The following is a 52725-nucleotide window of genomic DNA, read 5'->3' on the forward strand; positions in this document are numbered from 1 at the left end:
CCTCTTTATTATATAATATTATGTTATTTTTATCCCACTAAATAGTGTACTTAACCCATTTTTGTACATTGCTTACAGAATCCGATTCCTGAATTTCTGAGGTGGACTCCTTTTGCTCTACCTTCTTAAATAAGTATGTGTATGACTTACTGCGGTCTGCATAACGATACTGAGTCTTGTAAGATGCAACTACTGTCCTTGTACATTCATAATACCAGCATGGAGCACTTCCGTATAAATAGAAGAATCCTGCCGAATTAGAATTCTGGCTTCCTGTAATTGGCAAATCCTGACCATCCCATACAAACTTGCTTGGTGAACCGAATTTTCCCGGCTTGGTCATAACTAATGTGCTAAAAGCTTCCCCTGACTTTGCATCTGTCAATGTAAGCTTGGAATCATATTCAACCCTAAGTACCGAGCCTAATATTCCCGGATTGTCCTTTATAGACACATTTACAGATACTGTAGAGCCGGGAATGGCATTTTTCCCTTCTACACTAATAATAGCTGTTTTCCCTGTTGCAGCTTTTATGTCAACCACATTCGCCGGAAGCATAGAAAACATCATTGCTATTATCATCAATAATGAAATGAATTTTTTCTTCATATTTATCATTAAACCGGATAACTGCACTTTTTGTAGAAAAAATTGTCACTTTCCAATATCTGTAAATAATTGTATCCCATTACATGCTATATTTCTACTTTATAATTGTTAATTTTTGTTATATTTAATGCCTTTTTTTCACTTTATGTTTAAATATATTTTCTACTGATAGTTCTCCTCAAACACCCATATTTTACTACCCCTTTCATCTATCACCAAACCATAAACTTCCCTTGCGGCTTTTGTGGCATCCTCCTTTTTAGAATACACTCCCTGAAGCATTCCATATCCATATACAAAATATCTGTCTTCAGTGGTTTTTACAAATTTAGAGTCAACCTCTGTTCCTGTAGAAAATTCCACTGATCCCCATTTGCCAATGGTAAGCTTGGTTGTGGCATTAAGATTATTGGTAAAGGACAGCGCCAGTTCCCTCATTTTCATGTCATCGGTATAATAGCTTGAATTAGCAACCCTTACCGTATCCTCTGTGTTATCAAGAAGCTGGTCATCCTCTAAACGCTTTCCTTTTCTAAAACGCTTAAAGCTGATAATTGTATCTGTAATGGTTACGTCTGTCATGGTTATTCCGCTTTTTGAATATGACTTAACCAGGTTTAAATCAGAATCCACTATGTTTAGTGTTTCAATAGGAAAAGCATCGTATTTCTTATCCTTTGAAATTGTTCCTGTTCCATATACCAGATTAGCACCGGTATATCCGCATACTGCAATTTTCTTACCTTCTTCTGCCTTAATTTCCTTTTTCTCTCCATTAGTTAAATCAATAACGGTAATACTGTCACTGTTGTAAATACTTCCATTGGTGTTATAAGCAATTACTGTTCCCTGCTCATTTACACACAGACTTCCATCCTCCATGTTCTCAATCAATGTTCCCCATTCCTTTGTTTTTAAGTTCACATAATATACTGCTTTTCCTAGCATTATATATAATGTTCCGTCACCTTCATAGCAAAGCTGAGACATTTGATTTTCCAGAATCCACGCCGGCTCATTACATGGTATAAAGGCTTTTTCCACTGATTTATTATCCTTAACACTGTAATCCATTATGGAAATTCCATTTTTTCCACCATGATTTACACTTGGACTGTAACCATATATCATGTATTCTGCATTTCCATCATTATCCACCTTTATAACTCTGGAGCGGGTCTTGTAAAGCTGCTGCCCGCTTTTTGCCTTGCTGTTATATACACGATACATTTTTTTGCCGGTAACATCAAAAGTATACACGTCACCATTTATCTCATATCCGATAAACTGTCCGTTAGAACTTTCTACATTAGAAACCGTTGTCTGCTTCTGTATTCCCAAATCAATAAAACTGTTTCCAACATTATTCTTTGAAGCAGCCCAAACCTGATTTACCTCCCTGTCATATGCCAGTACATACTGTTTACCTGCACAGGTCCACACTGTAATGTTTTCAGTAACATTGTAGGTTTCCTCCACCTTTTCAGTATTTGTTGCTTTCATCTGATAATTCATAGTGTAGGTTCCTGCCTCGCCGCTGTCTTTTATACAAAAATCCTTGGCATACACAGTTGTATCAGTGCTCTTTGCCGGGTGAAGTGTCTTCCACACCAGCATGCTGTAACTGGATTTAATGGTAGTCACCCCTAAATTATCATTAGCTCCCTTTGCATCCGGCTCAATATATGCCACTAATCCCTTTGCCTCGTTTTCATTAAAGGTTCTGTCACTAAAATCCTTGGCAAAGGCAATCTGGTCTTCAACTACATCTGCACCTATTTGCATAACCCTTGTGTAATAGTGCAGATTTTTATGTTTATCTGTAGACATGTTGAAGGTAAGAAAATATTCTTTTCCCTTTTCCATAATGGCACTTGCCTGATAATCAAAGGCAATTTTCCCGTCATTTTCCTGTAAATCCGTGATTTCTCCACTATCTAGAAGAGTGTCACCTTCTGCACTTACCACCTCATAAGATAATTTTTCAATCTTATTTTTGTTGGATGTTATTTCCATGGAAACCTTATTGTCTGTACCTACCGGAATAATACTATCTCTAAGGTGTGCATAATTCATTTCCATTGTGTATCCGTCTATGGTTCCAATAACATTGCTTCCTGCATATACCTTCATGTCAGGAATTTTGTCTGTCATTTCTGCCACATCATTTTTCTCAGGCTCCCCTGATGTATGATTTTTATTGTACATTATTCCAAATGCACTTGCTCCACCTAATATAATTAAAATAATAATTACGATAAATACCTTTTTTTTCATCTTTTTCTCCGAAAATTCTCTGTATTGTTACTGCCAACAAAGGGCAGCTTAACAACTGCCCTTTTTAGTTAATCTTTATTTCTTTTTTGTTGTTTTTGCTTTCTTCTTTATTACTTTAGGGAATTCAAAAACTACTGATTCCAGAGGTCTAAGTGGTATTTCCAATCTATATGGCTTACCATCAGCCTCCTGTTTCTTTGCTTTATATTTCACCACTTCCGTATCTCCTGTTTCCGTAGTAATAATTCTCTTGTATGTTCCGGCTTTTGGAACACCAACTACATAGTCAGGTCTTTCCACCGGTGTAAAGTTAAATACGAATCCCACAGAATTCCTGTAATCAGGCTCTGTTGTTTTTCTTATAAAACTAAATATACTTCTGTCTCTGTCATCTGCATTTATCCATTCAAAAGCTCCATAGCCTTTTGTTTCAGTATAAAGTGCCGGATATTTCTTATAGATATGTAATAATTTCTTTACATAGTCCTGCATATCCTTATGTTCAGGTTCGTCTAACAAATACCAGTCAAGACTTCTTGCCTCTGACCACTCCTGAAGCTGGGCAAATTCCTGTCCCATAAACAAAAGCTTTCTTCCCGGATGTCCCATCATAAATGTATACGCCGTCTTAAGGTTTTTAAATTTATCTGACGGGTACCCCGGCATCTTGTTAATCATTGAACATTTCAAATGAACTACCTCATCGTGGGAAAGAACTAAGATAAAGTTCTCACTAAATGCATAAGTCAGTCCAAATGTCATCTTATTATGATTATTCTTCTTAAAATACGGGTCAAGCTTCACATATTCAAGGAAATCGTGCATCCATCCCATATTCCACTTGTAAGAAAATCCCAGTCCGCCTTCTTCCGGTGCCATGGTAACCTTCGGCCACGCTGTAGACTCTTCTGCTATAATATAAGCCCTTGGATTTCTATATCTCATAATACTGCTTAAATGCTTAAAGAACTCTATTGCCTCTAAATTTTCATTTCCGCCGTACTTATTAGGAACCCATTCTCCATCTTTTCTTCCATAATCAAGATAAAGCATTGATGCCACTGCATCTACACGAAGTCCGTCTATATGATACTTTTCCACCCAGAATAAAGCATTTGCAATAAGGAAATTGCTAACCTCTGTTTTAGAATAGTCAAAAACCTTTGTGCCCCAATCAGGATGTTCTCCCTTTCTAGGGTCAGCATATTCATAAAGAGGTGTTCCGTCAAACATAGCAAGTCCGTGGGCGTCCTTTGGGAAATGCGCCGGAACCCAGTCCAAAATAACTCCGATTCCTGCCTTATGAAAAGCGTCTATTAAATACATAAAATCCTGAGGCTTTCCATATCTGGATGTAGGTGCATAATATCCCACAACCTGATACCCCCATGAACCGTCAAAAGGATGCTCTAAGATTCCCATAAGTTCCACATGAGTATATCCCATATCCACCACGTAATCTACCAGTTCATCTGCCATCCTTCTATAGTCATAAAATCCATCTTCATCATCCGGTCCCTTATAGTCTTTTCTCCATGAACCCGGATGCACCTCATAAATTGACATAGGCAGTTCGTAGTGACTTTCCGATGCCTTCTGATGAATCCACTTGGAATCATTCCATTTATATGAATCAATATTGGTTACTCTTGAAGCATTGCCCGGTCTGACTTCCGCCCAGTTTCCATATGGGTCGGACTTGTACAATGTGTCTCCACTTTCCGTGGAAATCACATATTTGTACATTGCTCCTTCTCCAACTTCCGGAATAAACAGCTCCCATATTCCTGAATCATTATCCATAGTCATATTGTGATTAAATCCTAACCAGTCATTAAAATCGCCTATAACTGCAACATTAGTTGCATGGGGAGCCCATACTGCAAAGTATGTTCCCTTAACTCCATCTATTTCCGTAATATGAGCACCCAGTTTCTCATATATTTCATAATTAATGCCTTTACCAAATAAGTAACAGTCATCTTTTGTTATGGCTAATTTATTTCCCATATGGTGTCCTCCATCTGCATACATTATGCTTATATTTTTCCGACTTGTCTGTTTCCGGAAGATTGATTTTAAACTCTGTTGTAGTTAATGAGACAACCCTTTAATATAATGTCACGTTCATCATCTGTCATTTCACCAAGCTTTAATGTAAACGGCTTTAATTCATCGCCAACTACATATGCCGGAATTTCTGTTGTCTTATTCTTTACTGCCTCTGCAATATTTGGAACGAAAATAAAGTCATCCTTCTTAAATGGGAGCTCTTCCTCTTCATAAATAAATGGAAGCATACCCCAGTTAATAAGGTTTGAACGATATCTCTTTGTAGCGTACTCCTGAGCAATATTAGCCCATCCGCCCAGAACCTTCTGACATGATGCAGCTTGTTCTCTTGCTGAACCGTCACCAGGTTTTACAGCATAAATTGTACTTCCTACACCTAAATTTTCTTTATTCACATCAGCAAATTCCTTCTTGATTGTTTCAAGAATCTTCTTATATTCATCTGAATATTCACACATACACTGGCCTGCTTCTCTTGCCTTTTCTACCTTCTGAACTTCCTTTGCCTTTCCTACATATTCAGGGTCTTTTCTTGAAAGTGCAAATTCTGCAAGTCCTAATGGGTTAGAACGGTATGATGAAGTTTCACCTGATGGAATAAGTTCATCAGTTGTTGTTACAGGGTCATGTATTTCTGATACCACCTTAAGTAACAAATTGTCTGTAAGTGCAACCATTTCCGGCCAGTCCTTAATGTTAGGGCCAAACTGGATTTCCGTATCAGGGTCAGCAACACCGTGAGAATCAAATACTCTGTTTTCGTAAATAGTCTTATCAAAATGATACTTACGTCCCTTGTATTCAACATCCATATCTGTTGCTGCTGTAAGATATCCCTTGTTAGCTGCTGTAGCTGCAATTGATCTTGCATCCATAAGTGCAACTGATGCAATCTGTCCGTTCTGCAACTTGCTTCCTTCTCTGTTAGGGAAGTTACGTGTAGAATGTCTGATACTGAATGCATTGTTTGCCGGTGTATCTCCTGCTCCAAAACAAGGTCCGCAGAAAGCTGTCTTCATAACACCGCCTGCTTCCATAATGGAGGCTGCTGCACCATTTTTAATAAGTTCCATGTATACTGGCATTGAAGCCGGATATACGCTAAGGGTAAATTCATCCGATCCGATATTCTTTCCTGTAAGAATGTCTGCTGCTGCACAGATATTTTCAAATCCACCGCCGGCACATCCTGCAATAATACCCTGATCCACGTATAATTTACCATTCTTAATTTTGTTTGTAAGTTTATAATCAACCTGTCCGTCTAATGAGACAAGGGCTTTCTTTTCAACATCTCTTAAAATATCTTCAAGGTTAGCATTTACCTCGTCAATAGTATATGTGTTACTTGGATGGAAAGGCATTGCTATCATAGGCTTAATCTTTGATAAATCAACGTATACCATTCCGTCATAGTAAGTAACTGCTCCCGGATTTAACTCCTTGTATTCCTCTACTCTTCCATGAATATCGTAGAACTCTTTAATCTTCTCGTCTGTTCTCCAAATAGATGAAAGACATGTAGTTTCTGTAGTCATTACATCTACGCCGATTCTGAAATCAGCACTAAGATTTGAAACTCCCGGTCCTACAAATTCCATAACTTTATTTTTAACATATCCTTTGTCAAAAACTTCTCCGATAATGGCAAGTGCCACGTCCTGAGGTCCCACTCCCTTAGCAGGCTCTCCTGTCATGTAAATTCCAATAACTCCCGGCATGTTAATATCATATGTCTGGGAAAGAAGCTGCTTAACAAGCTCCGGTCCGCCTTCACCCATAGCCATGGTACCAAGGGCACCGTATCTTGTATGTGAATCTGAGCCAAGTATCATCTTTCCGCCACCGGCAAGCATTTCTCTTGCAAACTGATGAATAACTGCCTGATGAGGTGGAACATAAATTCCGCCGTATTTCTTAGCACATGTAAGACCAAACATATGGTCATCTTCATTAATTGTTCCTCCAACTGCACATAAACTGTTGTGACAGTTTGTAAGTACATATGGTATAGGGAACTTCTCAAGTCCTGAAGCTCTTGCTGTCTGAATAATACCTACAAATGTAATATCATGGGATGTAAGCTTATCAAACTTAATCTGAAGCTTGTCCATATTTCCTGATGTATTGTGATTTTTTAAGATGCCGTATGCAATAGTATTCTTTGCTGCATCTTCTTTTGAAAGATACTTATCTCCTAATTTGCTCTTAAGTAATTCTTCCTGACCGTCCTCAATCACTTCTGTACCGTTAATGAGATACGCGCCGCCTTTGCTTAATGTTATCATTTTCTCCTCCTGCAATCCTAACTTTTCAGTCTGTATCTGTAATACTTAGCTGATATTCAGGCAAAATAATATGCCTTAAATGATGGCAGTGCCAAAGGTACTTTTGACATTCGCCTATATAAAATATAGTATACAAAATTTCCGGTTTCAAATCAAGCAAAGCAGTGTCCGGTTATTGCAACAAATATATGTTTTTGTATGTTTTTTATTTCTTGATTTCATGTACTGCCTATATTAAAATACCAATATGTGAGATTAAGAAAGGTTTTACCTTTTTAATATATATGTCATAAGCCGTGACAGAATGGAGATTAGTATGATAATTGCAGTAGTTAGCGATGTCCTTGGAGAAGAAAATAACGGTACTACCATTGCCGCTATGAACCTTATACGTTCCCTAAAGGCTAAGGGCCATGAGGTTCGTGTTATCTGCCCTGACGCAGACAAGGCCGGCGAAGACGGTTATTATATTGTAAAAACATTAAACGTTGGGCCTTTTAATAATTATGTTAAGAAAAACGGAGTTAATATTTCAAAGCCTGATAAAAAAGTCGTGGCAAAGGCTCTAAAGGGCGTGGATGCCGTTCACGTTATGGTTCCTTTTCTTACAGGATGCTACGTTGCAAGATATTGTCACAAATACGGCATTCCCCTGTCTGCCGGTTTCCATTGCCAGGCAGAAAATTTTTCTAATCATTTCTTTTTAATGAATGATAAGCATTTTAATAAAAATGTATATAAGTTTTTCTATAAACATTTGTACCGTTATTGTGATGCCATTCACTACCCTACCCAATTTATTCGTGATACCTTTGAAAAGGTGGTAGGGCCTACTCCGGGACATGTTATTTCCAACGGAGTTAACCGCCAGTTTAACCGTGATATTCCAAAGTATCACGTTAATGACGGTCTTTTCCGTATATTGTTTACCGGACGTTACAGTCGTGAAAAAACTCACATTGTGCTTTTAAAAGCTGTAAATAAAAGTAAATACCGAAACCGTATCCAGCTGATTTTTGCCGGGGACGGTCCTCAGAAATCTAACCTGATAAAGTATTCTAAAAGACATTTGCCAATACAGCCTATAATGAAGTTTTATTCAAGAACGGATTTGCTTAAGGTTTTAGGAACAGCTGACCTTTACGTCCATGCCGCGGAAATTGAGCTTGAAGCCATTTCCTGCTTGGAAGCCATTTCCTGTGGTCTTGTGCCTGTTATTAATAACTCCCCCCGTTCCGCTACCCGGTACTTTGCCCTTGATGACAAAAACCTGTTTAAATGTAACAATGTAGGGGATTTGGCTAAGAAAATTGACTACTGGATTGAACATCCTAAGGAAAAGGAACAGCGAAGTCTGGATTATGCTGATTTCGCAAAGCAATGGGCTTTTAATAAATGTATGGACAGTATGGAAGAAATGATTTTGGGTATTATAAACAAATAGATAAATAATAGTGTTCTAATGAAATTAACGGAAAAGGATTTTTATGAAAACAATTTACTATACAGATGAATTAAATGATGATTTTGCGGCAACTAACGGGATAAAAACTCAGGCCCTTCCCCCGGACTATAAGTGGATTCACACCGGTTTTCTGTGGAATTTCTTTGCAGATATTTTGTACTATCTTATAGTGTTTCCTTTGGTAAAGATTTTCAATACCATTGTCGTAGGGCTTCATGTTAAAAATCGCGGTGCTATAAGGCGGTTAAAATCCGGTTGCTTTTTGTACAGCAATCACACCATGCATATTGACCCTCTTCTTTCTGCCGATGTTTCAGGCTGGGGCCACCGTACTTATTTTATGGCCGGAAATGACGCTTTTTCCATTAAAGGACTTTATCATTTAGTTGCCATGCTTGGTGCTATGCCCCTTGGCTACGACATGGCAAGTATGAAGGAAATGCTTAACACAGTTTCTAAACGTTATCATCAGGGCAGTTGCATAACTATTTATCCTGAAGCACATATATGGCCTTATTATGTAGGCATACGTCCTTTTAAAAGTGCCAGTTTTGCTTACCCTGTACTTTTAAGCGCCCCGGTAGTGGCTATGGTTGTAACTTACCGCAAACGTAATTTCCCTTTTGGGCTGATATTTAAGAAACCCGCCATTACCATATATTGCAGCGACCCAATGTATGCAAACCCTACTCTTAGCCGTAAAGCTGCCAAAGAGGATTTGCGTAACCGGGTTTATTTATGGATGAAGGAAACCGCTGAAAAATACAGTACCTATGAATATATTCATTATGAAAAAGAAAATGAGGAGTAAAAGATTTGCAATCATAATTACCTTAAATGCGCCTCCATGAGACGACATTTATCTATTTCCCTTCTTTAATTCTAATTTTATTTTTTTTACAATACTCATAAATATTTGATTTTTTATCAACCACTACATATCCAAAGAAGTCATCAAATGCATACCTTTCAATTTCATCAACATCATCCTCAAACACTATTTCCTTCAAATTATTACATCCAGCCACAAACGCTAACCTAATTTTTTTTATGTTTTTTGGTATATAAAGTTTCTCCAATTCCGTATGATATGCATACACTGTCTCTCCTATTGCTATTACAGTATATCCATCAATTTCTTGTGGAACTTTTATTGTCTTTTCTGTTTCATCGTTATATGATATGAGCTCTATCGTATTATTTGTTTCGTTAATTCTGTAATTATAACTTCCATCTTCCGAAACGTATATTTGTGATTTCCCTTTTTCTATATACTCCCCATTTGCATCAAATGCTTCGGGATATTTTATATGTAAATATTTATTAAAACACCCTGATATTAAAAATATTATAATAACTAGAGATGCAATATGTATGACTTTTATTTTTTTAATAAACATTTATTTCCTCCATACATCCATCAGTAACTCTTAATATTTTATCACACAGCACATTTATATCTTCTTTATTATGAGTCGCTATTATAATACACGCTCCTCTTTTTTTTTCTTCTAATAAAATTTTATGTACAAGCTTAATGCCACTTTCATCTAGTGCATTTGTCGGTTCATCTAATAAAAGTAATTGAGGTTTTTCAAAAATTGCTTGAGCTATATTTAACCTTTGCTTCATCCCTAATGAATACTTTTTTACTATCTGATCACTTTTCAAATCTACCCGTTCAAGCACATTAAAAATATCATTATCCGTTGCTATATCTTTTATCTGAGACAATAATTTAAGATTTTCATAAGCATTAAGTTGAGGTAATAATTCCATATTTTCAATAATAATACCCACACTAGACGGGAACGAATTGTATTTATTTAAAACCTTTCCATCAACTTCAACTCTTCCTTCTGTAGGATGTATCAATCCTGCAATTAATCTCAAAATCATTGTCTTTCCTGAACCATTAGGCCCACACAAACCATAAATCATGCCTTCGTTAAATTCATAATTTATATTTGTTAATATTTGTTTACCCTTTATTTTTTTTGAAACATTATAAATATTTATCATATATTTCTTCTATACCTTCTCATTTTTTTAAATTATTTTGTATTAAACAGTTTACCCTAAAAACAATTTCAAAATTTATCCGTTCTTTAATATTTTCATACAACTAATGACTAATCCTTCTGATTGTAAGCATTTTTATTATAAAATTCACACTATACGTAGTCTTTCCTTCTACATCTAAATACCATAAGAATATAGATTAAAGTGATAATTACTATTAAAATTCCTATCTCATTCATAACACAAATAGCTTTTATATCTCCCCGCTCTCTTTGTCCTAATGAAACAAATATTCCCTGATAACATATAACTTTTGTCCATACCCCATCAAACTTGAAACACATTAGAAGTGATACATATAAATATACGCATAACATTATTTCACATATGTTTTTTTCAAACAATGAACATATGAAAATCTCTGATACTATAACTAACTGCACGCAAAAAAAGTATATAACTAGATAGCATACTATTTTCAAGTAATTATGTATAAAATATCCCCAATTAAATATTGATGAAATACTAGCCTGCATTAAGACATACATTACAATATAGGGTATTAAACTCACATATATTTTTAAAACTCTAACCCGTATATCGCAATTTCTTATCAGTAACAACATTCCATAATTTTCAATTTGGAACTCATATACGTCTGAAAATATCAGAATCAGAACTATAGTTGGTAAACTCATTGCACATATTTCCAAATAAGGCAATCCGGCATCATTTTCAATATTTAAGCCTCTTAAAAAGCAAAATTCATAAAATTCTGCCTGATTGTATTTGCAAAAAAGTTCTTGAACTATACAACTCACTCCAAACATAAGTATCAATATTTTATCATTTTTCATTATTATAATATATCCTCTCTGTTTTTCACTTCTAGGCAAATCCCACCTACGATAACCGTAATTACGACAAGCCTAAATACATTGCCTAAACATTGCCTAAATGAATATCCATAACCACACATACTCACCATAATACCTATATCTTTTATGGGCATATAAATAAATTCAAAAAATTTTACTGAAATGTAGTATTGTAATATCATTATCATCATTGTGTTTACAATCGATGCTCCTCTTACCCACTTTGATTGCATAATAGAATATACAAAAAAAACCATATTATAATATAAAAATGTTATCAATATCTGTCCAAAAATTCCCATAATCCAATTATGCTTTATCAAAATACTCCAATTGCCAAATAAAAGTATATATACCACACTTGTTAATTCGTGAATTAACACAAATAAAAATGTAGCATAAAAAACTTTTTTTATTGTTTTAAAATAGTATGACTTACGTTGCTCATAACGAATAATTTTGTATATTTTATCATCCTCCATTATATATACTATATATATAATGTATATGAACATATACACAACACCATATTGCAATAAAGAATGAAAATCTCCTGAAACCAATGTTCTATTAAACGCTATGCTATCAATTACTTCGTCTTTATACATTTCTAGCAAATTGTAATAACATGCAATTATATCAACTATATTTATTAATAAACATACACTTAACGCCTTTAGCACTCTTTTTTTAAATAATATCTTTTCCATAATATACTTCTCTGTAATACCCTACTCCAATATATATTCCATATACTAATAATATTTCAAGCCCTACTGGTATCAGTGTATTCAAAACGTATTCCGAGTGTGGTTGAAATAGTAACATCATTGATTTTTCTTTCAAAAACGGAATAAACCACATTAGCATTGTTAAACCATATACGATTTTTCTATCTTTTATGCAAATAGCGTTTATAGTTCCAACCATTGAGATTAATCCGCAAAAAAAAGCGGTAATAAGTGAAAAAAGTATATTTGCAAGCAACGGAAAATCTACCTCCCATTGATAAAAGTCAGAAACATATACGCCATCATCATATGGATCAAATTTTCCTCCATAAAAAATTATATGTACCATTATCAAATTAACTAATAATGCAACTATCACCATTGTAAATGTACAAAAAAAACTTTTTATCAACTGTGATTTAACATATACTTTATTTCCACTTTTTAAAACAAGAATATTTTTACTTCCTGTCTTATAATCATTTATACAATCATCTGCTGTCAATAGCAAACAATACACCGGCATAAACCATAACAAAACAGCTTGGAACATATGACCAACTCCAACCGAATTACAGGTTAAAAAAAATGCATAATCAGGTATGAACACACTCCCCCCTCTTAAAACATCCCTTACATAAAAAATCACCTCTAGCGTAGGATAAAATATAATTATGCAATATAAAAGCTTTTTTACCGGACTTTTCCATAACCTCAATATTAAATAACTAATCAATCTTTTTCCTCCATATAATATAATTACTGGATATTGGATATCCAGTAATTATACATTATCTATAAGACTACCATGTTTCTTCATCCCAATACCCTGAAACATTATATGTCTTAGATGTATTATTATTATTTTCTGCTCCCATACTTACATACTGTTGAGCTGCTCCCTTCCACGCCTTATAATAATGTGGTCCTGAGCCTTGTTTAACTGTATGTGTATTTGATACTCTTTCACTAGTGCAAAACAGTCCTGGTACGTTTAACCAATACACTGCCTTTGTTCCTTTTCCTTCGGCACTATATGTCATATTAACCTTCCACGGATTATCTGCCTTCTTTGTCTGACGATATCTAATATCTGTATACGAATTTTTGTAATTTGCTTGTAATTTAAATGCGTACTCCACATTATCATCTCTTGCACCAACATAATTCCATGTTCCTATTAGCGTTAACGTTATCGCCAACAATATACAACCTAACTTCCCTTTCAACTTCATTTTATAATTCATTTCTTAAAAAATTTTTTATGACTATAAAACTTTATTTATAAATCACGTTTCACATTGTACCACTCCGTATTTTTACCGTCAACACTTTTTTTCACTATGATTTTTATTTAATAGTGCATTTTTTTAATTTTCAAGCCTTGTGTTATATACCTTACGCCATTAATGCTTGTCAATGAAGCCATATACCCTTATCTTCTTTTATTTGATTTTGTATATACTTTTTGATTACAGCCGTATTTTTCCTACCGTATATACATAATATCCTCTACACCAGAAATGACAATTCCATATTTATACTTTCAGTTCACATGTTTCTCAAAAATCATTAGACTTGATTTTCCCCTTTAAATCCCCCATTATTTCTTACATTGAATATCTTGGTGGTATTCTTACCAGCATATGTAAATGTTCCAGCATTATGCGATCTTCTATTAGTACTACTCCCTTGTATTGACACAATTGTATTAATATTCTTCCTATACTTTGCTTTCTTTACATAGATTTAATAAAATATTTTTCATCTATACTTGGGGATGAAGACAATATGATACTTACCTAATCATTTTGTATGTGCTAAACTGTTTGTTTTATTAGCCACTAAAATTACCCTTTCTTTAGTTTTTAATAGTAGCTTGAACAACTCTATTATAACGGAAAGTTAATTTTTTGTATAACCAGAGTTACCACCCGCATAGCAAGTGACTTATACTCCCAAAACACCCCACGTTGCATGATTGTTTTGAACAGACCAAAGACCATATAAAAAACTACAACCAGATAATTTATCGTCCGGTTGTAGTTTTATGTAAACCTTATATTATTTCTAACTATTTCTTTGTTTTAACAGCCTTCTTCTTTGTCCATTTGCTGTATACTGTATCTTTTGACATATTGTATTTTACAGCTCTGACTCTTACATAATACTTTGTTCCCTTTTTAAGCTTTGTAAGCTTGTATGTGGTTTTCTTTATTGTTTTTGTCTTTGCTCCCTTAAATGAACCTTTTGTAGAATACTGTACCTGATATTTCTTTGCTCCGCTAACCTTAGAAAACTTCAATGTTGCAGTAGCTTTTTTAGCCTTTTTAGAAACCTTATTTGCTTTTAACTTCTTAACAGATGGTTTGCTAATAGTATTGTCAGCTTTGTATTTAGCTTTTGCTGTTTCTAAAGTTACATTTGAATTTGTAGTTGCAAATAATGTCTGATTCTTTGAAATCTTAACATCAAATGTTGCAATGTTTTTGTTTGTTTCACTAATTGTTCCTGTTGTTGCAACAATTGCCTTTGGCATTTCAACATTTACTGTCATTTTTACTAATGAATCCATATCAAGACCTGCTGCCTTAAACTGACTTGCTATGTCTCCGTCAACCATTCCTGCATCCATTCCGCCTAAATCGTTCATTTGTGAAGCGAAGTCCATTTTTAAATAAAATGTATCAGTTGTTACATAACCTTCTCCACCTTCAGTTATATCCTGACTTAAGTTTCCTTTTTTGATAGTCTGATTTCTTGTAATCTGATAATATGTTTTACCATCTCTTACAACCTTCTTAGCTCCTGCTTCTGCAAATGATTTAGGAAGTTCTTTTCTTAGTTCCTTCTCATATAATGCAATTTCCACATTTGAAAGCCCACTTGCCTTAAGCATCTTAAGTGTAGCATCAATGTATGCTTCTTCATCAATTTCTACATTAACAGTAACCTTTCCTGTTCCATCAGCATTAATCTTAATGTCTGACTGCTGTGTAGCACATCCTGTAAATACCATAACAACTACCAGCATAATTGCCATAACCTTAACTTTGATATTTTTCATTTTTGCCTCCTGTAAAAAATATTTCCGGGGTTCAAATTTTGTTGCCCCTTGACTGATAAATTAATTATATTCTATATTCCAAAAAAAGTAAAACTATTTTTAGAGCATTACTAAATACACTAAATTACTCTACTACTTTGTTAAATCAAAAACACCTATGGCATATTTTTCCTTACCTGCATAATCGCTGTACCCTATGCCTTTTTGGGCTTTGCGGTCATGGAGAAATACTTTGCCGTTGTATATTCCTCCATCTTCAGAACAAAATTTAAAATAGATATACATTGCTTTATTTGTTTGGATTGCTCTAATCTTTTGATATGATGTACATGCCGTTATTCCCTCCTTAAAGCCTTCACCTTTAACATCAGTGGCAAAAAAGTACCTTGTGTCATCTAAACCGAAATTAAATAGATTTTCGTCATTTCCACTATCCGTTTCCATTTCCCGCATATCCAAATCAGGGTACATCACTTTTATCCTCAAATAGCCTGCTGATTTATCACTCTCAAAAAAATACTGATCCATAACCATTGTGTATCCATCTACCTCTATTGTCTGGTTTCCTGTTTTATAATTTTTCACTCCATACTGCTCTTCTAAATTAAGTACATCAGGAAAATATTTATTTTTTACATAATTATATATTGGATTCTTTCCATATATACTTGTAATTATTGTTAGGGCAATGATTACACCTATCACAACTGTTATTACTGTTTTTTTCTTCATATATTTATCACCTTATTATTTAATTGTAAACTTAAATGCTTTATCAACACCAGCATATGATTCCTCTACGCTCTTATTCTTTCCTGTCACTAATGTATATATAGCTGTAAACTTTCCATCATCTGCCAAGCACACCGCCACTGAAACCCACTCTCTTTTTGTTTGTATGTGTTTATAATATGGGTGGAATACAACGATGTTTGACTTTCTTTTCAAATAGAAAATTATACCTATTCCCTCATTTGAATATTCTTTAGTTTTTACATATGGGAAGTTTGCAAGAGCAGTATCATTATTTTTATGAAGTTTAAATGCACATCGTATTCCATAATTATCTAAATAATACTGATTATTCTTCAAAGTATTATAATTATCATTATACTTCATATTAACTGATTCTGATACATATTTTTCATTTAGTATCACACTTCCACCTCAGGCTCAAGCAAACCTGTATCTACACTTAATTCGTCCTCAACTTTTTGCTCTATGTACTCATAATCTTCCATATTTTCGGTGAAGTTCTGATTATCCTCCCCTACCATAGATACTGTGGTATTATCTACCGCATAAATACTTGTTGGTTCCCAACCCCCTCCAATAATTAATGTTGTTGCCATTGTAATTGCTAATATTTTCTTAATCATATGCAATTCCCCTTTCAATTTTTATATTTATTACAACATTTGAAATTCAAATGCTTAATACTTCTTTCGTCTTTAAACTTTTCATTAATTTAAAGTAACACTTGCACTCAAAGTTATATCTATTATTCTACTGCTATAATTATCAAGCATCTGTTATTTATTCTATTATATGTTTTAACTTTAAGGGATTTTGTCTTTCCTGACTTTTCATTTTCCACATATTTAGACAAAATTTTCCATGCGTTGCTACTCTATCATAATTGTATCAATATTTCAAGTGTTTTAATTACCCGGAAATAAAATACAAAAGTGCTTCTTCCCGGTTCTTCCCAATAATTTAACTGCGTATACAACGAATCAAACCGGGAAAGATTTGATTTGTTTTAAATATCCTGGTAGAAATTGGCGCCTTACAGGCTATAATCAATGAATTGAACCCGGAAAACAGCAATTTCACAAAGATATCCTGGCATGAATAGCCTTTTCACCGGTTAATACAACCGGTATTTACGTGGATTTTGGCATTTTATATCTTTTTCCCGGTTCTTTGCTGCGCATATTGTTGTTTTTAACCCTTTAATTACCCGGAATCAATTCATAAATTCGTCTTTTCCTGGTAATTGCAAACAATTTCAGCCGACGAAGGTGCGATTCCTACCGGGACTTTTATATAAAATCATCATTTTCCTGGTAATTGCACCTTCTTCCCACCAAAAAAGCTGCCACACCTAAGTGCAACAGCTTTTTCGCTCTCATTCTTTATATTTAACGCAGCTTAGCTATATTTTAAGCCACCATTAAATCTCCATCTAAAACTTTCATCTAAAATCTTCAACTAAAAATTCCGCCCAGAATCTTCACCTAAAGCTTCAATTAAATTTTTCAGATGACATTTTCAATTATTATTTTCCTTTATGCTTCTTTATCTTCTTGAACTGTATGTACTTAACTTCAATACCTGCTAAAACATCCTCCAGTTCAATGTTGTAAACGCCCTTGTCTAACTTAACCTTGCATAACTTCTGGGTAATCCAGTTACCATCAGTTCCGTTAGTCTGGATAACAACCATAGTCTCACCGTTGGCATTAACATTTACCGTTGACTGGGCAAGATTTGATTTTGCAAAAGAAATATTCACAATAATAGAATATTCTGCCTCATCTTCCACAACCATTGTTGCAGTTTTCCTGCCATCAAACATAATCTTATCGCTGTCTGCTAACTTCTGTACATCATATTCTGCCTTATCCTCAGTCACTGCTCCGTAATGTTTAGCCACGTCAGTATCAACTAACTCTCTATTAATAACCGGTGCATTCAAAATAAATGTACAAATGTTAATTGCTGCTCTTTGAAGCTCTCCAACTGTAAGTCTTCCCTCTTCAACAGACTTCTCTGTATCATCATTATTTGAATTAATTTCAGCACCATTGTTATTGACAACCATGTAAACGTCATTCTGTGAGCGAACCATATCACGGGTTTTCTGACCTGATTCCTCACCTTTTTCCACAACGTCATTCATTTTTGCCCACCAGTCAGTCATAACAATACCTTCATAACCCCATTCTCCACGAAGAACTGTTGTACAAAGGTCATAGTTTGAAGCTGCCCAATGTCCGTTTATAGGATTATAACTTGTCATAAGAGTCATAACCGTTTTTTCCTTTACAGCCATTTCAAAGGACTTAAGATAAATTTCTCTTATAGCTCTTTCTGAACAAACTGCGTCAATCTTAAATCTGTGTGCTTCCTGACCGTTAAGGGCGAAATGCTTGATAGTTCCCCAGGCACCACCGTCTTTAATACCACCTGTAGATGCTACTGACATAGTTCCTGAAAGATAAGGATCTTCTGAATAATATTCAAAGTTTCTTCCGTTAAGAGGATGACGATGAATATTAACTCCCGGTCCTAAAAGTGTGTCAACTTCATTTCTGCAAAGTTCCATTCCCTCCATGGTATAAAGTTCCCTTACAAGCTTCGGATTCCATGATGCAGATAAAGCAGTTCCAATAGGAAGCTGTGTAGCCTTAGCCTCCATTCTAAGTCCGCTAGGGCCATCTGCCGTACAGGCTGCCGGAATACCATAGTTAAATAATGAATCACTTAATCCACCAAAAGCTGAAGCCGTTCCTTTAGTTACACGTGGGTTGCTCATTCCTTCACCTCTGACAATCTGTGCCAGTTCTTCCACACTAAGCTGTGCAACGAATTCCTCCACACTGCTTTTTCCTGCATGAACATCCTGAAGGGTAATTCCCACATCACCGGTAATTTCCATTGTTTTTGGAAGATTCTCTTCAATTCTTTTTCCTAAATCAACTGTCGGCTTCTGAGAAGGTATATAAACTTTCTCATAACTTCCATCTTCCTTTTTTGCCCCCGGCTTTAAGATAGTTAAATTATCATCATCCGGGCACATAACCTCTGACAACTGTTCTACTACAACTATGTCATCTAACTGATATGTAAATACGCTTTCGCATTTTTTAACACTGTTACCAACTAAAATTTCGTAATCTCCTGCTTCTAATACATAGCATGACTTGTGACCTGTCACTCCTGAATCGTCATAAGAAGCCATTGAATACGCATCTACATCAATTTTTATAATCTGACTTTCTCCCGGATTAAGGCACTTAGTTTTCTCATATCCACACAAAACCTTTGCCGGTTTTCCCAGCTTGCCCTGTGGTGCCTTACAATATACCTGAACTACTTCCTTTCCCGAATACCTGTCACCTGTATTTGTCACCTTGATTTCAAGACTGATTTTTCCATTATCTGCTTTTGCTGACAATGTTTCAATATTAAAAGTTGTATAAGACAATCCATATCCAAACTCATATACAACTTTGTCCGGTGCAAATGTTTCAAAATATCTGTAACCAACATAAATATCTTCTTTATAAAGATTAGTAAACTGGTTTCCGAAATTTTCAAAAGATGGATAATCTTCCAAATTAAATGCCACTGTATCCGGCATCTTTCCGCTAGGAGTTTCCTTTCCTGACAATACATCTACAACAGCGTCACCGCCTTCCATTCCGCCTTGCCATACAAAAAGTGCCGCCTTAATGTGACCCTTAAACTCCTCATTATTAATCCACTTTACATCAACAATGTTTGATACGTTTAAAATAACACACACATCATCAAATGCTTCTGTAATATTCTTTAAATTCGCTTTCTCTTCATCTGTAAGTAGATAACTTCCCGCTCCGTTATAGTTATCCTTGTCTTCACCGGCTGTACGTCCAATAATATAAACTGCCTTGTTAGTTGTCTCAGCCTGCTTTTTGGCATATTCAACGCTTATGTCCATATCCTTCTGGAACCATGGCTCACAAGCCCATCCGCCACCGCCATTATCAAATGGATGGTCTTTAATCCAGTTTACATAATCTGTAACCAATTCTTCGTTTATAGATAAATTACTGCTTTTAAATCCATCAATTATATTTTTAGCATACTCAACATTTACAGCTCCACCTGAACCTGTACCACTTCTATAGTAATCCAGCTGTGGACGTCCAAATACTGATATTTTATCTTCTTTAGTAAATGGAAGAATGTTGTCTTCATTTTTTAGAAGTACAATTCCTTCTGCTGCCGCCTGACGGCTCTTTTTCGTGAACCCTTCAACCGGAACACCTTTTAAACTTTTTTCCATATGTTAGTTGCCTCCAAATTCTAATTTTATTCAAACACATTTTGTTACGTGATTTTCTTCCAAATTTCTTTAATTGCACTATACCATATAGCTCCACGAATTACTAGATTTTATGGGCAGAAAAACATTTTTATTATAGTGCTCAAACGCCCATTTCAAGCACCATAAAATGTTGCTTTTTACTAAAAGAAATCTATCTTTCAGGAGTTTTTGTAACGTTTTTATATTAAAAAAAGTTTATTGCGCAAGTACCCTAAATATTGTAAAATCATATTATAAATATTTACGACCGAGAGAAAGGATTTACAAAAATGGGAAAATATTTTCAAGAAGATATTGAGACTGCTTCCCGCGAGGAAATCGAGCAGTGGCAAAATGAAGGACTTGTATCTGTAGTAAAACGTGTTTATGAAAATGTACCTTACTACAGAGACTTGATGGACAAGGCAGGAGTTACACCTGACGATATTAAAAGCATAGCAGATTTACCGAAGCTACCTTTTATTACAAAGGATGATTTAAGAGATGCTTATCCATATGGTTTACTGGCAGTTCCACTTAAGGACTGTATCAGAATCCATTCCACATCAGGAACAACCGGAAGACGTGTTGTTGACTTTTATACCAAAAAAGATATTGATATGTGGTATGACGGATGTGCCCGTGCCATTGTTGCCGCTGGTGGAACTGACGAAGATGTATGCCATATTGCATACGGATACGGACTTTTCACCGGTGGTTTTGGTTTAAATGGTGGTTCCCAGAAGGTAGGATGTCTTACACTTCCTATGTCATCAGGTAATACCGACAGACAGCTTCAGTTTATGACTGACTTTGGTTCTACTATTCTTTGCTGTACTCCTAGTTATGCTTCATATTTGGCAGAATCCATTGAAGAACGGGGACTCAAGGATCAGGTTAAGTTAAAAGCCGGCATTTTCGGTGCTGAGGCATGGTCTGAGGAAATGAGACACGATATTGAAAGCAAGCTTGGCATTAAAGCATATGATATTTACGGTCTTACGGAAATTGAAGGACCGGGAGTTGCTTTTGAATGTGAAGCACAAAATGGCATGCATATTTGTGAAGATTATTTTATTCCGGAAATCGTTGACCCTGAAACCTTAGAACCTGTTCCTGACGGACAGATTGGTGAACTTGTATTTACAAGCTTTGCTAAAGAGGCTTTCCCTATTATCAGATACAGAACAAAAGATATTACATATATCACAAGGGAAAAATGTTCCTGCGGACGTACTCATGCACGTATTCACAGATTAATGGGTAGAACTGATGACATGCTTATTATAAAGGGTGTTAATGTTTATCCTTCACAGGTTGAAGAAGTTCTTATTAAACAGGGTATGCCTGCTAACTACCAGCTTATTGTTGACCGTGTAAATAACAGCGATACCATGGAAGTTCGTGTTGAAATGACACCGGAAATGTTCTCAGATACAGTAAGTTCCATTGAAAAGAAGGAAAAAGATATTGTTTCAGCCCTTAAGAGCATGCTGGGAATTTATGCCAAGGTTAAACTTGTGGAGCCAAAGTCCATTACCCGTTCAGAAGGTAAGGCTGTCCGCATAATTGATAAACGAAAAATTTAGGAGGTAGACTTATGTACATTAATCAGATTTCAGTTTTCGTAGAAAATAAACCTGGAAATCTTGCAAATTTTACAAACTTTCTGGCAGACAATAACATAGATATCAGAGCCTTTGAAATTGCAGATTCCAGCGACTATGGTATTATTCGTATTATAGTTGATAAACCTTTTGATACAGTAACACTTTTAAAGGATAATGATTGGATTTGTAACCTTACACAGGTTATTGGCATTAGAATTGCTGACAAGCCGGGAGAAATGGCTGCAGTCCTTAATGTTTTAGCAGATGCTAAGGTTAGCATTGATTACGCTTACACCTTTGTAACAAGAAATACTGATGATGCTTTAATGATTTTCCGTGTACAGGAAAACGAAAAAGTTTCATCCCTTCTTAGCAGCAAAGGTTTCAAGCTTGTAGCACAGGAAGATTTGGCAAAACTATAAACTTATAAAATAACTTATCATCCAAAAAGGCTTCCCCTCAGATGTATTCACTACATCTGAAGGGAAGCCTCATTTATTTATATATATCACATCTAAGTTTTTATTATAGACGCTTTAACAACTGTGCTGTTAAATCTTCAAATCCCGGCTTACCAAGAAGTGCAAACATGTTCTTCTTGTAGCTTTCTACACCAGGCTGGTTGAAAGGATTTACTCCTAAAATGTAACCACTTACACCACATGCAAATTCAAACATATATAATAACTCACCAAGATAAAACTCATTCTGCTTTGGTACGTTTACTATAATATTTGGTACATTTCCATCTGTGTGGGCAAGAATTGTTCCATTCATGGCACTCTTATTAACAAAGTCCATATCCTTGCCTGCTAAATAGTTAAGCCCGTCTAAATCCTCTGCTTCTTTACTTATTTCAATCTTTGCGTCAGTTTCTTCAATGTTGATAACTGTCTCAAACATTATTCTTGAGCCATCCTGAATAAACTGTCCCATAGAATGAAGGTCTGTTGTAAGGTCAACTGCTGCCGGGAAAATACCCTTGTTGTCCTTTCCTTCGCTTTCACCGTAAAGCTGCTTCCACCATTCACCTACATAATGAAGGCTTGGTTCGTAGTTAGCAACAATCTCTACTGACTTACCTTTTCTTAATAATATATTTCTGATTGCCGCATATTTCATGGCATCATTATCTTCAAATTTGCTATTTAATGCTCTCTCTCTTCCGCTTGCTGCACCTGCCATAAGCTGGTCAATATCAGCTCCGCTTACTGCTATAGGAAGAAGACCTACTGCTGTAAGAACTGAGAAACGTCCTCCAACATCATCCGGTACTACGAAACTTTCATAACCTTCTGCTGTTGCAAGTCCCTTTAAGGCTCCCTTTGACTTATCAGTTGTAGCATAAATTCTCTCTGCTGCACCTTTCTTGCCATATTTCTTCTCTAACTTCTCTCTGAATACTCTAAAAGCAATAGCAGGTTCAGTAGTTGTACCTGACTTTGAAATAATATTAACAGAAAAATCCCTGTCTCCTACTACATCAAGTAAAGCCTTTAAGTATGATGGGCTTATGCTGTTTCCTGCATAGTAGATCTCAGGTGTCTTTCTGATTTCCTTTGAGACATTGTTATAGAAACCATGTCTGAGAAACTCGATAGCAGCTCTTGCGCCTAAATATGAGCCACCAATTCCTATTACAATAAGAACCTCTGAATCACTCTGAATCTTCTGTGCCGCCTTTTTAATTCTCTCGAATTCTTCCTTGTCATAATCTATTGGCAAGTCAATCCATCCAAGAAAGTCATTACCTGCTCCAGTCTTTTCAACTAATACTTTCTTTGCATTTTCTGCAATATCCTTCATGCTTGTCAACTCGTCATCCCCGATAAATGATTTAACTTTTGAACAATCAAGCGTTACTTTAGACATATTTCTTCCTCCGTTGTTTCTCCAAAATCATCCTTAATTATAGGCTTAGAAAACATTTTTAGCAAGACTAAATCCAATAATTATGAAAATCCTACACATTATTGTAAAAATTCTCCAATAACTTGGTTTAATATTTGCTCTTCACTATCATTTTCACCTATTTTAGATGGTGAAAATTCTTGATTATCAGGCATATTTTTATTATATTCCACATCTATATCATTATTATCCAATATATTCTCAGTATTTTCAGTAACAACGCCCTTATATCTGGCACTGTTTTCAAGATTATCCGCCACAGAATATGCAAGCTCTGACTTTCTATCCTCTACATTAACCATGCGGTCTGTCATTTCAAGACTAAGTGCCACAAAAATTCCAGCCAGTACATAGGAAAATGCTACATTTTTCTGTGCCGAATTATTGTATAAATACCATCCGGCTATAGCTGTAAATCCCATAATTAAAACCACACAATACCTGATAATATTATCAATTTTTCTAATTGGTATATAGAATAGTTTACTTTTGTTAACATAATGTTTTACAAACAAAAGAGTATTAGGCAATTCTCCGTTTACCTGCCGGATACCTTCATACTTATTTTTAATCTGACGGATAGTTGCATTTTTAGTATGCTGCATGTTCTCTGCCCTTCTAATAAGTTTCCCATAATGATGCCATACTATCCATTTTGTCACAGCACCTAATAAAAAAAGACTTCCTATTATCAACAGAAAGTTCTCTTTATCCATTACCGTTGGTGCCACACTCTCCAACCCTTTTTCTAATTTAGTTATGTAAACTTCTAACATTGCTCATTCCCCCAAATATAAAATAGTTTTAAGACATCCCGTCCAAAATTACTATATCACATTTCAGAGGCATAAGCACTTGTAATCGTTCGTCAAATTATTCTAAAAAATTCGTAGCCGTCCTAAGCCGCTGTACACAATACTACACGTTTTTAATTATCTCATTTAAAAGCAAAATGGAATTAGCTGCTGCCTTCTTTTCAAATGTGGGATAATCCATATGAGCGCCACCATCTGCCTTGTCAGAAATTGCTCTGATAACAAGAAATGGAATGTTATTCAGGCTTGCCACATGAGCAATTGCAGCTCCCTCCATTTCAGCACAGTCACCGCCAAAGCTGTTCTTAAGGCTTTCCTTCTTTTCGTGGGTGCTTATAAACTGGTCGCCGGATACAACCTTACCTTCAAAAACCTTTACATCAAGACCTGCTTCCTTTGCACTCTTTTTTGTAAGTTCCACCAGCTTTCTGTCTGCTTCAAATATAGAAACATCCATATCCGGAATAATTCCCTTTTCATAGCCTAATGCCGTTACATCCATATCATGTTCCTGTGCCACAGTTGATATAACAATGTCGCATATATCTATATCGTTATTAAGGGAACCTGCAACACCTGTGTTAATAACGGCATCCACATTGTATCTGTCTGCCAATATCTGGGTACACATAGCTGCATTTACCTTGCCGATTCCACACTTTACCACTACAACATCTTTTCCGCCAATTACACCTTCATAAAAGTCCATTCCTGCAATTTTATTAATGGCGGGATTTTCCATTTCGTTTTTGAGGCTGTCCACCTCAATGTCCATAGCTCCAATAATTCCTAACATTATTTCTGCTCCAAATACTGTTCCAAGGCAATTGCCAGCTGATCAGGGCATGAAGTTCCCCTGCCATTGCAGTCAATACCTTTTAATCTTTTTATTACTTCGTTAATGTCCATGCCTTCCACTAATGCTGCAACCCCCTGAGTATTTCCGTTGCATCCCATAGTAAACCTTACATTAGTTACTTTATTATCCTCTACATCAAAATCTATAAATCTTGAGCATGTTCCCTTTGTTGTATATCTCATAATTCTATCCTTCTATCTTCTTTCTGTACAACTCAGCCATTTCATTCATTTCTCCTTTTGCAATAAGGTTTCCATGGTCTAATAAAATAGCCTTGTTACATATTCTCTGTACCTGTGCTAAGTTATGTGAAACGAAAAGAACCGTAACACCGTGGTCAAACATAGACTGCATCTTCTTTTCGCACTTTCTTCTAAATCTGGCATCACCAACCGACAAAACTTCGTCAAGAATCAGAATGTCAGGCTCAACTACTGTTGCAATGGCAAAACCAAGTCTTGACTTCATTCCTGATGAATAGTTTTTAATAGGTACATCTATAAACTCCCCAAGCTCTGAAAATTCCAGAATTTCATCATATTTAGCCTCTAGGAATTTACGTGAAAATCCAAGCACCGAACCGTATAAGAAAATGTTTTCCCTTCCTGTATAGTTTGGATCAAAACCTGCACCTAACTCAAGAAGCGGGGCAATATGTCCCCGTCTTACCACTTCACCGGTAGTCGGCTTGTACACCCCGGCAATAATCTTTAATATGGTACTTTTTCCTGCACCGTTAAGTCCCAGAATACCTAATCTGTCACCTTTTTCAAGTTTAAAACTTAAATTTTTTACAGCCCAAAACTCGTTAAAACGAATCTTTTCGCCCTTTATTTTTTTAAATATTAATTCTTTTAAATTGTCTACTTTTTCTTTACTTAAATTAAAACGAATGCTGACATTATTAACTTCAAGTACATACTTTTCCATAACGCCTCCTAAATGTGCAAGATGAATTCATCCTGATGCTTCTTAAATACATACATACCAATTATCAGTGCCACAATACTGAATATTAATGAATATATCATCATAAACAGATTTGAGAATCCATAGCTTACACTTGTAAATATAGACCCCTGCTCCATTAAAATACATCGGAAATTACTAATAATACAATATATCGGGTTGAACTGTAATGCCAAAGTAATACCTGAATTAAGTGTATTTACATAATAGAAAATAGCTGAACAGTACATAACAAGCATTATAACTACTTCCCAAAGGTATTCTAAGTCTCTAAAAAATACACACACTGTAGACAATATCAGTCCCGCCGCAACGCATAAAATAAGTAATATGGTTAGCGGTATAAATATCTCGATTATGTGCCATGTCATTCTTACTCTTAATACTATACACAATGCTGCAAGCACTATAAGTGACAGTAAGAACAAAATGTAGTTATATATAATAGCTGACAACGGATACAGGTACTTAGGTACATATATCTTCTTAATCATCGCCTGATTAGCTCTTATGGAACGCATGGCAATTTTACTTGTGCTGGAGAAACAGCTAAATACCAGACGTCCACACAAAATATAAACAGGATATGTTGCATCACCTTTTCCTAATATCTTTCCGAACACAACTGTAAGTACCATTGTTGTAAGCAACGGCTCTAACAATGTCCACACCAATCCTAAATATGATCTTCTATACTTTAACTTAATACCCTTTGTTACTAATTCTTTCAGCAAATATCTGTAATGCCAAAAATTATCTATATATTCCTTCATGTTACCTCCATAATAACCTGCAATACTCGCATATATTATATATTATTTTGTTTTATTGTCAAATTATAATTAAAAAATGACCCTTATCTTATTAGTATACCAAAAAAAGTCCCGGTAGTATATTAAATATTTACTTCCGGGATACCTTATTTGTAACAATTAAGCACTGCGGTACCAAAAATAGCAGTTCTGCTTTCGGATTTAAGCTGCTTTGACTGAACCTACTTCTACTTTCGAACTATAACTTGCATAACCATTAAAGCTTTACTTTATATAAACTTAAACTGCTTTCCAAAATTCCATATAATAAAGTATCTCCTACATTATATATATAAATTCCTGTACTGTCTTCAACCTCCTCTTTCATAGTAACTATATCTTTTTTTCCACCATTAATAGGACACTTTTCTATGTATATAACTCCGTTTAAATTACTAATAGCATATACATACTTATTGATCACGGCTAAGTCAGTTATATTTGTTCGGTCAAAATCGTATGATTTACACGACCAATCATTATCATCTATTTCAATAATTTTAGACGGAAAAATTTCATCTCCATAGGCCTGGGATATTTCATATGTTTTGCCATTCATATCCGTTGGGATGTTAAATCCGCATCCACCAACATTTCCATAATCAATTTCCTTTTCTCCGGCATACTCCTGTTTTTATTTTTTCTATTTATCATTCTTTTACCTCAATTTTTTCAAAGTCATTATAATTCAACAATTATAATATAATACTTATTGCAATAATAAAAATTACAATACTATATCTCATAATTATTGATAGTTTATTTTCAATCATATAAAATGCAGCGAATGGTACAAGCAATAAATAGAGAAAAATAACATTTTCTGTTAGCAAATAACTTGTTCCTATGGCAACAGTAATAATTAATGAAATAAATGCTATTATAATCTTTAATTGCTCACAATCCGATTTTTTACCTATGTAAAAAGTATTAACACCTGAATTAAACAACTGACATTTTTCAGGAGTAACATTTAATACCTTAAATACATTCCAATAATCGCCTATTCCACAACATATTTCTAGTACTCCAAAGCATAAAATTCCCGGAGATATCTTACAATTTGCATTAACAGCTGCAATATATAATATTACAGGAATAATTCCTAAAACCATATTAGGGAGTATACTCATAAATATATATCGTCTACGGGTTATTATATCTGTAGTTGTTGCCAACATCCCTTGCGAGAAAAAATATATATATTTTTTTGATTTACAGGGCATAGCTATTGCATGTAATAATTCATGAATAGGCATCATTATCAAGCTCAAGAACAAAACCAGGAAAAAGCAAATTATGTCAAGCTCTACATAATATGTAAAAGTTATAACGAAATACATAAATAAAATTCCTAAAGGTATCGCATATATATATATTTGTTTCATTATTTCATTTATGTCATTGCTATTTTCTAATCTATTATATTTTTTCGCCAAATCATTTTTAGGTAAAGCATCAATATCTTTAAGATATCCTTTAAATTCAATATTAAAAAATTTCATGTATTATTTCCTTTAATTCCACCATCAACTGAATCCATTTCGTTCTTTGACTAGTCTATTATTTTTTTCCATAACTTTTCGACAAACGGTCATTTTTATTTGTATTTCTGAATAAAACATATTATTTTCCACTTTTTGTGTTTAAATCAATTTCATTTAAGCTCCATTTCAGATTCCATAACATTAAAACCATTTTTTTCATACAAACTCCTACCCATTTTTGTTGCTTCCAAAGTTACTTCAACAATGTTTCTTTTCCTTGCTTCTTCAATTAACATTTTAAGAATCTTCGTAGCAATCCCTCTCCTTCTATATTCGGGCTCTGTATACATATTCATTATATATGCTTTTTCGCCTGTAACATTATGGTATGTCGGCATTACTTTATAAAATGAAATTGCACCTGTTCCTATTGGCTTACTATTATCATAAGCCACTACTGCAAAATGTTCTTTTTTACCTAAAAATTCTTCATAATATTTTCTAATCTCGGGAAATACAAATTATTACTGCTATAATTTTTTTATTTAATACCTTCAACATTTATTCTTTCATAACAAGAGGGACTGTCGCACTAACGACAGCCCTGTCTTTATATGTTTATCCTACTACAAATTTACTTTTTAATTGTTAAAATAATTTCCACAACTAAAACAATAATTGCATAAACTATTAATGTCCATAAATATGGAATATTTAACAAATACACAATCAAAGAGCCGAGACTTGCATAAACGATAATATTTAATCTCAGAAATTTTTTTATGTAATCATATTTAATCTCGTTTTTAGACATAAAGAAAATCATTGTTCCCACTATCATGAAAATAACAGAAATTACTTTCACGATGACCATGCCATTTGTCATCACATCCGGCTGCCATTTCCATGTATGAAATGCATCAAAAAACATTATTATCCAGCCAATGTAATTAAATGCTGTTGCCAAAATAAAGTTCTTTTTATTTTTTTCCTCTCCCTTTAATATGTAGTCCACAGTAACCCCAAAATATTTGCTAATTGCAATAAGTGATGCAATATCTGGCAGCTCTTTATCCTCTTCCCATTTGTCTATCGTTTCTTCAGAAACTCCTATTATTTCTGATAGTTGCCTTTGTGATAATTTTTTTGATTTTCTCAAATCAAAAATTATACTTCCAATTTCCATTATTAAACCCTCTTTCTACTATTTTATTTGACAATATATAATTTGCCACTATACTTTCTTATGGTTTTTAAATTTAATGCTACAACTAACTGTTTTTTCAATAGTATAAGTTCTTACTCCACCAAAAATTTGAAAGTAACTTACATATGATGTAACTGTAACTTCCGAAGATTTTCCATTCGATTTTTTTAATAATATTCCTGGATTTATTTTCCATGATTTATTCCACTTTCTGTCGCTCATTGGATCACATATCCATCTAACTCTATTTTTATACAATTTTGGAGTAATTAGCATACCCCCTGGATTGTAACTATAACTAATAGTATAAGTATTTGTTACACCACCATTACTATCTATTCCCGTGCCTATTGATCCTGAAACTGATTCATCTGCATTACCATCAGGTTCTGTATAATCAATAATGCTACATTTTTTATCTTCATTAAAGCTTATTCCATTATAATATTTTGCTACTGCTTTTCCCTCACATGGAGTAGCTATTGTTACTGCAAAAACATTGTCATAAGTTTTATTACCAGCAGTTTTAACTTTTATTGCATATATACTGAAACTTAATGTTCCCATTACAGACCAGGAATCAAGCTTACTTTTCCTACTATACTTGTATGTTTTTCCTGTTCCTCCACAATCACCCTTCTTATAAAAATACACAAATTTATTACTATCAACAAATGCCGAACCTATGTCTGTTGATCCCTGTAATGCAGGCAATGCTTCCTTTTCCACATTTGATATTTTTTCTGCATTTGATAAATTTGAGTAGTCCTCTATCACCTGCTCATAATCTATTTCCACTTTATTTTTTAATTTTCTATAATCACTGTCTGTCACGTTTTCTTTCAAATTTTCATCAACAACTATACTAGCCTCTATCGGAATTACATTGACATCTTCACCATCTTTATACACATAGCATCCTATTTCATTTTCATACTCACTAGTGCCATCCGCTCCAAAATACTCTTGAACATCACTTATATTCATATTATCAACAATGATTCCTGTACCATTGTCCATTACCTCATTTAATTGCCTTACATCTTGATTTTCTATATTGTCAGATATAACTATAGCTTGTATATCATCTTTGACTTCATCTGAAACATCTTGAATTGTAATATTTTCATCTATTTCAACATAATTCTGGGTGTTTTCTTCCCCCTTTACATTTTTTTGCAATATGCCACCATTAAAATTAACAATAGATAGACACAATAATAAAGATAATACTCTTTTTTTCATTTTAATTATTCTCCTTTAAAGTTTTAATTATATTTTTAACGGTAATTTTATTACCATTTAAAGATGCACTCTGATATATTTTATTATATAGTTCTTTATTAGTGATATCCTTATCCTTTTCCTTAATTATTGCAACAATTCCCGACATTATTGCCGTTGAAAATGATGTTCCTTGTGTCCCAGAATATCCATTATTCATAATACAACTCACTACATTGCTACCAGGTAAAAAAACAACATTATTAACATTTCCTTTAGGTGAAATAATTTTTCCACTTTTATCATATGCTCCAACAGCTATCACTTCCTCATATAAAGCCGGATATAATATTTCACCCTCCATGTAATTTCCCGCTGATGCAATAACGACAATTCCCTTATCATATGCTTTTTTTATAGACTCATGCAGTCTTTTACTCTGCTCTTTTACTCCTATACTTATGTTAATTATGTCAACATCATCATTTATTGCCTCTGTTATTCCCTTCACCAAATTATCAATCTTTACCGTCTGCTCGTTTGTAATATCATACGAAATAATTTCAGTATCAGGCGCAATTCCCCAAACGCCGTTCTCATCTTTCGGTACCGCCGCAATGATTCCTGCTATCGCCGTTCCATGGTTTTTATCACCATAACTATCATCGACTATTGTTTTTTCTTTGTGCTTGCACTCTTCCAAATCCCTATGTGAAAAATCAACGCCCGTATCCAATATTGCAATTGATATCCCCTTTCCTGATAATCCTTCTCTATTCTTGTCCCATTCTATGGCCTTTAGCCACCACTGTAATCTATGTTCTTTTTCTGTGCTCTGATTGCTAAGAGTTTTTCTTCCTATCAATGCTGCACATATTACCATACTAATAACTAAAATCATTCTACTATATTTGATTCGTCTCTTTACCACTAGCTCCTCCAAAAATTCATCAAACATTTTTGTTTAGTTCTTCTAATAAAATATCACTCTTCAATTTAAAAGGATGTAGTTTCTCCTACTTTCTTAGCCTTTACCAATTATATTCCTATCACTTTTATAGTCTATATTAATTCTTTTATCCTTTCCATAACTTTTCGACGAACGGTCTATTTTTTCGACAAACGGTCATTTTTTATTTGTATTTCTGAATAAAACATATTATTCTCTACTTTACATAGAAAATTTCCATTATACTTTTTAACTGTCTTTTTTATATTTTTTATTCCAAATCCATGGTTTCTTTTGTCTTGTTTATCTGTTTGAAATCCACTGTACTTTGTAAAACATGTATTCTCAACAATTATATATGTATAATATTTTCCACTTTTTATATTAAAATTAATTAATTTCTCACATTTTTTGTTTATCTTTTTTATTCCCTCAACCGCATTAGACAAAAGATTTGATACCATTATACATAAATCTCTATCCTCAATATTGATTGTTTCCGAAATATAACCTTTAACATTAATACTGCAATTATCTTTAACTGGAATTAGGTAATGATTCAACAATATATTTACTACCTCATTTCCAACATCATAATTATAATTGCTGATTAAATCTAATTCATGTAAGGATTCTGCCACGTATTTATCTAGTGCCTGATATTCCTTCCGCTCCACATAAGATTTAATCTGCATTAATTCTGCCATAATATCATGCCTGAACTGCCGTGTTTTCCCTTCCTTATTTAATAACATTTCAAAATATTCTTTTTGCAATTCTCCGTATTCACTTAAATGTTTAGACCTCTTATAATACTTTTGCTTGGCATTCATAGAATATATCATTATTAACACCATTGTTAAAATAATAATTCCACCTACAATTGCTAATCCAATTGCGACATGAGGGTACCGTATGTCTGCTGCTTCCTGTATTATATATGTAAAATATACAAACATTATAACAATTGTAAACATTACAATAGATAGCAATGCGTTTATTTTTTTCGGTAATATAAAGGCTTCTCTATCTAATTTTTTCCCAATAATTTCATAAAATCCCCATATTAAAATAACAGTAAGTATAATAGAAAAAATACCACTTTGATCGTCATTCATTTTTGTGCATGAATCTATGAAAAAACCAAATATACTCTCAATAATTGACAACAATGGAAATGTGAAGAAAAAGGTGTTTAACATCTCTCCCCATTTTATTTTATAGATTAGCATAACATGTATAAATGACTCCATTGCCGTTATGCATAAAAATATTAATCCGGATTTTTCAGACATACATTGTATAACCATTGCAATAATATCCCCAATTGCTAAACATATATAAATCTTTTTGTTTCTATTTAACTCTCTTTTTCCCAAAAACACGTAATAAAAAGAAAGATATTCCGCAACTATTATCAGACATGCTGCTACATTAATCCACTGCATATTTTTACCCTTCCCAATTTTTATCAAATTCAATTATTTTTTGATGTACCTCTTTATATTTTCTTCGTGAAACAGGTATCCTTCTCCCACCATTTACATATAGCCATTCTTTATCCATATCTAAAACATATAATAAATTAACAATTTTACTTCTGTGTGTCTGTACGAAGATTCTTTGATCCAATTTTTCCATAAATATTTTTAACGATTCATTTATCTCAAAATCGGTTTTATAAGTATAAATTTTTAAATAATCTTTTTTGGACTCTATATATTTTATTTCTCGTTGAGATATTGTACATTTTTCACCGTTATGACATACTTCAATTAACCCACTTCCTGCCAAAGAATATATTACGGCACTTAGTGCCTCATAAAATTCCTTTTCATCAACAGGCTTTGTAACAAATCTTTTTGCTCCTATTTTAAAAGCATCTTTAAACCTTTCTCGTTTACTGCTAAGCATTATTATTTGGGGATTATAGCCATTTTTCAATAGTGTCCGTGCTGCTTCAATACCATCTTTATCAGGCATGTCGATATCCAGCATTAGCACATCGTACTCAATACTAAAACTTATAAGTTCCTCACCATTATAGCAATGAAAAACCTTAAACACATATTCATTTGTTTTATCATAAGTTTTAATTAACTCTTCTACTTTTTGATGTATCAATTCTTCATCATCACAAACCAAAACCCTGATTTCCTGCATTCTTCAACTCCTCTTCCGTATAAAAACTTTTCATTCCACACTATATTACCATACATTTTATATCCTGTGGTAATTTTTTACAAAAAACAGGCACAGAAAAACAGGCTCTCCTGCCAACAACCTCAGTCATTAGCAAGAAAGCCTGTTATTTATACCGTTGCCCTGTGTAGGCAATATTCTGTTTTACTGTGCCAGAGTTACTATTTCACTCCATTCAAATTCCAGTTTTTTGTAATCTTTATTTACCACTGATAAAATCTTATCGTAAATAAAATTATATCCCTCAAGAGAATTCATCTTTTTATTCTGATAAATGTAATCAGCAATTTCATAAATTGAAAACTCACTTATTGTACTGTATACATAAGTTCCATCTTCAAGAATTGCATATGCCCTTATTTTATATCCTGCTGTAAGGGCTATGGCATTTGTGTTACCAAAGGACATTGTTCTTACATAATTTGTGCATGTAGCTGAACCTCCCAGATTGGTTGGAAGAGTACCCTCAGCTGTTGACTGATAATGAATAACTTTGTTGCTTGAAGAATCAATAATCATATCATCATCTGTAACACCTGTACTTTGGTCATTTATGGTTGCGAGACCGTATATAAATCCCCAGCCTGTAACTTTCTTACCGTTTATTTCCGGTTCAACTACTGCAAGAACCCTGAAACCACCTTCCTTGTTAAATGCCTTATCACTTATCTGGTATCCTAAAACTTCAATATCATCACTTACTACAACGGTATTATCTTCATATAATTTTGCATTCTTTTCCGTGCTTAAAATTGCAACTTCACATATCTGAATACCATATGTCGGTGTTGTAGGGTAACATACCTTAACATATCTTACTGCCCCGGTGTTACCTGAAACATCAGCGGCAACGCAATTGTCACTGTCTAAATCATTTGCAGTAATTGTCTTTGAAGTATAAATAGTTTTGAAGTTCTCTCCATCTTCAGAATACTGAATATTATATGTTCTGCCAACTACAGTATCATTATCATTATTGTCTTTGTACTGTACCAAAACTTCATCAATGGTAGATGCGTCATATTTAGCTCCTAAGTCAATAGTTATATAACTTTCTCCTGAATATCCCCATCCACTTGATATGGCACAATGAGTTCCACCTGTTGTGAGCTTTCCATCTGTAACGCAGTTTTCGTCACCTTCAGCTACTCCCGGGCTTATTTCAAAACTCTTATTAAGTGCCACATTGTACTTGGTACTTGATACCATTTCCTGATTTGTTGCTGCCGGCCCTACAGTTACGTGACATACTGCCTTATGTTCTCCCACCTTAACTGTAATATCAACTTCACCTTCATTTTTAGCTGTAACTGTTCCTGCGTTACTTACAGTTGCAATTTTTTCATTGCTTGAGCTCCATACAGCTGTTGTGTCGTCAGTAGTATCTGCCGGATTAATCTTAAGCTCTAATGTTTCCGAAGTTTTCTTCTTCATTGTATAAGTTTCCGGAATGCTGATAGAGGTAATGTGTACCGGTTCCGTAACTGTAATCTGACATTCTGCCACCTTTCCACTTGGTGTAGTTGCCGTTACCTTTGTAGTTCCCGGATTTTTACCTGTAATCTTTCCTTCTTCATTTACAGTAACAATTCCTGTATCTTCACTTTTCCATGTAACTGTTTCGTCACTTAATGCTGCTAACTGCATTACTCTTCCAATTGCAATTTTAACTGATGAAGGATTAATTGAAATTGTTCCTGCAATTATAATATCTGACTCTGTTACATCAGATAAAATCATTCCTTTTCTATAAGTAACTGCCTTAACTATAGTTGACTTATTAACCTTTATTGGTTCAACATATGTAGCTGAATCCTCTGTTGGTGTTGAGCCGTCTAATGTATATTTAACTTCGGCACCCTTTACTGCCGTTGACATTGTAATAGTCTGTTCACCTGTATATTTTCCGCTAACCGGTGAAACTGTAGGTGCATTAGCCTTTAAGGCTCCATATACTTCCATCTCGTAAATTGAGTATCCGTACCGGGTTCCTCTCTTAACACCCTGCATTCTTACATACTGTGCCTTAACTGCTGCAAAGCTTGATGTGATTTCTCCCACCTGTCCGCTTTCTGTTGCAACTGTAGTCCAGTTTTCTCCATCTACAGAAACCTGAATCTGATATTTTTCCGCATAAGCTGTTTCCCATGTAATTTTTACTGTATTAACAGCCTGAACACTTCCCAAGTCTACCTGTAAATATTCATCATCTGCTGACTGTGCCTGCCATCTTGTGCTTCCATCTCCGTCAACTGCCAGTTCTGCCTTTGCCGCACCATCCTCTGATGATGCAGTAGCCGTCTTTCTCAATGCAAGATTATTGCTGCTTTGTACTGTATCTCCGTTGATTTTTATTGCTGCTGATGCATAATCAGAATCTATTGAACCGCTTTTAACTGCAATGGCTTTCAGTACAGTGTCACTTGATACCAAAATTTTTCCATTGTACCGGTTAGAAGCTGTAGTTGGAACTGTTCCATCTGTTGTGTAATAAATCTCTGTTCCTTCATCTGATGAAAGTTCAACAAACTGTGTATCGTCAAAGTTCTTTGTTCCTGTTATATTGTCAGTCACTTTTCCATCAGCAATTGCTGTTGCCTTAATTACCGGTGTACTTACCTGAGAAATAGCAAATTCCTCTTTTGTGTTAATTTCAAATGCTACAGTAGCCTTTGAACCTACAGTGGCTGTTCCCACCTTTGTTCCATCAGCCCTCTTTACAGCAACTGTCTGGGTAACTGATGTAGGATTCCAAACCTCTGCTGTGTACACCCCGTCTTTAACATATACGGAACCCTGAATATTTCCAACTACCATGTAGTCATTTGTTCTGTGACCGATAGAATCCATTGCTGAAATAAACCATAATGTATTTGCCCTGTCTTCTACCTGAACCTTTGAAACATTTGCCTCAAATTTGTCATAGGCACGCTTTGCATCTGTCTGTGAAAGATACGGCCATGTAATATGCTGCCATCCATTGTCCGGTGTTGCATACTCATCATCATCTGTTATATTTCCCAGTCTCTTTTCTATACTGATTGCGTATGCAGTATCATCTTCCAAACCTTTATAGATATTTGCACATTTTGTCTGATTTATGCCATAGTTTGTAAGGTACTCTGAAACAGGAAGCCACTGAATACCGTATACATATACCGGCTGTCCTCCAAAATATGTACCATATCCCATTGATGCACCATATATCTGACCTGCTGCCTGGAAAGGATAATCCGGCAACCAGTTATCTTCGTCATAATCAAACCAGTATTGCTCAATTGCATCCATTTCAGTAGTAAATCCATAAGCACCTGCATCTATGTATGTTTTATTCTGAGTTGCCTCGCCCCAAAGGTACATTCCAACCCAGCTAAACAATGCTTCTGAAGCTGATTCCTGGTTGTTACCTGAATCGCTGTCTCCATATCCTCCTGCCCATGAATGTCCTGAATACTGGTCAAAAGCCCTGAACTTGCAGAACATGTTTCCGTCATCTTCCGGGTCTTTTGGATCAGCATAATCTCTTACCAAAAGTTCAATCATGTCTCTGTAATCATTTAAGAACTCTTTATCGTAGGTAGCCAAAACTGCGGCACCAAACATAAAATATCCGTATGTGAAATGGTGGTCACATATTGCGGCGTTTGCGCCGTAAGCACTGTCAGGATAGTAAATTGTTCCCCAATCCTTATTATATATAAGGTAGCATCTGTCATCCGGTCCGTCATAGTTAAACCAGTCAACCATAATGCTCTTTAATTTAGCCAGTAACTTTTCCTTAATTTCCGTTTCACCTAACTGGTCTGCCATTATTGCACTAATTGCCAACGGATGTACATTTTTACCTTCCCAATATGCATCTGATACAGGAGCGGTATTTACCTTAGACGCAACTACCTGATTTAAGTAGTCAATCATTTCCTCTGTATCCATCATGTCACTGTCAGGCTTTGCAAAAGTTGGAAGCAAGCCTGAAAACTGCTGGGTTGTACTATATGTATTAGCCCAGATTGACTTCATATTGCCTCTGATTGATGTATATGTAGCCACCGGTGAATCTGCTGCAGTGCTGTGTTTCCACTGATGCGGGAATAAGCAATGCATAGTTTCATTGGAAAATTCTGCTCTCTTTAAATCAGTTGAAGCAGTATATATAGTTGTAATTTTTGAATTATCATGGTTATACTCATAATCTACAGTAGTATCTGTAACAAAAGCATATCCATGCTTATAATATCCATCAATATTTTTTAAATCCGTCATTGCGGCAACAGACATATAATTTTCAGCCTTTGATGGGAAAGTAACCTTAACCTTATAATTTGATTTTCCAATCATTACTTTAAATGTTGTGCCTGCCGGAACGTTTACCTCAAAATATGAGCCTTCATTGCCTGCTTTTGTATTTTCCTTATCAAAAGACTTAAAAGCAATGTGGTCTGTTGTTATTGTATCACCTTTATTTCCAAGAATTGTGTTTCCATTTCCATCATAAAATTCCTGAATGCTGCTTCCACTTATAAATGCAACTGTGTTATTGCAAAATTCATTGAAAATATATGGTGAACCCTTTACTATTGTTGATTTCATCTGAACTGCATCTTCATCTGTAAGTCCCAGTTCAACTGAATAATCTCCATAATTTTCTACTCTGTCATATCCTGTTTCTGTATCAAAATTCTCCGGTGAAATATAGAAATCTCTTTCTGTCTCTGTACTTTGATCTGTTCCCAAATCATTTTCAGTTCTTGTTCCTACCCATCCTGATGTTGCCAGCAAAATTCCCAGACCTTTAGTTGAAAAACTTGCTTTTAAAGGTGTTGAGCATAATAAACTGCTGTACTTCTGAACAAGGGCAGATGACCACCAGCTGTTAGAATCTATAGGTGTTTTAATATTGTCTTCATTAACAAATGTAGGGAGCTTGTTCTTTTCATTGTACATTTCTCCCGTTACATAAGTTCCCTTGCCTGATGCACTTTTTAAAATTTCCTGTTTTGGAAGTTCTGTAATTGTTTCATTTGTCTTGCTGTCACCTTCTACATATTCATACACTGACAACTCTGAAATACCAAAGCCACTTCCGCTTTCTACCTTTGTATATCCTAATACCTTTACATATCTTACATTTTGCTGATACATAGTGCAGTTATCCACCATATATGCGTATCCCTTTTGAACACGGTGAACTGTTTTCCAGTCTTTTCCGTCTGAAGATACCAGAACGTCATATATTTTTCCTGCATCTGCATTCCAATTTACAATAACTCTTCCTATTGTGTATGCCTGTCCCAAATCAACGGTAAGCCACTGGTCTGTACCCTGATAAGATGTAAATGATGTTTCTGTATTTCCGTCTACTGCATTTTCAGCCTTAACATTATTATATGCACTTTCCATTATATTTCCGTCTTCATCCTTCATCCACCACTCATCTCTTATTCCTGAACATGTAACTGTCTTATTAAGAGCAAGGTTTTTGCCATAATTTGAAGGACGTTTTCTTGCGCCGTTAGTTCCATAAACCTGAAATTCATACATTGAACATCCATAGGCTTCCATGGCTCTTTCATTTACTACCATTCTTACATATCTTGCCTGCTTCTGTTCTGCTGAAAGCTCATCAAAGGTAATTGTGTCTTCATACTTGTTTGTGCCTTCTTTAGTTGTCTCCTCAACTGTTGTAGCTTCCTCCGTAAATTCCCCTTCTATTGTTCCTTCTCCTAAAACCTGCTTTGTTTCTTTATCCAAAGCATAAACCATAAGCTTATGTTTTCCTGCGGAAAGAACAATCTGTCCCTGATTTACATTATGACCGGTAAAACTATATCCGTCCGGCGCCTTGGCAATATTTTCTTCACTGTCAACGCAAACCTTATATATTGCTCCGTCCACAGAATCCCAGTTTGCCTGAATTGTGGCATATCCCTTTTCAACCTTTTGAACTGAATATGTAATTTTCAGCCCTGTAGTTTCTCCCGGTTTAGTTGTTTTTCCCTTTGTATATACTGTAGTCCAGTTTTCTTCATCATCTGAAAACTGAATTTCATACGACTTTGCATGTGCGGCTTCCCAGTGTATAAACAAATGGTCGACATCTGCCTTTTTTCCCAAGTCAACATATAACCACTCATTTGTATCATCACCGGCAGCCTGCCATCTGGTGCTATCCTTGCCATCCACGGCATTTTCTGCGGAATCATTTCCGTTCTGTGAGCTGGCATATACCGGTCTTCCATATGAAATATTATATGGCTCTCCATCCATGGTATCTGCTGCTGATACATTAGTATAGAAAATCTGTCCCTTAGGACAAACTGTTACAGTCATGGCAACGCACAACGCCAGACTGCATGCCTTTTTAAGGAATTTATTCATCATTTTACCTCCGAAATCTTTTCTCCTACTATTAATTATAATTTTTGGTAAATTAGTGCACAAGTGTAAAAAAGTTTTTCCTTAATTTAGGGCATATTGCACAATTTTTTAACTATATATTCTTAATGTTCCACCTGTTTTTATGGTAATAATATCTAAATTATTTTTGGGGCAAAAAAATGTTTTTACTACTTTTTTTGTGCAATTTGTTTTATTATAAATTTTACGTTTTTTTCTTATGGTTTTGTTTGAAAAACCATAAACCTTATACTATAATTTAACTGATGTTAAGTGTAACAAATTTAACTATGATTTTACTATAATTTACGAGGTGTGGTATGAGTGAATATACAGCCACCGTCAAAGATGGCACAAAGGTTAAGTTAAACAGAGGTTTTAAAAAATTTGCTCAAAAATTTCGTATGAGCAAGGATGACAAAATCAAATTTCAATATCATAATTATCTTTCTCTTCCTATTAAAGATAATTATATTTTTTATGAAGCATTTTTAGGGCTTGGTATTTTAGACAGCCCCCGTGCGCTTTTCAATTATTTATTAGATTCTAAGGATGCCAGTCAGTATACCCATGTGTGGGCCGTGGCTGACATTGAAAAAACCGGTGATAATTTAAAGGAATATTCTGAATATTCCAATGTTATTATTGTTCAGAAAGGCTCTGATGATTACTACAAATATTTAGCCACCTGTAAATATTTAATAAACAACTCTTACTTTGATTACTTCTTTGAAAAAAGAGTTGATCAGGTTTACATAAATACATGCTGTGGCATTCCTTTTAAGCACGTAGGCTATGATAATCATTCCCAGCCTGTGGAAAACAGCAAGGATTTAGTCCGCAACTTCCTTATGGCTGATTATCTGTTGTCTGCCAATCGTTTTATGACAGACACATTGTACAAGCATGCCTTTATGTTAGAGGGAATTTTTCAGGGAAAGATTCTTGAATTAGGATATCCCAGAATCGATACTATTTTAAATTCCAATACCGCAGTTGTGTATAAGCGGTTGGAGAATTGCGGTTTTGACACTAATAAAAAAATCATTTTATATGCTCCTACATGGCGTGGAAATGTTAATTCCGTTGACTTTAATTTAGATGGCATTAAAGATGCCATTTCAAAAATGTCCGGTGCCATTGATGAAACCCGGTATCAGATTTGTCTCAGGGTTCACTATTATTTGTACGAAGCATTGGCAAAAGACCCTGATTTAAGTAAGTTTTTAGTTCCTTTTACAATTGATACCAGTGAACTTCTTACTGTTACAGATGTTTTAGTTACAGATTATTCTGCAATTTTTTATGATTTTTTAATTACACAGCGACCTATACTTTTCTATCTTCCTGACTACAAGGATTACAGGAAAAGTCGTGGACTTTACATTCCTGCAAAGAAGCTTCCGGGATATGCAACATCCGATGTGGATTTAATAGCTGCTTCCCTTACTGCCATTTGCAATGATCCTGAGCAGTACATGGAATATTACGGAGAAAATTATTATGAATTAATGAAAAAGTCCTTAGAAGGTGAAGATGGTGAAAGCTGTCAGCGTATTGTAAATACCATACTGCGAAACAAAAATACGCCAATTGCTGTTAATACCCTAAAAAATTACAAAAAGCAGACTCTTGTTATTGTGGATATTGACACCAATGGCAAAACTTTTTATGACCAGTTAAATGAATATCTTGATAATGTAAACTTTTTCGATAATGACATAACTATTTTAGTTACGGCATTTAAGGATACATATAACCGTGAATACTTTAATGCCCTTGCCACTAAAATACGTGTTTTAGAATGGCACAGGCTTCCTTATGAGCTTAAGAGAGATGACAGTTTCTTTACCCGTGAGGTAAGACGTACCCTTGGCAATTCCGACTTTGACGAAGTTAAGTTTATAGGCAAAGTTTCCGAATACTGGGCTGAATTTGCCAATAATGTTATTAAGTTATCATAACAAAAAGTAGCTAAAAACCACTACTTATGGCTTTTAGCTACTTTTTCTTTTTTTATAATTATTACCGTTCCTGCTGCCACTATAACTATGGCTCCCAGCAAAATAATTATTCCATTATTATTCTTTTGTTTTTCCTCACTACTACTGTTTCCCGTTGTTTCCTCAACTATTTTAGTAACAACTATCGTTTCTCCATCTTTTTTCGTTTCAATTTCAGTTTCTACTATGGTTTCATTTTCCACAGTTTTTTTTCCTTTTTTCTTTGACTTTTTAATTGTTGTTTCCGGCAACGTTTTTTCCTGATAATAGGTTGTTGTATTGTTTATTTTTTTCACGGTTTTAGAACTTTTTGAATTTTTGTTTCCTGACCTGTTATTTTTGTTATTTTTACTTTCGGTATTTTCCCTTGAATTATCTGCTTTTTTTATTTCAATGCTTTTGTAGGTAATTCCGTCAGACATATCAAAAAGTCTGTTCATTCCTGAAATATTTCTATAATAGGCAGTTAAAGCATACATCGCCTGTTCCGTGGACATCTGATTTATCATTCCTCCCTGAGCATGACTAAATCCACCGTTTTTATAATATTTCATTAAACCATCTATTACGGAATTTCCGTTTTTTATAAACCTTGAATCCTTTACACTTACATTTATGGTGGAAATTGCCGTTAAAACCTGTGCCGTACTTTCACAGTTTTTAACATTAGATGTAGCATATCCTCCATCACTTTGCTGCAATTCTCCAAGGCAGTCCACTGCCTTGTCCACAGCTTTTTTTACCCTTTCTTCACTCATATATGGAGCTAGTGCCTGAATTGCCATAGCTGTCATATCTGTGTCAGTTTTTGTGCCACTAAAATTCCAGCCTCCATCGGATTTTTGGTTGTTTAAAATAGTCTTAACCAGCTTTTCCCTTGTTGTAACCTCTCCGGTGTAATTTTTCTCAGGCTTTGGAATATCATAATTTCCACAATCAAGGGCAATTAATCCATAAATAATACCATTTAATCCCTGACTAATAAGCCTGTCATATTCAGCTAATGGTCTTACGAGATTATATCCTGCAAAATTTTCCGGATTTTCCTCTATAGCTGTTAGTGCAATAACAACCCTTGCATACTCCGTATATTTTCTGGAAGATAACTGTCCGTTACAGGATTTCACATATGCCTTTAAATTGCTTTTGTATGTAGAAAGAGTTTCCCGGGTAACGGCTCCATATCTGGCAAGCCCCATTACCATCCATTCCCCGCCTACACTTCCATAGGAAGGTTTTGTTATATTATATTGCTCATAATATGAAATGTCATACAAATACTTATCTGTCTGGGCCTTTGTTAATGCAGTTGCCCCACATACAGGTACTGTACTTATTAGCAATAATATCATTATTACACAGACAATCCTTTTTTTCATATTTGTATAACTCCTTCATTTTGTAACTTAAATAGCTGATTATTTCTTTATCCTTACGGTTTTAACCTTACTCCATTTGCCATATATACGAACTCCGTTAACCACTCTGTAACCACGGACTTTCACATAGCATACCTGTTTTTTCTTTAATTTCTTTGTTGTTATATATGTTTTTGATGTGGTCTTTACTACTGATTTTTTAAAACTTTTGCTTACGGAATATTTGTACTGATATCCTGTTGCTCCTGATGCTTGGTTTACATAAATTTTAGCCTTGTACTTTCTAACATTTTTAACTGTTTTTATGGAAGCGGTTTTCACTGTAGGATATGTGGGTTTCTTCTTTGCTCCCTGCAATGCTGCCAAAGCATTATCCACATTCTTTTGTGTAGGATTGTACTCCTTTGCTACCTGAAACGCCTTATCATATGCTGATTTAACATTTGGATATGCCATCCAGTAATCTTTCTTTTCGTTAGTTTCCGCCACTTCCTTTAAAAGTGCATCCCTGTTAGCCATCTGGAGTTTAGGAATACCGGTGTAGCTTTCCGTATCATATCCTAAATCAGCTCCATAACCATAAACTGAAAACTGAAGTCGTATAACATCTCCATCTTTTACAGGTATGTAATTAACTGATTCACTTGCCGGCTCATTGTTGATGGTAAACATCCATCCCGCCATTTCGCCATATGAATATTCACCTAATGCATTATTTTCCAACTGATTTCCTATATTTACACTACTTGTAGGTGCCTTATAAGAAACGCTATGCTCCTCACCGTCACTTCCCACATATGTATATGAGTAATCAGGCATGGCTGAAATTTCTTTTGGAATATTCACCGTTCCTGCATCTGCATTATTTATGGTCTTAAGATAAAAAGTCTTTACCCCTGTAGCTGTATAAGTTCCTCCCATACCCTTAAGGGCTCTTTTAAAAATCGTCTTTACATTATCTCCTGCCTTTATTTCCACCTTAACAGGCTCCATGTAAAAGCCCTGACCAATAGTCATTCTTTCTATGTCAAAGGTAACTGTTCCCAGATTTTCTTCCTCTGCACCTTTTACATATCCCGGTGTGTAAACTGATAAAATCATAGCTGCTGCTAAAATTCCCGCAACAAACTTCCTTGCCCATTTGTTCATAAACTACTCCTTATCCTATCTGTTACATTCATTATAAATGTCTCTCTTAGACACGCCTCTATCCTTTGCCGCAAGCTTCATGGCTTCTTTTTTGTCCCGACCTTGGTTTACATAATATTCAACATGCTCCTGAACACTCATTTTTTCCCACTGCCTGCGCTTTTCTTCTATTAATTCCTCTTCAGGTTTTCCTGCAATTACTAAAACAAACTCTCCCTTTATATCTGTATTGGAATATTTCTCTATTAATTCTGAGAAAGTTGTCTGAAAAGCTTCCTCATACTTTTTTGTCAGTTCCCTGCATACCGTAAGTGGTCTGTCACCTAATACATCCATTAATTCCTTTAAAGTCTTAAGTAATCTGTGAGGTGCTTCATATATAATAATAGTCCTGGTTTCCTCCTTAAGGCTCTCCAAAACTCTTGATTTTTCCTTTTTATCCTTTGGCAAAAATGCCTCAAAACAAAATCTCCTTGTTTTCTGCCCTGACATGGTAAGAGCTGTAATACATGCTGCCGCACCGGGAAGTGAAGTTACTTCCACCCCTGCCTCATAGCACTGTCTTACAAGTTCCTCTCCCGGGTCTGATATTCCCGGCGTTCCTGCATCAGTTATTAATGCCACATTTTTTCCATCTAACATTTCCTGCACCAAAATCTTTGCCTTATCATATTTATTAAATTCATGATAGCTGGTCATAGGTGTTTTTATATCAAAATGATTTAATAACTTTATGCTGTTTCTGGTATCCTCCGCACCAATAATATCCACTTCCTTAAGGGTTCTTACCACCCTGTAAGTAATATCTTCTAAATTTCCTATTGGTGTAGCACACAAATATAATTTTCCTGCCATTTTTCTTCCTTACTTAAAACATTAAAAACCATATATCTCATGGATTTCATCAGAATACACGCCCTGTTCCTTATAAACAACAATAGGAGGTTCCACCTTCATCATAGGTTTCTCTCCCCTTCTTCCCTCAATTAAAACCATATTGGCTTCTCTGTCTGAAAAAGGATGTACCATTCTTATACGCTTAGGCTCAATTCTATATTTTCTCATAATCTCAATAATATCCACTAACCTTCTGGGTCTGTGAACCATATAAAATCTTCCACCGGGCTTTAAAACCCTAGCACTTTCCCTGACAACATCCTCTAAGGTACATTTGATTTCATGTCTTGCTATTGCCTTTGGCTCTTCAGGATTCTTAAGTCCGTGATTTTCTGTCATATATGGTGGATTAGTAGTCACCACGTCAAAGGATGCTTTTCCAAAAATCTCTCCCGCTTCCTTTATGTCCCCGGTTACCACATCGATTTTATCTGCAATATTATTAAGCATAACGCTTCGCCTTGCCATGTCCGCACTTTCTTCCTGAATTTCCAGACCGGTAAAATGCATTCCTTCTGTCTTTGCCTCTAAAAGTATAGGAATAATGCCTGTTCCCGTTCCTAAATCCAGTACCTTTTCCCCTTTTTTTACTGCGGCAAATCCGGTAAGTAAAACAGCATCAATGCCAAAACAGAATCTTTCCCTGTCCTGAATTATACAATAGCCGTTTCGCTCTAAGTCCACAATGCGTTCATTTCCTTTTAGTTCCATAAATTTATTCCCATTAGTCCAATTTTGAACTTTCTGTATCCTCAAGTCCTTTAAGTTCCTTAAGTTCATCTGCTGCCAAATCAAACTTCTTTTTCTTAGGCTTAAACTTAAGCTCGTTTACAGAATACTCCCTGATTTCCCTCTCATCATTTTGTTCAATAACAATTTTAACCTTCTGTCTTAAAACGTTGACACTTGCAACCTCCCCTTTAAATCCGTCAAAGGTTTTAACAGTTTCTCCCACATTTGGAAGGTTAGAATTTAAGTGTTCATAAGCCTCCTGCTCGTTTTTAAGACAGCACATAAGTCTTCCGCATATTCCGGAAATCTTTGTGGGATTAAGTGACAAATTCTGCTCCTTAGCCATCTTAATTGAAACAGGTATAAACTCTGACAAATAAGTATTGCAGCACAGTGGTCTTCCACACATTCCTATGCCGCCTAACATTTTTGCCTCATCTCTCACTCCCACCTGTCTTAACTCAATTCTTGTTTTGAAAACCGAAGCTAAATCCTTTACTAACTCTCTAAAGTCAATTCTTCCGTCAGCTGTGAAATAAAATAAAACTTTATTGTTGTCAAAAGTATACTCTGAATCTATTAATTTCATTTCAAGGCCGTGCTTTGCAATTTTTTCCTTACATATTTTGAATGCCTTTTTGCCCTTCTCAATATTTTCCTGTGCCTTTTGGTCGTCCTCTGGTGTTGCCACCCTTATAACAGTTTTTAAAGGCATAACCACATCTTCTTCCTTTTCCTCCTTTACGCCAAAAACAACATAGCCATACTCTACGCCTCTTGCTGTTTCCACTATAACATGGTCTCCTTTTTTTATTTCCAACTCTGCCGGGTCAAAATTGTAAATTTTTCCTGCCTGTCTAAATCTGACTCCAATAACTTTTATCATTTTTTTATCCTTTCTTTTATCGATAAAAACAATACCTCCATGGTAATATCAAAATTAACATTTGATTTAATTCTGTTCCATGCCTGATCTATTGATTTTAAAATAATATTTATATGAAAATATGATATTTTTTCTGACATTTCCACAATTTCGTGATAATCATCCTGAAAAATAAGTTTTTCCGTATCTCCCGTAGCCTTGTACAAAAGTACATCCCTGAACCACGTTTGCATTAGCCCGAAATAATCATCTATCTGATTTTTAAAACTGCCTGCTTCCTTAACCCTCTGGGTTATAATGTCCATTCCGCCTTTCTCTAAAGAAAGAAGTGTGCCTACCACCTGCTGCTTTAATTCCTTAAAATCCTCAGATGTAGCCAGCTTTATGGCTTTTCCCGGATTACCATTGGCAAAAACCGCTGCCACATTAGCCTCATAATTTCCAATGCCATACTCAGACATTAACTGATTTCTAATGGTCTCTTCCTTTACCGGCCTTATGTTTAGCAGTACACATCTTGACAATATTGTTTGAAGAAACATATCTGCATTAGTTGTCAGCAAAATAATTATTGCATATTCCGGTGGCTCCTCAATGGTTTTTAACAGGGCATTTTGCGCCTGCACCGTCATTTTTTCACTATCAGGAACAATATAAATTTTGTATCTGCTACTATAGGGCTTTATATCAATATCATTGTTAATCTGGTCTCTTATTTCATCTACGCCTATACCTGATTTCTCGTGAGTTACATATTTTATGTCCGGCTGGTTTCCCGAATCTGTCTGGTGACAGGATTTACAATGTCCACAGGCAACTCCGGTAATTTCCTTCTTTTCCCCTGTGCCTTCTCCAAAATCAAACTGCATATTTCCATCAGCTGCATCAGGATTATTGGCTTCACATTGAAGTGCCTTGGCAAAATGAACTGCCAGCTTCATTTTTCCTGAACCTGCCTCACCATTTATAATATAGGCATGGGATATTTTTCCCATTTTTATGGCATTTTCAAAATGTTTAATTATATGGTTTTGTCCAAGAATCCTTCCTGACTCCATATTTCGCTCCTATCTTAAAAATGAATTTGCACATTAAGGTTTGAGCTAAATATTATCTGACACAAACCCACCTTTTATAATACCATAAAATCACGAATATCTTCAACTATCTCTTCTATGCATCTTTCCAGACTGTTATTTTCATATCTCTTTTTGATTCCCGCTTTTTTTATATTTTCCTCGCAAAAATCTTCTTCATCTGCCAGAAATCTTCTGCAAAGCTCTGTATATTTAGGATTTTCCTGCTGTCTCTCCCTATTTACGGCTCTTGTCAGCCTTTCTCCTGTTTCCACTTCCACATAAATAGGAACAACTACCTCTTTTCCGTAGTATCTAACCATCTGCTCATAGGATTCCAGTGTTCCTATGTACAAATAATTTCCTTTTTCAAGATTAATCTGTCCGTCATCCACCGTAAAATAACTCCAAACTCCATAAACAGTGTTGTAATCCCTGCACTCTATTACTTTTCCCTGATTTTTTAAAGCCTCAAGTTCCTCATTATTTACAAAAAAATACTCCACACCGTTAATTTCCCCTTCTCTCATGGGTCTTGTGGTGTAACCTGTTACAGTATTTAAATTTAATTTCCTGTCTTCCTTTAACTTCTTAAAAATTGTATCCTTCCCGCTACAGCTTTTTCCCAACACAAAAAAAATCTTTGCCATTTTACTTCCTCTTAATCTATTTAATAACCTTAATGTATTTATTTTCCATATCCGCTAATCCGTTAATGTTCATATTCATTTTCTTAAATTCTTTTACCTGACTAATTAATTTATGGGAAATAACTTCCCCCGGCACTAAAAGAGGGATTCCCGGTGGGTATAAATAAAGAAACTCCCCTGAAACTTTTCCCTGTGACTCTTCTATTTTAACCGGTACACTTTCTGATTTCTGTGCCTCATAAACAGACATTGCCCTGTCATTTCTTGTAAGTTCAAATTCTGCTGCGTCACAGGTCTTTTCCTTATAACTAATACTGCTGTCTATTTCTTTCAAACTTTCATAAAGTCTTTGTATCTGGCTTAAATCATCACATATACCTGTAATTCCCAGAACATATTCCGGTGCTTCCATTTCCATTTCAAATCCATAGTGTTTCCTTAATATATCTGAAAGCAATTTTCCATTCCCTGCCTGTGCTTTTATGCATATTACCAGCTTTGTAGGATCCATATCATATACGGAAAACTTTCCTACAATTTCCTTTCCCGGCACATAAAAGCTTTTTAATTTATTAACATTGCTTCTGAAATTATTAAGGGCTATTAACAATTTTTCCATGAAGTTATCACCATAATTTTCAATAACATCAATACACCTGTCAATAGATGCCATAAGCACATAGGAAGGGCTTGATGACTGGTAAATTCCCAGTGATTTCTCCACTTCTTCTTCTTTTACCCTGTTGCCACATTTGTGCAAAACCGCTGTCTGTGTCATGGACGGCAATGTTTTGTGAACACTTTCTATAACCAGGTCTGCCCCTAATTTGTACGCCGGTGTCGGAAGCTTATCACTTATTCTAAAATGTGCTCCATGAGCCTCATCAACAATTAACACCGCCCCGTATTTATGGGTAATTTCTGCTATTTTTTCAATATCAGATACTATCCCATCGTAGGTGGGGGATGTTATAACCACTGCCTTTGTGTCTTTGTTCTCCCTTAGCAGTTTTTCTAATATTTCAGGATTATATCCTCCGTTTATTCCCAGTTCACTAACATATTCCGGATAAAAATATTCTCCTTTAAGATTTCTAATTGTCATGGCGTTATACACCGCTTTATGACAATTTCTTCCTATTATTATTTTATCCCCAATATCTGTCACTGCATTTATGGCAGCTAAAATTCCACAGGAACTTCCATTAATTAAAAACCATGTTCTATCTGTTCCATAGTAGGACGCTGCCCTATCCATTGCCTCTTTTATAATGCCCTGAGGATGATGGAGATTATCAAAATCCACTATTTCAGTAATATCAATATCGAAGGGATCCATTCCTGAAAGCATGCTGTCATTTCGCTTATGTCCCGGCATATGAAAGGGATATTTGCCATTTTTTCCGTATTCTATTAATTTATCGTACAATATGTGACTCATTTTCTATTCCTTTTTATAAGTAACTATACCTTATAGCTGAAAAAAGCTTATTTGCTTATTTGTATAATCGCCCCTGTTAAATCCTTCCACAAAAACTTCCATTGATATAAATATTTTACGTCCTTTTTTTGTAACATATGGAATATCCACGTTAAACACTACATGATCTCTTGTGTTGTTATCTTCCCTTTCCATAAGCTTCTCCAAAACCGCCACAGGCACTGAAAACTCTCCACTGCTCTCCATAAAATTAAGCTCAAAATTTGCCTCAAACTGGTTTTCACTTCGGTAAACACTGTCAATGTATACCTTGCCTATCTCTGAATTTTCCGCTTCCTCCAAAACCGGCTTAAGCCAATCCTTTTTTCCCATAATCATTACCGGATATACTCCGTTTACAATTCCAATTACCGCCTCCGGCATAACTGATTCTTCCTCTACCTCTCTTTCGTACCCCTCTAACAATTCCTGTTTTGTAATATTATTTATGGTAGATTCGCTTAACCCTGCCACGAAATTATCAATTTTTTTAAGTATAGGCTGCATAACTCCTATTCGCTCTAAGGACACCATAAATATGTTGTGAGCCCATGCATATTCCTGTGCATCTCTTGAAAAAGCCGTGGCACTAAAAAAGCACCCCGAATAAGTATACCTATCCGGGATATTTTTTGCTTCGCCTTTTATGGTATAATTTTTTTCTGAAATATCAGCCATTATGCCACCAAAATCCCTTATATGATTTAACTCTACCCTGTTTTTGGCATAATATTTATACTGACATATAATTCGCACTGGATATAAAAATGCTGTTGGCACATTTATCCTACCATAGGCATGTATGTCATGGTATCCGCTACGCCCCGGAACCTCCTCCTCTATAATTGATATATACCTGCTATCCTGCAATAATTTTTTTACCTTTTCCTCGAAAATATATTCCCTTGCCTGATGTTCCTTCATTCTTTTCTCCGTACCTGTATAACACTAATCGCTACTTTTGTTTTCACTTTATTCTACTATGATTTAGGAACATTATCAAACTAATATTGTTATACGTTTGTTTTTTCTTAAAATCTTAATAATTTGACAAACCTCCCTGAACTATTTGCAATTGCAGATGTATGTGTTATAGTAAACTGAAGCAAAAACAGTAAAAAATGTAATGCTTACGCGCGATCTACACAGGCATTACATTTATACAGTATATAAATTAGAAAAGAGGTAACAGATTTGATTTATAAAAACGGATTACTAAGAATAATCATACCTATAATATTTATCATATTAATTTTAGGTTCGTATTTTTATAAAAAAAAGATAGAACCTACACTAAATAATAAAAGTCTTTTGATAATTAGAACTAGTGTAGTTGTTTTGTGTTTGGTAGTAGCAGTTTGGACTTTTGGAAATATATTTCTTTAACTAAAAAATGAAAATATATTAGAAACTTCATAAAGTATATTTTTTTCCATTATCACATAAAAAAAACAGAAAATACAAGATTCATAATAAATCAGTATTTCCTGCTTATTTTTTTACATAAAAATGCCCAGTTCCGGAATCGAACCAGAGACACGAGG

The 52725-nt window shown here is 34.9% G+C and carries 44 protein-coding genes and 1 pseudogene; 5 read left to right on the plus strand and 40 right to left on the minus strand.

Features of this window, described 5'->3' with window-relative positions; genetic code table 11:
- Positions 1-37: 37 nt before the first annotated feature.
- The 4 genes from Q5O30_RS03530 to Q5O30_RS03545 form a co-directional block, all read right to left on the minus strand.
- A complete protein-coding gene (locus Q5O30_RS03530; RefSeq protein WP_302674554.1) occupies positions 38-610 on the minus strand; it encodes a hypothetical protein in 573 nt (190 codons plus the stop codon).
- Positions 611-772: 162 nt separating this feature from the next.
- Positions 773-2887, minus strand: a complete 2115-nt coding sequence (locus tag Q5O30_RS03535; protein WP_021952381.1) for a hypothetical protein — start codon at positions 2885-2887, stop codon at positions 773-775.
- Between the two features lie 75 nt (positions 2888-2962).
- Positions 2963-4897 (minus strand): 1,4-alpha-glucan branching protein GlgB, encoded by a 1935-nt coding sequence (gene glgB, locus Q5O30_RS03540; RefSeq protein ID WP_021952382.1) that lies wholly within the window; start codon positions 4895-4897, stop codon positions 2963-2965.
- A gap of 68 nt (positions 4898-4965) precedes the next feature.
- The gene (locus Q5O30_RS03545) at positions 4966-7248 is read right to left on the minus strand and encodes a hydratase (protein WP_021952383.1); all 2283 of its coding nucleotides are present in this window, start codon (positions 7246-7248) and stop codon (positions 4966-4968) included.
- Between the two features lie 316 nt (positions 7249-7564).
- Between Q5O30_RS03545 and Q5O30_RS03550 the strand changes: the two genes are divergently transcribed.
- Positions 7565-8692 (plus strand): glycosyltransferase, encoded by a 1128-nt coding sequence (locus tag Q5O30_RS03550; protein ID WP_021952384.1) that lies wholly within the window; start codon positions 7565-7567, stop codon positions 8690-8692.
- Between the two features lie 43 nt (positions 8693-8735).
- On the plus strand, positions 8736-9524 hold the full coding sequence (locus tag Q5O30_RS03555) for a 1-acyl-sn-glycerol-3-phosphate acyltransferase (RefSeq protein WP_021952385.1): 789 nt from the start codon (positions 8736-8738) through the stop codon (positions 9522-9524).
- A 52-nt stretch (positions 9525-9576) separates the two neighbouring features.
- Here the strand turns inward: Q5O30_RS03555 and Q5O30_RS03560 are convergent, their stop codons facing one another.
- The 12 genes and pseudogenes from Q5O30_RS03560 to Q5O30_RS03615 all read right to left on the minus strand — a co-directional run bounded on the left by Q5O30_RS03560 (position 9577) and on the right by Q5O30_RS03615 (position 20467).
- Positions 9577-10113 (minus strand): leucine-rich repeat protein, encoded by a 537-nt coding sequence (locus tag Q5O30_RS03560; protein WP_021952386.1) that lies wholly within the window; start codon positions 10111-10113, stop codon positions 9577-9579.
- Positions 10103-10735 carry an ABC transporter ATP-binding protein gene (locus Q5O30_RS03565; RefSeq protein ID WP_021952387.1) on the minus strand — a complete coding sequence of 211 codons (633 nt, stop codon included), beginning with the start codon at positions 10733-10735 and terminating at the stop codon, positions 10103-10105. The genes Q5O30_RS03560 and Q5O30_RS03565 overlap by 11 nt, the downstream gene beginning before the upstream one ends.
- Positions 10736-10887: 152 nt before the next feature.
- Positions 10888-11592 carry a DUF2705 family protein gene (locus tag Q5O30_RS03570; RefSeq protein WP_021952388.1) on the minus strand — a complete coding sequence of 235 codons (705 nt, stop codon included), beginning with the start codon at positions 11590-11592 and terminating at the stop codon, positions 10888-10890.
- 2 nt (positions 11593-11594) lie between these two features.
- The gene (locus Q5O30_RS03575) at positions 11595-12323 is read right to left on the minus strand and encodes a WxPxxD family membrane protein (protein ID WP_021952389.1); all 729 of its coding nucleotides are present in this window, start codon (positions 12321-12323) and stop codon (positions 11595-11597) included.
- Positions 12304-13080, minus strand: coding sequence for a hypothetical protein (locus Q5O30_RS03580; RefSeq protein WP_021952390.1), 777 nt, complete (start codon positions 13078-13080; stop codon positions 12304-12306). Before Q5O30_RS03580 ends, Q5O30_RS03575 begins: the two co-directional genes overlap by 20 nt.
- Positions 13081-13147: 67 nt before the next feature.
- Entirely contained in the window at positions 13148-13579 is a 432-nt protein-coding gene (locus tag Q5O30_RS03585) for a DUF2712 domain-containing protein (protein ID WP_302624200.1), read from the minus strand.
- Positions 13580-13760: 181 nt separating this feature from the next.
- A pseudogene (gene tnpA / locus Q5O30_RS03590) lies at positions 13761-14135 on the minus strand (IS200/IS605 family transposase).
- Positions 14136-14418: 283 nt separating this feature from the next.
- On the minus strand, positions 14419-15411 hold the full coding sequence (locus Q5O30_RS03595; RefSeq protein WP_021952392.1) for a fibronectin type III domain-containing protein: 993 nt from the start codon (positions 15409-15411) through the stop codon (positions 14419-14421).
- Positions 15412-15543: 132 nt separating this feature from the next.
- Complete coding sequence (locus Q5O30_RS03600) at positions 15544-16143, minus strand: hypothetical protein (protein WP_021952393.1); 600 nt, start codon at positions 16141-16143, stop codon at positions 15544-15546.
- Positions 16144-16158: 15 nt separating this feature from the next.
- Positions 16159-16569, minus strand: coding sequence for a hypothetical protein (locus tag Q5O30_RS03605; protein WP_021952394.1), 411 nt, complete (start codon positions 16567-16569; stop codon positions 16159-16161).
- Complete coding sequence (locus Q5O30_RS03610) at positions 16566-16790, minus strand: hypothetical protein (protein ID WP_021952395.1); 225 nt, start codon at positions 16788-16790, stop codon at positions 16566-16568. Before Q5O30_RS03610 ends, Q5O30_RS03605 begins: the two co-directional genes overlap by 4 nt.
- 902 nt (positions 16791-17692) lie before the next feature.
- On the minus strand, positions 17693-20467 hold the full coding sequence (locus Q5O30_RS03615; protein WP_021952396.1) for a glycoside hydrolase family 3 C-terminal domain-containing protein: 2775 nt from the start codon (positions 20465-20467) through the stop codon (positions 17693-17695).
- A 311-nt stretch (positions 20468-20778) separates the two neighbouring features.
- Between Q5O30_RS03615 and Q5O30_RS03620 the strand changes: the two genes are divergently transcribed.
- A complete protein-coding gene (locus Q5O30_RS03620; protein ID WP_021952397.1) occupies positions 20779-22077 on the plus strand; it encodes a phenylacetate--CoA ligase family protein in 1299 nt (432 codons plus the stop codon).
- 11 nt (positions 22078-22088) lie between these two features.
- Positions 22089-22520 carry an ACT domain-containing protein gene (locus Q5O30_RS03625; RefSeq protein ID WP_021952398.1) on the plus strand — a complete coding sequence of 144 codons (432 nt, stop codon included), beginning with the start codon at positions 22089-22091 and terminating at the stop codon, positions 22518-22520.
- 103 nt (positions 22521-22623) lie between these two features.
- Here Q5O30_RS03625 and Q5O30_RS03630 read toward each other — a convergent pair whose 3' ends face one another.
- From Q5O30_RS03630 to Q5O30_RS03700, 15 genes are all read right to left on the minus strand, one after another.
- Positions 22624-23970, minus strand: coding sequence for a glucose-6-phosphate isomerase (locus Q5O30_RS03630; RefSeq protein WP_021952399.1), 1347 nt, complete (start codon positions 23968-23970; stop codon positions 22624-22626).
- A 98-nt stretch (positions 23971-24068) separates the two neighbouring features.
- Positions 24069-24785 (minus strand): hypothetical protein, encoded by a 717-nt coding sequence (locus Q5O30_RS03635; RefSeq protein ID WP_021952400.1) that lies wholly within the window; start codon positions 24783-24785, stop codon positions 24069-24071.
- Between the two features lie 142 nt (positions 24786-24927).
- Positions 24928-25620, minus strand: a complete 693-nt coding sequence (locus tag Q5O30_RS03640; protein WP_021952401.1) for a 5'-methylthioadenosine/adenosylhomocysteine nucleosidase — start codon at positions 25618-25620, stop codon at positions 24928-24930.
- Positions 25620-25865, minus strand: a complete 246-nt coding sequence (locus tag Q5O30_RS03645) for a TIGR03905 family TSCPD domain-containing protein (protein WP_021952402.1) — start codon at positions 25863-25865, stop codon at positions 25620-25622. Before Q5O30_RS03645 ends, Q5O30_RS03640 begins: the two co-directional genes overlap by 1 nt.
- A gap of 4 nt (positions 25866-25869) precedes the next feature.
- Positions 25870-26613 (minus strand): ABC transporter ATP-binding protein, encoded by a 744-nt coding sequence (locus Q5O30_RS03650; RefSeq protein WP_021952403.1) that lies wholly within the window; start codon positions 26611-26613, stop codon positions 25870-25872.
- An 8-nt stretch (positions 26614-26621) separates the two neighbouring features.
- Positions 26622-27425: an ABC transporter permease gene (locus Q5O30_RS03655; RefSeq protein WP_021952404.1), complete on the minus strand. Its 804-nt coding sequence runs from the start codon at positions 27423-27425 to the stop codon at positions 26622-26624.
- Positions 27426-27681: 256 nt separating this feature from the next.
- Positions 27682-28023 carry a hypothetical protein gene (locus Q5O30_RS03660; protein ID WP_021952405.1) on the minus strand — a complete coding sequence of 114 codons (342 nt, stop codon included), beginning with the start codon at positions 28021-28023 and terminating at the stop codon, positions 27682-27684.
- Positions 28024-28159: 136 nt separating this feature from the next.
- Positions 28160-28969 carry a DUF3267 domain-containing protein gene (locus Q5O30_RS03665; protein WP_021952406.1) on the minus strand — a complete coding sequence of 270 codons (810 nt, stop codon included), beginning with the start codon at positions 28967-28969 and terminating at the stop codon, positions 28160-28162.
- Positions 28970-29121: 152 nt separating this feature from the next.
- Entirely contained in the window at positions 29122-29457 is a 336-nt protein-coding gene (locus tag Q5O30_RS03670) for a GNAT family N-acetyltransferase (RefSeq protein ID WP_302674560.1), read from the minus strand.
- Between the two features lie 128 nt (positions 29458-29585).
- Entirely contained in the window at positions 29586-30137 is a 552-nt protein-coding gene (locus Q5O30_RS03675; RefSeq protein WP_021952408.1) for a helix-turn-helix domain-containing protein, read from the minus strand.
- A 48-nt stretch (positions 30138-30185) separates the two neighbouring features.
- Positions 30186-31403, minus strand: a complete 1218-nt coding sequence (locus Q5O30_RS03680; protein WP_021952409.1) for a hypothetical protein — start codon at positions 31401-31403, stop codon at positions 30186-30188.
- A gap of 1 nt (position 31404) precedes the next feature.
- Positions 31405-32340, minus strand: coding sequence for a S8 family serine peptidase (locus Q5O30_RS03685; protein WP_302674555.1), 936 nt, complete (start codon positions 32338-32340; stop codon positions 31405-31407).
- Positions 32341-32489: 149 nt separating this feature from the next.
- A complete protein-coding gene (locus tag Q5O30_RS03690; RefSeq protein WP_302674556.1) occupies positions 32490-33812 on the minus strand; it encodes a GHKL domain-containing protein in 1323 nt (440 codons plus the stop codon).
- The gene (locus tag Q5O30_RS03695) at positions 33784-34494 is read right to left on the minus strand and encodes a LytTR family DNA-binding domain-containing protein (protein WP_021952412.1); all 711 of its coding nucleotides are present in this window, start codon (positions 34492-34494) and stop codon (positions 33784-33786) included. The genes Q5O30_RS03690 and Q5O30_RS03695 overlap by 29 nt, the downstream gene beginning before the upstream one ends.
- Positions 34495-34677: 183 nt before the next feature.
- Entirely contained in the window at positions 34678-40914 is a 6237-nt protein-coding gene (locus tag Q5O30_RS03700; protein WP_302674557.1) for a discoidin domain-containing protein, read from the minus strand.
- Positions 40915-41249: 335 nt separating this feature from the next.
- Here Q5O30_RS03700 and Q5O30_RS03705 point away from each other — a divergent pair, with 335 nt between their 5' ends.
- Positions 41250-42893, plus strand: coding sequence for a CDP-glycerol glycerophosphotransferase family protein (locus Q5O30_RS03705; protein ID WP_021952414.1), 1644 nt, complete (start codon positions 41250-41252; stop codon positions 42891-42893).
- A 20-nt stretch (positions 42894-42913) separates the two neighbouring features.
- Here the strand turns inward: Q5O30_RS03705 and Q5O30_RS03710 are convergent, their stop codons facing one another.
- The 9 genes from Q5O30_RS03710 to Q5O30_RS03750 all read right to left on the minus strand — a co-directional run bounded on the left by Q5O30_RS03710 (position 42914) and on the right by Q5O30_RS03750 (position 52105).
- The gene (locus Q5O30_RS03710; RefSeq protein WP_021952415.1) at positions 42914-44311 is read right to left on the minus strand and encodes a prenyltransferase/squalene oxidase repeat-containing protein; all 1398 of its coding nucleotides are present in this window, start codon (positions 44309-44311) and stop codon (positions 42914-42916) included.
- Between the two features lie 39 nt (positions 44312-44350).
- Positions 44351-45460, minus strand: a complete 1110-nt coding sequence (locus tag Q5O30_RS03715; RefSeq protein ID WP_021952416.1) for a DUF4430 domain-containing protein — start codon at positions 45458-45460, stop codon at positions 44351-44353.
- 15 nt (positions 45461-45475) lie between these two features.
- Positions 45476-46315: a 16S rRNA (cytidine(1402)-2'-O)-methyltransferase gene (gene rsmI / locus Q5O30_RS03720; protein WP_021952417.1), complete on the minus strand. Its 840-nt coding sequence runs from the start codon at positions 46313-46315 to the stop codon at positions 45476-45478.
- Between the two features lie 21 nt (positions 46316-46336).
- On the minus strand, positions 46337-47068 hold the full coding sequence (locus tag Q5O30_RS03725) for a tRNA1(Val) (adenine(37)-N6)-methyltransferase (protein ID WP_021952418.1): 732 nt from the start codon (positions 47066-47068) through the stop codon (positions 46337-46339).
- 13 nt (positions 47069-47081) lie between these two features.
- Positions 47082-47975 (minus strand): stage 0 sporulation family protein, encoded by an 894-nt coding sequence (locus Q5O30_RS03730; protein ID WP_021952419.1) that lies wholly within the window; start codon positions 47973-47975, stop codon positions 47082-47084.
- The gene (locus Q5O30_RS03735; RefSeq protein WP_021952420.1) at positions 47972-49033 is read right to left on the minus strand and encodes an ATP-binding protein; all 1062 of its coding nucleotides are present in this window, start codon (positions 49031-49033) and stop codon (positions 47972-47974) included. Before Q5O30_RS03735 ends, Q5O30_RS03730 begins: the two co-directional genes overlap by 4 nt.
- A 74-nt stretch (positions 49034-49107) precedes the next feature.
- The gene (locus tag Q5O30_RS03740) at positions 49108-49701 is read right to left on the minus strand and encodes a hypothetical protein (protein ID WP_021952421.1); all 594 of its coding nucleotides are present in this window, start codon (positions 49699-49701) and stop codon (positions 49108-49110) included.
- A 16-nt stretch (positions 49702-49717) separates the two neighbouring features.
- Positions 49718-51142: an aminotransferase class I/II-fold pyridoxal phosphate-dependent enzyme gene (locus Q5O30_RS03745; RefSeq protein WP_021952422.1), complete on the minus strand. Its 1425-nt coding sequence runs from the start codon at positions 51140-51142 to the stop codon at positions 49718-49720.
- A gap of 30 nt (positions 51143-51172) precedes the next feature.
- Positions 51173-52105, minus strand: coding sequence for a hypothetical protein (locus Q5O30_RS03750; RefSeq protein WP_021952423.1), 933 nt, complete (start codon positions 52103-52105; stop codon positions 51173-51175).
- Between the last annotated feature and the right edge of the window lie 620 nt (positions 52106-52725).

Origin of the sequence: Eubacterium sp. CAG:161 (assembly GCF_000432355.1) — a bacterium.
Taxonomy (GTDB): Bacteria; Bacillota; Clostridia; order Lachnospirales; family Lachnospiraceae; genus Eubacterium_G; species Eubacterium_G segne.

Bases quoted from the DNA above. Each gene is read 5' to 3' on its own strand.
- Q5O30_RS03530 (WP_302674554.1), bottom strand. From the start codon at position 610: ATGAAGAAAAAATTCATTTCATTATTGATGATAATAGCAATGATGTTT.
- Q5O30_RS03535 (WP_021952381.1), bottom strand. From the start codon at position 2,887: ATGAAAAAAAAGGTATTTATCGTAATTATTATTTTAATTATATTAGGT.
- glgB (WP_021952382.1), bottom strand. From the start codon at position 4,897: ATGGGAAATAAATTAGCCATAACAAAAGATGACTGTTACTTATTTGGT.
- Q5O30_RS03545 (WP_021952383.1), bottom strand. From the start codon at position 7,248: ATGATAACATTAAGCAAAGGCGGCGCGTATCTCATTAACGGTACAGAA.
- Q5O30_RS03550 (WP_021952384.1), top strand. From the start codon at position 7,565: ATGATAATTGCAGTAGTTAGCGATGTCCTTGGAGAAGAAAATAACGGT.
- Q5O30_RS03555 (WP_021952385.1), top strand. From the start codon at position 8,736: ATGAAAACAATTTACTATACAGATGAATTAAATGATGATTTTGCGGCA.
- Q5O30_RS03560 (WP_021952386.1), bottom strand. From the start codon at position 10,113: ATGTTTATTAAAAAAATAAAAGTCATACATATTGCATCTCTAGTTATT.
- Q5O30_RS03565 (WP_021952387.1), bottom strand. From the start codon at position 10,735: ATGATAAATATTTATAATGTTTCAAAAAAAATAAAGGGTAAACAAATA.
- Q5O30_RS03570 (WP_021952388.1), bottom strand. From the start codon at position 11,592: ATGAAAAATGATAAAATATTGATACTTATGTTTGGAGTGAGTTGTATA.
- Q5O30_RS03575 (WP_021952389.1), bottom strand. From the start codon at position 12,323: ATGGAAAAGATATTATTTAAAAAAAGAGTGCTAAAGGCGTTAAGTGTA.
- Q5O30_RS03585 (WP_302624200.1), bottom strand. From the start codon at position 13,579: ATGAAGTTGAAAGGGAAGTTAGGTTGTATATTGTTGGCGATAACGTTA.
- Q5O30_RS03595 (WP_021952392.1), bottom strand. From the start codon at position 15,411: ATGAAAAATATCAAAGTTAAGGTTATGGCAATTATGCTGGTAGTTGTT.
- Q5O30_RS03600 (WP_021952393.1), bottom strand. From the start codon at position 16,143: ATGAAGAAAAAAACAGTAATAACAGTTGTGATAGGTGTAATCATTGCC.
- Q5O30_RS03610 (WP_021952395.1), bottom strand. From the start codon at position 16,790: ATGATTAAGAAAATATTAGCAATTACAATGGCAACAACATTAATTATT.
- Q5O30_RS03615 (WP_021952396.1), bottom strand. From the start codon at position 20,467: ATGGAAAAAAGTTTAAAAGGTGTTCCGGTTGAAGGGTTCACGAAAAAG.
- Q5O30_RS03620 (WP_021952397.1), top strand. From the start codon at position 20,779: ATGGGAAAATATTTTCAAGAAGATATTGAGACTGCTTCCCGCGAGGAA.
- Q5O30_RS03625 (WP_021952398.1), top strand. From the start codon at position 22,089: ATGTACATTAATCAGATTTCAGTTTTCGTAGAAAATAAACCTGGAAAT.
- Q5O30_RS03630 (WP_021952399.1), bottom strand. From the start codon at position 23,970: ATGTCTAAAGTAACGCTTGATTGTTCAAAAGTTAAATCATTTATCGGG.
- Q5O30_RS03635 (WP_021952400.1), bottom strand. From the start codon at position 24,785: ATGTTAGAAGTTTACATAACTAAATTAGAAAAAGGGTTGGAGAGTGTG.
- Q5O30_RS03640 (WP_021952401.1), bottom strand. From the start codon at position 25,620: ATGTTAGGAATTATTGGAGCTATGGACATTGAGGTGGACAGCCTCAAA.
- Q5O30_RS03645 (WP_021952402.1), bottom strand. From the start codon at position 25,865: ATGAGATATACAACAAAGGGAACATGCTCAAGATTTATAGATTTTGAT.
- Q5O30_RS03650 (WP_021952403.1), bottom strand. From the start codon at position 26,613: ATGGAAAAGTATGTACTTGAAGTTAATAATGTCAGCATTCGTTTTAAT.
- Q5O30_RS03655 (WP_021952404.1), bottom strand. From the start codon at position 27,425: ATGAAGGAATATATAGATAATTTTTGGCATTACAGATATTTGCTGAAA.
- Q5O30_RS03660 (WP_021952405.1), bottom strand. From the start codon at position 28,023: ATGAATGGCAAAACATATGAAATATCCCAGGCCTATGGAGATGAAATT.
- Q5O30_RS03665 (WP_021952406.1), bottom strand. From the start codon at position 28,969: ATGAAATTTTTTAATATTGAATTTAAAGGATATCTTAAAGATATTGAT.
- Q5O30_RS03675 (WP_021952408.1), bottom strand. From the start codon at position 30,137: ATGGAAATTGGAAGTATAATTTTTGATTTGAGAAAATCAAAAAAATTA.
- Q5O30_RS03680 (WP_021952409.1), bottom strand. From the start codon at position 31,403: ATGAAAAAAAGAGTATTATCTTTATTATTGTGTCTATCTATTGTTAAT.
- Q5O30_RS03685 (WP_302674555.1), bottom strand. From the start codon at position 32,340: ATGTTTGATGAATTTTTGGAGGAGCTAGTGGTAAAGAGACGAATCAAA.
- Q5O30_RS03695 (WP_021952412.1), bottom strand. From the start codon at position 34,494: ATGCAGGAAATCAGGGTTTTGGTTTGTGATGATGAAGAATTGATACAT.
- Q5O30_RS03700 (WP_302674557.1), bottom strand. From the start codon at position 40,914: ATGATGAATAAATTCCTTAAAAAGGCATGCAGTCTGGCGTTGTGCGTT.
- Q5O30_RS03705 (WP_021952414.1), top strand. From the start codon at position 41,250: ATGAGTGAATATACAGCCACCGTCAAAGATGGCACAAAGGTTAAGTTA.
- Q5O30_RS03710 (WP_021952415.1), bottom strand. From the start codon at position 44,311: ATGAAAAAAAGGATTGTCTGTGTAATAATGATATTATTGCTAATAAGT.
- Q5O30_RS03715 (WP_021952416.1), bottom strand. From the start codon at position 45,460: ATGAACAAATGGGCAAGGAAGTTTGTTGCGGGAATTTTAGCAGCAGCT.
- rsmI (WP_021952417.1), bottom strand. From the start codon at position 46,315: ATGGCAGGAAAATTATATTTGTGTGCTACACCAATAGGAAATTTAGAA.
- Q5O30_RS03725 (WP_021952418.1), bottom strand. From the start codon at position 47,068: ATGGAACTAAAAGGAAATGAACGCATTGTGGACTTAGAGCGAAACGGC.
- Q5O30_RS03730 (WP_021952419.1), bottom strand. From the start codon at position 47,975: ATGATAAAAGTTATTGGAGTCAGATTTAGACAGGCAGGAAAAATTTAC.
- Q5O30_RS03735 (WP_021952420.1), bottom strand. From the start codon at position 49,033: ATGGAGTCAGGAAGGATTCTTGGACAAAACCATATAATTAAACATTTT.
- Q5O30_RS03740 (WP_021952421.1), bottom strand. From the start codon at position 49,701: ATGGCAAAGATTTTTTTTGTGTTGGGAAAAAGCTGTAGCGGGAAGGAT.
- Q5O30_RS03745 (WP_021952422.1), bottom strand. From the start codon at position 51,142: ATGAGTCACATATTGTACGATAAATTAATAGAATACGGAAAAAATGGC.
- Q5O30_RS03750 (WP_021952423.1), bottom strand. From the start codon at position 52,105: ATGAAGGAACATCAGGCAAGGGAATATATTTTCGAGGAAAAGGTAAAA.